The 57671-nt window shown below is 45.0% G+C and carries 53 protein-coding genes and 4 tRNA genes (1 of these 57 running past the window's edge); 28 read left to right on the plus strand and 29 right to left on the minus strand.

Annotation, left to right across the window (positions count from 1 at the left end):
• Positions 1-18 precede the first annotated feature (18 nt).
• Positions 19-1172 (minus strand): IS3 family transposase gene (locus OEU88_RS16490; RefSeq protein WP_262694959.1). Its coding sequence is split into 2 segments (ribosomal slippage): positions 19-932 and positions 932-1172, totalling 1155 coding nucleotides; the frame shifts between segments, so codons are not numbered across the junction.
• Between the two features lie 229 nt (positions 1173-1401).
• Here OEU88_RS16490 and OEU88_RS16495 point away from each other — a divergent pair.
• From OEU88_RS16495 to OEU88_RS16505, 3 genes are all read left to right on the plus strand, one after another.
• Positions 1402-1478 (plus strand) — tRNA-Pro (locus tag OEU88_RS16495).
• A 222-nt stretch (positions 1479-1700) separates the two neighbouring features.
• The gene (locus OEU88_RS16500) at positions 1701-1979 is read left to right on the plus strand and encodes an ETC complex I subunit (RefSeq protein ID WP_262696315.1); all 279 of its coding nucleotides are present in this window, start codon (positions 1701-1703) and stop codon (positions 1977-1979) included.
• A gap of 8 nt (positions 1980-1987) precedes the next feature.
• Positions 1988-2064 (plus strand) — tRNA-Arg (locus OEU88_RS16505).
• 131 nt (positions 2065-2195) lie between these two features.
• On the opposite strand, the gene OEU88_RS16510 is transcribed toward OEU88_RS16505, so the two are convergent.
• The 11 genes from OEU88_RS16510 to OEU88_RS16560 all read right to left on the minus strand — a co-directional run bounded on the left by OEU88_RS16510 (position 2196) and on the right by OEU88_RS16560 (position 12468).
• Positions 2196-3074: a TolB-like translocation protein gene (locus OEU88_RS16510; RefSeq protein ID WP_262696316.1), complete on the minus strand. Its 879-nt coding sequence runs from the start codon at positions 3072-3074 to the stop codon at positions 2196-2198.
• A gap of 83 nt (positions 3075-3157) precedes the next feature.
• Positions 3158-3790 (minus strand): hypothetical protein, encoded by a 633-nt coding sequence (locus OEU88_RS16515; protein WP_262696317.1) that lies wholly within the window; start codon positions 3788-3790, stop codon positions 3158-3160.
• A gap of 38 nt (positions 3791-3828) precedes the next feature.
• Positions 3829-4719 (minus strand): TolB-like translocation protein, encoded by an 891-nt coding sequence (locus OEU88_RS16520; RefSeq protein WP_262696318.1) that lies wholly within the window; start codon positions 4717-4719, stop codon positions 3829-3831.
• Between the two features lie 53 nt (positions 4720-4772).
• A complete protein-coding gene (locus tag OEU88_RS16525; RefSeq protein ID WP_262696319.1) occupies positions 4773-5687 on the minus strand; it encodes a TolB family protein in 915 nt (304 codons plus the stop codon).
• 10 nt (positions 5688-5697) lie between these two features.
• Positions 5698-6894 (minus strand): serine hydrolase domain-containing protein, encoded by a 1197-nt coding sequence (locus OEU88_RS16530; RefSeq protein ID WP_262696320.1) that lies wholly within the window; start codon positions 6892-6894, stop codon positions 5698-5700.
• Between the two features lie 62 nt (positions 6895-6956).
• The gene (locus OEU88_RS16535; protein ID WP_262696321.1) at positions 6957-8234 is read right to left on the minus strand and encodes a M56 family metallopeptidase; all 1278 of its coding nucleotides are present in this window, start codon (positions 8232-8234) and stop codon (positions 6957-6959) included.
• The gene (locus tag OEU88_RS16540; RefSeq protein WP_262696322.1) at positions 8224-8595 is read right to left on the minus strand and encodes a BlaI/MecI/CopY family transcriptional regulator; all 372 of its coding nucleotides are present in this window, start codon (positions 8593-8595) and stop codon (positions 8224-8226) included. The genes OEU88_RS16535 and OEU88_RS16540 overlap by 11 nt, the downstream gene beginning before the upstream one ends.
• A gap of 225 nt (positions 8596-8820) precedes the next feature.
• Positions 8821-9666 (minus strand): alpha/beta hydrolase, encoded by an 846-nt coding sequence (locus OEU88_RS16545; protein WP_262696323.1) that lies wholly within the window; start codon positions 9664-9666, stop codon positions 8821-8823.
• A gap of 65 nt (positions 9667-9731) precedes the next feature.
• The gene (locus OEU88_RS16550) at positions 9732-10607 is read right to left on the minus strand and encodes a TolB-like translocation protein (RefSeq protein ID WP_262696324.1); all 876 of its coding nucleotides are present in this window, start codon (positions 10605-10607) and stop codon (positions 9732-9734) included.
• 28 nt (positions 10608-10635) lie between these two features.
• Positions 10636-11475 carry an alpha/beta hydrolase gene (locus OEU88_RS16555; RefSeq protein WP_262696325.1) on the minus strand — a complete coding sequence of 280 codons (840 nt, stop codon included), beginning with the start codon at positions 11473-11475 and terminating at the stop codon, positions 10636-10638.
• Positions 11476-11760: 285 nt separating this feature from the next.
• The gene (locus OEU88_RS16560) at positions 11761-12468 is read right to left on the minus strand and encodes a c-type cytochrome (RefSeq protein ID WP_317279146.1); all 708 of its coding nucleotides are present in this window, start codon (positions 12466-12468) and stop codon (positions 11761-11763) included.
• Between the two features lie 110 nt (positions 12469-12578).
• On the opposite strand from OEU88_RS16560, the gene OEU88_RS16565 reads away from it, so the two are divergent.
• Positions 12579-14540, plus strand: coding sequence for a M10 family metallopeptidase (locus OEU88_RS16565; RefSeq protein WP_262696326.1), 1962 nt, complete (start codon positions 12579-12581; stop codon positions 14538-14540).
• A 28-nt stretch (positions 14541-14568) separates the two neighbouring features.
• On the opposite strand, the gene OEU88_RS16570 is transcribed toward OEU88_RS16565, so the two are convergent.
• Positions 14569-16419, minus strand: a complete 1851-nt coding sequence (locus OEU88_RS16570) for a M3 family oligoendopeptidase (protein WP_262696327.1) — start codon at positions 16417-16419, stop codon at positions 14569-14571.
• Between the two features lie 368 nt (positions 16420-16787).
• On the opposite strand from OEU88_RS16570, the gene OEU88_RS16575 reads away from it, so the two are divergent.
• Complete coding sequence (locus OEU88_RS16575; RefSeq protein ID WP_262696328.1) at positions 16788-17453, plus strand: cupredoxin domain-containing protein; 666 nt, start codon at positions 16788-16790, stop codon at positions 17451-17453.
• A 2-nt stretch (positions 17454-17455) separates the two neighbouring features.
• Complete coding sequence (locus OEU88_RS16580; RefSeq protein WP_262696330.1) at positions 17456-19792, plus strand: EAL domain-containing protein; 2337 nt, start codon at positions 17456-17458, stop codon at positions 19790-19792.
• Between the two features lie 34 nt (positions 19793-19826).
• On the opposite strand, the gene metC is transcribed toward OEU88_RS16580, so the two are convergent.
• The 3 genes from metC to hspQ all read right to left on the minus strand — a co-directional run bounded on the left by metC (position 19827) and on the right by hspQ (position 22287).
• Entirely contained in the window at positions 19827-21014 is a 1188-nt protein-coding gene (metC, locus tag OEU88_RS16585; RefSeq protein WP_262696331.1) for a cystathionine beta-lyase, read from the minus strand.
• Positions 21015-21028: 14 nt separating this feature from the next.
• Positions 21029-21874: a 3-mercaptopyruvate sulfurtransferase gene (sseA, locus tag OEU88_RS16590; protein WP_262696332.1), complete on the minus strand. Its 846-nt coding sequence runs from the start codon at positions 21872-21874 to the stop codon at positions 21029-21031.
• An 83-nt stretch (positions 21875-21957) separates the two neighbouring features.
• Positions 21958-22287 carry a heat shock protein HspQ gene (gene hspQ, locus OEU88_RS16595; protein ID WP_262696333.1) on the minus strand — a complete coding sequence of 110 codons (330 nt, stop codon included), beginning with the start codon at positions 22285-22287 and terminating at the stop codon, positions 21958-21960.
• A gap of 237 nt (positions 22288-22524) precedes the next feature.
• On the opposite strand from hspQ, the gene queF reads away from it, so the two are divergent.
• Complete coding sequence (queF, locus tag OEU88_RS16600; RefSeq protein WP_262696334.1) at positions 22525-22989, plus strand: preQ(1) synthase; 465 nt, start codon at positions 22525-22527, stop codon at positions 22987-22989.
• Positions 22990-23039: 50 nt separating this feature from the next.
• On the opposite strand, the gene OEU88_RS16605 is transcribed toward queF, so the two are convergent.
• The 5 genes from OEU88_RS16605 to OEU88_RS16625 all read right to left on the minus strand — a co-directional run bounded on the left by OEU88_RS16605 (position 23040) and on the right by OEU88_RS16625 (position 28353).
• Complete coding sequence (locus tag OEU88_RS16605; RefSeq protein WP_262696335.1) at positions 23040-24668, minus strand: phosphoethanolamine transferase; 1629 nt, start codon at positions 24666-24668, stop codon at positions 23040-23042.
• Positions 24665-25480 (minus strand): glycerophosphodiester phosphodiesterase, encoded by an 816-nt coding sequence (locus tag OEU88_RS16610; protein WP_262696336.1) that lies wholly within the window; start codon positions 25478-25480, stop codon positions 24665-24667. The genes OEU88_RS16605 and OEU88_RS16610 overlap by 4 nt, the downstream gene beginning before the upstream one ends.
• Positions 25481-25690: 210 nt before the next feature.
• Positions 25691-26323, minus strand: a complete 633-nt coding sequence (gene queE / locus OEU88_RS16615; protein WP_394805287.1) for a 7-carboxy-7-deazaguanine synthase — start codon at positions 26321-26323, stop codon at positions 25691-25693.
• Positions 26324-26330: 7 nt separating this feature from the next.
• Entirely contained in the window at positions 26331-27020 is a 690-nt protein-coding gene (gene queC / locus OEU88_RS16620; protein ID WP_394805288.1) for a 7-cyano-7-deazaguanine synthase QueC, read from the minus strand.
• Positions 27021-27105: 85 nt separating this feature from the next.
• Positions 27106-28353: a dicarboxylate/amino acid:cation symporter gene (locus tag OEU88_RS16625; protein ID WP_262696340.1), complete on the minus strand. Its 1248-nt coding sequence runs from the start codon at positions 28351-28353 to the stop codon at positions 27106-27108.
• A gap of 368 nt (positions 28354-28721) precedes the next feature.
• Between OEU88_RS16625 and OEU88_RS16630 the strand changes: the two genes are divergently transcribed.
• Positions 28722-29123: a hypothetical protein gene (locus tag OEU88_RS16630; RefSeq protein ID WP_262696341.1), complete on the plus strand. Its 402-nt coding sequence runs from the start codon at positions 28722-28724 to the stop codon at positions 29121-29123.
• 90 nt (positions 29124-29213) lie between these two features.
• On the opposite strand, the gene OEU88_RS16635 is transcribed toward OEU88_RS16630, so the two are convergent.
• Positions 29214-30323, minus strand: a complete 1110-nt coding sequence (locus tag OEU88_RS16635) for an OmpA family protein (RefSeq protein WP_262696342.1) — start codon at positions 30321-30323, stop codon at positions 29214-29216.
• A gap of 303 nt (positions 30324-30626) precedes the next feature.
• Between OEU88_RS16635 and OEU88_RS16640 the strand changes: the two genes are divergently transcribed.
• Positions 30627-32672 carry a S9 family peptidase gene (locus tag OEU88_RS16640; protein WP_262696343.1) on the plus strand — a complete coding sequence of 682 codons (2046 nt, stop codon included), beginning with the start codon at positions 30627-30629 and terminating at the stop codon, positions 32670-32672.
• 55 nt (positions 32673-32727) lie between these two features.
• Here OEU88_RS16640 and OEU88_RS16645 read toward each other — a convergent pair.
• A tRNA-Asn gene (locus tag OEU88_RS16645) sits at positions 32728-32803 on the minus strand.
• 296 nt (positions 32804-33099) lie between these two features.
• Here OEU88_RS16645 and OEU88_RS16650 point away from each other — a divergent pair.
• Both OEU88_RS16650 and OEU88_RS16655 read left to right on the plus strand, forming a co-directional pair.
• Complete coding sequence (locus OEU88_RS16650) at positions 33100-33828, plus strand: helix-turn-helix transcriptional regulator (protein ID WP_262696344.1); 729 nt, start codon at positions 33100-33102, stop codon at positions 33826-33828.
• A gap of 91 nt (positions 33829-33919) precedes the next feature.
• Complete coding sequence (locus OEU88_RS16655; RefSeq protein ID WP_262696345.1) at positions 33920-34795, plus strand: acyl-homoserine-lactone synthase; 876 nt, start codon at positions 33920-33922, stop codon at positions 34793-34795.
• 50 nt (positions 34796-34845) lie between these two features.
• Here the strand turns inward: OEU88_RS16655 and OEU88_RS16660 are convergent.
• A tRNA-Cys gene (locus tag OEU88_RS16660) sits at positions 34846-34919 on the minus strand.
• 182 nt (positions 34920-35101) lie between these two features.
• Here OEU88_RS16660 and OEU88_RS16665 point away from each other — a divergent pair.
• From OEU88_RS16665 to OEU88_RS17630, 4 genes are all read left to right on the plus strand, one after another.
• Positions 35102-35614 (plus strand): SixA phosphatase family protein, encoded by a 513-nt coding sequence (locus tag OEU88_RS16665; protein WP_262696346.1) that lies wholly within the window; start codon positions 35102-35104, stop codon positions 35612-35614.
• 227 nt (positions 35615-35841) lie between these two features.
• Positions 35842-36495 (plus strand): protein-L-isoaspartate O-methyltransferase family protein, encoded by a 654-nt coding sequence (locus OEU88_RS16670; RefSeq protein ID WP_262696347.1) that lies wholly within the window; start codon positions 35842-35844, stop codon positions 36493-36495.
• A 167-nt stretch (positions 36496-36662) separates the two neighbouring features.
• Positions 36663-38048: a TolC family outer membrane protein gene (locus OEU88_RS16675; protein WP_262696348.1), complete on the plus strand. Its 1386-nt coding sequence runs from the start codon at positions 36663-36665 to the stop codon at positions 38046-38048.
• 188 nt (positions 38049-38236) lie between these two features.
• Positions 38237-38839, plus strand: coding sequence for a DUF2497 domain-containing protein (locus tag OEU88_RS17630; protein ID WP_317279145.1), 603 nt, complete (start codon positions 38237-38239; stop codon positions 38837-38839).
• A gap of 27 nt (positions 38840-38866) precedes the next feature.
• On the opposite strand, the gene OEU88_RS16685 is transcribed toward OEU88_RS17630, so the two are convergent.
• Together OEU88_RS16685 and OEU88_RS16690 are read right to left on the minus strand one after the other, a co-directional pair.
• A complete protein-coding gene (locus tag OEU88_RS16685; protein WP_262696349.1) occupies positions 38867-39949 on the minus strand; it encodes a retropepsin-like domain-containing protein in 1083 nt (360 codons plus the stop codon).
• Positions 39950-40334: 385 nt separating this feature from the next.
• Positions 40335-40955 (minus strand): DUF1295 domain-containing protein, encoded by a 621-nt coding sequence (locus tag OEU88_RS16690; RefSeq protein ID WP_262696350.1) that lies wholly within the window; start codon positions 40953-40955, stop codon positions 40335-40337.
• A gap of 276 nt (positions 40956-41231) precedes the next feature.
• Here OEU88_RS16690 and OEU88_RS16695 point away from each other — a divergent pair, with 276 nt between their 5' ends.
• Together OEU88_RS16695 and OEU88_RS16700 are read left to right on the plus strand one after the other, a co-directional pair.
• Entirely contained in the window at positions 41232-43877 is a 2646-nt protein-coding gene (locus OEU88_RS16695) for a valine--tRNA ligase (RefSeq protein WP_262696351.1), read from the plus strand.
• Between the two features lie 105 nt (positions 43878-43982).
• Entirely contained in the window at positions 43983-44504 is a 522-nt protein-coding gene (locus OEU88_RS16700; protein ID WP_262696352.1) for a PAS domain-containing protein, read from the plus strand.
• A gap of 8 nt (positions 44505-44512) precedes the next feature.
• On the opposite strand, the gene OEU88_RS16705 is transcribed toward OEU88_RS16700, so the two are convergent.
• The gene (locus tag OEU88_RS16705; RefSeq protein ID WP_262696353.1) at positions 44513-45337 is read right to left on the minus strand and encodes an MBL fold metallo-hydrolase; all 825 of its coding nucleotides are present in this window, start codon (positions 45335-45337) and stop codon (positions 44513-44515) included.
• Between the two features lie 208 nt (positions 45338-45545).
• Between OEU88_RS16705 and ilvD the strand changes: the two genes are divergently transcribed.
• From ilvD to OEU88_RS16725, 4 genes are all read left to right on the plus strand, one after another.
• Positions 45546-47396, plus strand: coding sequence for a dihydroxy-acid dehydratase (ilvD, locus tag OEU88_RS16710; protein WP_262696354.1), 1851 nt, complete (start codon positions 45546-45548; stop codon positions 47394-47396).
• A gap of 94 nt (positions 47397-47490) precedes the next feature.
• Positions 47491-47910 carry a hypothetical protein gene (locus tag OEU88_RS16715; protein WP_262696355.1) on the plus strand — a complete coding sequence of 140 codons (420 nt, stop codon included), beginning with the start codon at positions 47491-47493 and terminating at the stop codon, positions 47908-47910.
• A gap of 11 nt (positions 47911-47921) precedes the next feature.
• Positions 47922-48326, plus strand: coding sequence for a hypothetical protein (locus OEU88_RS16720; RefSeq protein WP_262696356.1), 405 nt, complete (start codon positions 47922-47924; stop codon positions 48324-48326).
• Between the two features lie 125 nt (positions 48327-48451).
• Positions 48452-49039: a hypothetical protein gene (locus OEU88_RS16725; RefSeq protein ID WP_262696357.1), complete on the plus strand. Its 588-nt coding sequence runs from the start codon at positions 48452-48454 to the stop codon at positions 49037-49039.
• A 134-nt stretch (positions 49040-49173) separates the two neighbouring features.
• Here the strand turns inward: OEU88_RS16725 and xth are convergent, their stop codons facing one another.
• Together xth and erpA are read right to left on the minus strand one after the other, a co-directional pair.
• Positions 49174-49959 (minus strand): exodeoxyribonuclease III, encoded by a 786-nt coding sequence (gene xth / locus OEU88_RS16730; RefSeq protein ID WP_262696358.1) that lies wholly within the window; start codon positions 49957-49959, stop codon positions 49174-49176.
• Positions 49960-50053: 94 nt separating this feature from the next.
• Complete coding sequence (erpA, locus tag OEU88_RS16735; RefSeq protein WP_262696359.1) at positions 50054-50434, minus strand: iron-sulfur cluster insertion protein ErpA; 381 nt, start codon at positions 50432-50434, stop codon at positions 50054-50056.
• A gap of 257 nt (positions 50435-50691) precedes the next feature.
• Here erpA and OEU88_RS16740 point away from each other — a divergent pair, with 257 nt between their 5' ends.
• The 7 genes in view from OEU88_RS16740 to scpB are tightly spaced (at most 31 nt apart) and all read left to right on the plus strand, a layout consistent with a single transcriptional unit that may run on beyond the window.
• Positions 50692-51903, plus strand: a complete 1212-nt coding sequence (locus tag OEU88_RS16740; RefSeq protein ID WP_262696360.1) for a deoxyguanosinetriphosphate triphosphohydrolase — start codon at positions 50692-50694, stop codon at positions 51901-51903.
• 31 nt (positions 51904-51934) lie between these two features.
• Complete coding sequence (gene argS / locus OEU88_RS16745; protein WP_262696361.1) at positions 51935-53689, plus strand: arginine--tRNA ligase; 1755 nt, start codon at positions 51935-51937, stop codon at positions 53687-53689.
• The gene (locus OEU88_RS16750) at positions 53690-54502 is read left to right on the plus strand and encodes an SPOR domain-containing protein (protein WP_262696362.1); all 813 of its coding nucleotides are present in this window, start codon (positions 53690-53692) and stop codon (positions 54500-54502) included. It abuts the gene before it with no gap.
• Positions 54503-54529: 27 nt separating this feature from the next.
• Positions 54530-55549, plus strand: coding sequence for a beta-N-acetylhexosaminidase (nagZ, locus tag OEU88_RS16755; RefSeq protein ID WP_262696363.1), 1020 nt, complete (start codon positions 54530-54532; stop codon positions 55547-55549).
• A 9-nt stretch (positions 55550-55558) separates the two neighbouring features.
• Positions 55559-56212, plus strand: a complete 654-nt coding sequence (locus OEU88_RS16760; protein WP_262696364.1) for a site-2 protease family protein — start codon at positions 55559-55561, stop codon at positions 56210-56212.
• Positions 56209-56988, plus strand: coding sequence for a segregation and condensation protein A (locus OEU88_RS16765; protein ID WP_262696365.1), 780 nt, complete (start codon positions 56209-56211; stop codon positions 56986-56988). Before OEU88_RS16760 ends, OEU88_RS16765 begins: the two co-directional genes overlap by 4 nt.
• A gap of 15 nt (positions 56989-57003) precedes the next feature.
• A protein-coding gene (gene scpB / locus OEU88_RS16770; RefSeq protein ID WP_262696366.1) for an SMC-Scp complex subunit ScpB crosses the window boundary here: on the plus strand, positions 57004-57671 show its 5' portion. 43 nt of this gene lie beyond the right edge of the window; 668 of the gene's 711 nt are visible here — the first part of the coding sequence; the start codon lies at positions 57004-57006; the stop codon falls past the right edge of the window.

A 57671-nucleotide genomic window follows, 5' to 3' on the forward strand; every position in this document is an offset into this window, starting at 1 on the left:
TGAGATGCCCCTAGTTTGTTAGACACCTTGCGATTTCATTTTAGTTTGTTGTTCAAAATCGACGGGAGACAACAACCCGTTGTTACCATGCTTTCTTTTTGGATTGTAAAACATTTCGATGTAATCGAAGACGTCTTGGCGAGCATCCTTGCGGGTTGCGTAGGTTTTGCGCCTGACGCGTTCGCGCTTTAACAGGTGGAAAAAGCTCTCAGCAACAGCATTATCATGGCAGTTGCCGCGCCTGCTCATGCTGGCTTCCAAATTGTGAGCGCCGAGGAACTTCTGCCACTCATGGCCTGTAAACTGGCTGCCCTGATCAGAATGAATGATCACCTTTTGCTTTGGTTTGCGACGCCAGACAGCCATCAGCAAGGCACTCAACACCAAATCCATCTGCATACGGGGTTGCATAGACCAACCCACCACGCGGCGGGAATAAAGATCAATGACAACGGCCAGATATAGCCACCCCTGATGCGTGCGAATATACGTAATGTCCGTGACCCAGGCATGATCTGGCAGGGCCACTTTGAAGTCTTGCTGTAATCTGTTGGCTGCAACAATCGCAGGTTTGCCACCGTAAAAACCAGCTTTGCGCCGGTAGCCTATTTGTGCTTTGACGCCCGCAATGCTTGCCAGTCGTGCCACACGGTTCGGGCAGCAGGTCTCACCGAGCGACCGCAGGTCGTCATGAAGTTTGCGGTATCCATAAACACAACCACTCTCAAGCCAGGCTTGTTTGATGAGCCCGATAAGCCGGTTGTCATCTCTGGCCCGCTTACTGAGAGGCTTCTTGACCCAGCCATAGAAACCACTGTGATGAACCTTCAGGACGCGGCACATCACCCGCACACGAAACACAGTTTGGTGCGCCTGAATGAAGGCGTACTTCACTACGCATCCCTTGCGAAGTACGCCGTTGCCTTTTTTAGGATATCTCTTTCTTCGGTGACTCGAAGCAACTCAGCTTTTAACCGCCTGATCTCAGCGCTGTCAGCAGCTTCCTGCTTGCGTTCCTTGCTTGGCTTTGAAAAAAGCTTCTTCCAATCATAAAGGGACTTTGTACAAACACCAAGCCGTTCAGCCACCTCTTTGACGCTGTACCCTCGGTCTGTGATCTGAGCGACCGCATCGCGCTTGAATTCTTCTGTATAACGAACACCTATCGGCATAATCTATAAACTCCTTGCTTCCATTTTATAATGAACAAGGTGTCTACAAATCTAGGGGCATCTCAGTTCGATAATTGAGAATTATTGGAGTCGATGTCTCAATCATCCGCGTATTTCCAATTAGCAAGGTGTACATTTGGGATAAAAGGCCATGTTTACGGCTTTTTTGGCATTTGATGCATTTTTCTCTTGCGTCAAAAACACACAGAACCTATACGGTTCACCGCGTCGGGGAGTGGCGCAGCCTGGTAGCGCACCTGTTTTGGGTACAGGGGGTCGCAAGTTCGAATCTTGTCTCCCCGACCAGTTATTCGCTCGAAAGAGCATAAAGGGTCAGATCACCAGGGTCTGACCCTTTTTTAACACCTTACTAATGTGTAAAATAAGAAGGTGAATGAGGCATTTTCCCATTTTCTTTCTTTGCATCATGATATAGGGTGCGCTTCCGGTGTGATGTTAAGCTATTTTTAAGGCGTAGCATCGCATTATTGGCTTAAACAATGGACATTTGGTTGGAAGGAAAATTTCGTGAAAGCACGCATTTATCGACCAGCAAAAAACGCAATGCAGTCAGGCTCAGCAAATACGCGCGAGTGGGTGTTGGAGTTTGAGCCTGAAACAGGCAAAACCATCGATAATGTGATGGGGTGGACTGGTTCAAGCGACATGCGGGGACAGGTAAAACTTCATTTTGATACCCTAGATGATGCTAAAGGATATGCTGAGCGCAACAAATTACCATTTGATGTAAAGCCGGAGCACCGAAAAAAGCGCCGTATTCAGGCATATTCCGATAACTTTAAGTAGTTTGGTACGGACCCATAGCTCAACTGGATAGAGCAGCTGCCTTCTAAGCAGCAGGTTCGAGGTTCGAGTCCTCGTGGGTTCGCCATCTATTTTTTAAGACATTGTAACTAAAAATTATTTAGAACATGTGTCCAACTGGTTTCGGAAGCTAGACAACTTATCGGCTGTGATTTCAGCCATTACAGCCTGTTTGCATCACGAGTGTAGCGATTAATCTCACTGCTGGTTTTGTGGCCTCAGGTCTTCGATTATCTGCGCATCGATCCAGTAGATATCAACATTTACATTGCGGCCACTTCCCGAGATCGTACGGTCAAACATTAGGAATTTTCCGTCTGGTGTGACGCTGCCGTAAAAATCATCTTTGTCTGAATTCACACGCGGTCCCATATTGATTGCAGGTCCCCACGAACCATCTGTCTGACGATAACTGATGTAAAGATCAGATTCGCCGTAGCCTCCCTCGCGTTCGCTGTCCCATATCAGGTAACTTTCATCGGGCGCAATGAAGGGGTGTGCTGTGAATTCTCCGCTGTTGATATGCTCAGGCAGTCCCGTAGGCGCTTGTCGCTTGCCGTCCACTATTCTTGATACGCGGACTTCACTGCTTTTATAATCGTCAAACACATAGGTGCCGCGCGTTGATGCGGTCAGGCGCATAATGCCCCAATCGTCATGATCGAACATTGGACCCTTACTTTGTACCTCTGACCAACCTGAAGCAGTGCGATGTCGGTGGCCTTTTGCCAAATGCATTGTCTGACCGTCTGCGGTTATGAACGGCTCGCCGGTACGTGGCATTTCTGTAAACTTATGCCACTTATTATCATCTAGCCGAAATCCGTAAATTGTTGCGCGCCCTTCTTCATTGTCAGTGACAAAATAAAACTCTTCCATGCCCGGCGCGAACACAGCTTCCAGCTCCCAACCATCAGTTGAAATGATGCCGGGCGCGAACACTTCTGCCGTTTTACCGGGTGGAGTTTGCCCCATATAAGGACCTTCAAAAATTGGGAATTTATCTTGGGCGCTGCTACCGCTAGTTAATGTCAGCGCAGAAAGGAATATAATTACCGAAGGAAAGATTGGTTTCATGGCTTGCCTCGCTTGGTTTTCATTAATTACGTGCATCTGCCTCAGGTTTAGGAAAGGCAACAGCACTGAACGTAAAAAGGTTTCTACTCAGGGAATGAAAATTTCGCCCAAGTTGCCTTATCATTATCTACCGCATTTTCAGGATATAAGAACTCTACGTCATCGCTCTCTTCATGATTAATGCCGCCTACACCAATCATCATATTCCAAGTATTACCTGCAAATTTTTTACGCGATATTTGCAGTTGCCTGTGTGTTCCCAGTGCGAATTTAAGGCGTCTCCCGTTTTCGGTATTCTCAGTCCCAAAAAAAGGCACCCAGAATCCGGCATAACCTTTTAGATCCCACGTGGCAGATGGCCCCCATCCTTCATCTGTACGTACTCGCTCTCCCATTTGAGCGGAAAGATGAAATTGATGAAGGTGTCTAGTTTCAGCATGTTCCACGTATAGATTTAAGGCTGTAAAGTCTTCTGCCTTACCTTTGGCGCATAGGTAGAAATAATCTTTATCGTACATAAGATAAATGGAAACCTGCGCTGGCAATTCAATTTTTGTTGCTACATCCCATTCATCGTTACCACAACGGCCATCTAATAGTCCTGCCTTACTGGTTGGGTTAATAGTGACGGTTTCAGAAGCGTTCACTTCAGTAGCTGCAAATGACAGGGAGGTGCTCAATAACAGCAATTTTATCATATTTTGCATGGGATTCATTGGGTTATTTCTAATTAAGAAGGGGTAGGGGTAAACGACTATGACTTAGGTTTCAGGCTTTCAATGAGCTGCGCATCAATCCAGTATAAATCTGATTGAGCGCCTATATCACTGTTTGCTAATGGGATCATTCGATTAAAGAACAGGTATTTTCCGTCAGGCGTGATCTGTGGGCCGCCTTCTTCAGCTTCTGTGTTTACTGTGTCTCCCATATTAATCGCTTCACCCCACGAGCCATCTTCTTTGCGGAAGCTGATATAGAGGTCATTACTGCCAAACCCGCTCTCTCTTTCGCCGTCCCACATGATGTAACTCTCATCTGGTGCAATGAACGGGTGGGCGTTCCACTTGCCTGTATTAATGCTTTCTGGCAATGGCTTGGGGTCTTCGCGTTTACCATACACTAGCTGTGAATATCGAAGAGTGCCAACTCCGCCTGCGCCCATCTCGTCAAGAACCAAAGTGCCTTGAGTTGAAGCGGTCAGGCCCATGATGCGTATGCTTTCAAAGGCAGGGCCGAGGCTTTTCATCTCTGACCAGCCTGAAGCTGTGCGTTCTTTGTATTGAGCGCCGTAATGCAAAGTGTTGCCATCTGGTGAGTGGAATGGTTTACGCGTTCCAGTTGGCACAGATACCTTACGCCACTTATTATCCACTTTTTTAAAGATGACAGACTCTGGTTCCTTTGCGTCGCGCGTATGCCGCCACCTGCTGACATGAAGCTCGTTCATATCTGGTGAGAAGCCAATAGCGTCTCCCCATTCTTCTGTATTAACAAGACCGGGAGCAAAAGGTTTGGCGGTTAAGCCGGGCGGTGTTTGGCCGAGATAAGGACCCTTGAGCAACGGAAAATCATCTTCAGCATGACTGCTGTTACTCAGCGTAATTGCAGAAAGTAATAGGGCTACTGGGACACAAGTATTTTTCATAACTTTTCCTTAATGAACAAACGCAAGCAGAATGGTTATTGAAACCTGAGTCATTATTGTTTGGGTTTGAGTTCTTCGATAAATTTCGCATCAACCCAGTAGATAGTCACATCTTCGTTTCCGCGTTTTGTCCGACGGTCAAAGAAGAGGAATTTTCCGTCAGGCGACACGCTTGGATTTTTCTCAGAGAAGCCAGTATTTATCTTGTCACCCAGATTGATGACAGGGCCCCATGAGCCATCGGCCTTCCGATAGCTGATGTAGAGATCAGATGAACCGTGCCCAGCGTCTCTTACGCTATCAAAGACAATATAGCTTTCATCCGGCGCAATATAGGGATGGGCATTATACCTGCCGATGCCAAACTGCGGCCCCAGTAATTTCGGTTCTTCGTATTTGCCGTTAACCAACCGTGAATAGCGCAGGGGAATGTCTAGTGCCGGGTTGTAGGTATCAAAATAAATCGTCCCGTTAGATGAAATTGCAGACCGCATAATGCTGATACTTGAGAAAGGTTCACCAAGGCTTTTCATCTCTGACCATCCGGTATCGGTGCGTTCTACATAAGCTTGTTTTAACAAGATGGTATTGCCGTCAGGAGAGATAGATGGTTCGCTCACTGCCTTGGCTACAACCGACTGCTGCCATTTATTATTTTTATATTCAATAACAGCCAGTCCGTAAGAAACGTCATCTCCTTTATATTCTCCAACTTTAACTACGCCGGCATATTCTTCGCCTTCTCTAACGAAGTAAAAGCTATTCATGTCCGACCCGAACATGCCCTCAAGATCAATAGAATCTTCTTTATTCACGTTGCCGGGCGCGAAAATCTCAGGCGTTGAGCCAGGCGGCGTTTGTCCCAGATAAGGCCCTGTGAGCTCGGACAAGTCATCCCCTGCATAGCTGGCGCTACTCATCACAGATGCAGATAGGATTAGTACCGTTGATCCGAAAATAGACTTCATGTCTTCGCCCTTATTCAGCAAATGCAGGTACGATGGTGTTTAAAATCTGAGGCATGATTGTTTCGTCGTCTCTGTCATGACCGGTGATCACGATGGTTAGATCAAGGTCTTTAACCACGATGATGCGTTGTCCGCCGCCACCCCAAGCTAGTTTGACATCATAGCTTTTATCACCGGCTGTAATATTCGTTTGATACCAAAAATAACCATAGCGATACGTTTCTGGCTGCCACTCTGCAGCGGCCTTAGTAATGCCACTGGTGGCTTTGGCCAGATACTCTATTGGAATAAGCTGTTCGCCGTTCCATTTGCCTTTGTTGATAACCAAGTGACCTAACTTCAGCATGTCGCGCGATGTCATGCTCGTGCCGGCACCTGCACTTGGCAGCCCGCTCACGCCGTCCCGCCAGCTATAATTTGTAATACCTATTTTATTGAGAAGTTCATTTTTGATGAAATTCTGTGCGGTGCCGGGCACAACGGCCTCAATGACTTGCATCACCAGATCCTGATCCCAGCTGTATAGATAACTCTGGGATTCTGCAGTAATCGGCGCGCTATGCTCAAGCCAAGCCTGAACCAGCCCTTGACCTTTTAACGGGCCGGGGTTTTCATTAAGCTCACTCCTTTTATCATCACTGATGCGAATACCTGAGCGCATGGTTGATGCCTTGTGAAGCGTGATTTTTTCTGCCCCATCAACAAGTCTTGTGGTGTCTAGGTCTTTTAAAAAGCTGATCAGAGGTTTGTTCAAGTCAGTCATTGCCAGATAACCGAGCTGGATAGCACGGCCTAGTGCCAAGCTGGTGTAGGACTTAGTCGCTGAGGCTTGGAAATGAGGCAAGTTGACACGACCGCGCAGATAGTAACTTTCGAACAAGAGCTTGCCTTTATGAGTTATAAGCAAGCTGTCGTAGAGACCATATTTTTTGTCGGCAACCTCCTGAGCCAACTGGGCGATTGCAGCTTTTTCACCGCCGTCTACACCCAGTTCACCAACAACAATACCGTCTTCTCGAGCCGCTGGCGTTGTATCGATAAAGGCTTTTTCAAGATACGGTAAATCCCAGAATGAGATTGCAGCGTCGGCGGCTGTTGCCTCCGGTGCGTTATCATTATTTTCTTGCGCGCTTACTGCGGCAAAGCTGCTGAAACTGCTCAGTATTATCGCGGCAATTAAACTCTTAAATTTCAAATTGATGGTCATGGACATCTCTTTTATGCAGGTGTATTTTTTGAAGCTGGCTTCTAGAAAAGCTCGAATTGGATTTATTGAAGAAACTCGCTTAGTTGAGGGTTTAATTCCTCAAGCGTGTCGCCTGATATCGTAAAGTGGACTTTTACAGCCGCGTTTCTGATTTCTATTTCTTGAGGTTCAGTCACCCATTGGGCCACAGCAGCTTTGGCTTCCTCTTCGAAACATGAATGTGTGGAATAAGAGACCTGTAGGTTCTTTGTTTGCCCATCTCTGCGAACATCATGTGTCACAACGACGATCCCTAAGCTCATGATATGTTGAGAAACGAGCTGACCATTAACCGTAAGTTCTTTCAGTTCAGTCTTTACGTCTTCCTCATTGAAACCGGGACAACTTGCAGGTAATCTCCAAGAAGTTTGTTTAACGTATGCAACTTGGTCATATGCTATATCGATCACCTTGTTGACTGAAGCAGCCGCGCTCATTAAGCCAATTGCGCTTGCGCCGATAGAAGTACAGAGCAATGCAGTCCCCCAACGGCGCTGTCGCACCCTAGGTTTATTTTCGATGATTTCGGCCAGCCTCATTTTGACGCTACGATGACGCGTTGAGCCAAGTTTGGCTGTGGGATACGGTAGTGTTACTTCCTCATCTCCGACTGAGCGTAAGCCATTTAGCAGGAGTGTCGCATAATCTTTGCGTTCTGATGGGGTGAGCGTCTTCGTTGCTGCATGATCTGCGCGTAATTCAATTGCCAGTCGCCATTGCCGGACAAGATAGCTGACCCCTGGGGTTCGCAACATCATATCCTGCAATAGTAGAAGGAATAATGTCAGTTCCGCGTCATTGTAATATAGATGGGCGCGCTCATGTCGTATTAATGCTGATTGGGTCTGGAACCCTTGAGGGATAACAATGACTTTGCGCGGCCAAGAAAGTGTCAAAGGCGGCACTTTAGAAGTCGTTGTGAAGACATCAGGTTCAATCGTCGGTGCAAGGGCCAAGCTTTGTAAACGTGACCATCGCCATAAGGTGCGGCACATAAGCAAAATGCCAATACCTAAATATATTGATAAATAATCCAGCGACTCCGAGCTTCCTGCTGTGCTCTCGCTGATTGGCGCCGTGATCAACTCGGGTATCTCTATATCGGGAAAACCGACGACTGTGCCAATGGGCATCAAATACAGGACGCCCGGCAAGAAGCACAATATGACCAAAGTCAGCCAAACATTTGACGAAGGAAAACGTATCCCGATCCGTTCATCAACATCGCGTTGCAACAGCCACGCTCCAACCGCTACGACAAAACTCCAGAGATGTACAAGGATCAAAGCCTTAATCATCATCGTGACTTTCATTGAGAAGGTGGTCTAATTCCAACCATTCTTCTTCGGACAGCATTTCGCTGTCGTGAAAGGCGGCTGTTGGAAGCGGACCTTTCATTTCTAACACTGTGTCGAAGAACTCGCGCATGACGCCAGACAACGTCCGGGCTTTACTTTGAACAGGCGTATAAACCCGAACTCCGTGCTTTGTATCGAGTTGGAGTAGCGTTTTTTCTACCATTCGGGATAGAGTCGTACGAGTGGTCGAAAACGACCACTCCAATTGTGGACCAACTTTCTCTTGTATCTCGCGCGCAGATAGCGGCGCTTCAGACCAGAGGGCTTTAAGAATAGCCAATTCAGATTTACTTGGTTGTGACATATGTAAACATGTATGTTACATGTGTAACATGAGTCAAGTTTGTATTTAAAATTTGTATGAGTAGCGTCAGTAGACGCCCTTCTCTGAAGTGATGAGGCAAGCGGTAATCAGTAAACCATAAGTCAGTGGTCACTTAAATTCTCCAGATTGTAGGCACCTCTTCGCCACAGAAGCCAATACCGCGCATAATGGCTTCTGCTGATAAGGTTAAAAACTGGCGTCTCTTTAGGTTGCTGGACTAGCGGCAAAATATAGTTGCAGCGCCTTGGCAATGGATATTGCGCCATTGCTCGTATGATTAGCGCTATCGTGGACCTCATGGTGTAATTTCACTTCCTCCGGAAGGTGTCGCCTTAGCAGTGCAGTTAAGCGGTAGTATTCTGGCAGCAGCCCTGCGTCTGACAGCGGCCCTGGCGACCCGTCTCCACCAACACTGAGATAGACAAGGCCAGGGAAATCCTGATCCTGTTTTAGAGTTTGTTCCAACGCATCAAAAGTTTTACTGCTCCATTCCCCAACATCTCCAAACGCTGGGCTGGTTATGAAGTAGGCATCAAACAGACCTGGTGATTGACTGAGGGCATACGTTAAAAATTGTCCTCCCCATGAATGTCCGGCAAAGACATCATCACCATTGGTGTTGAATTGATTGTTTGCAAAGGGAATGAGTTCGTTCTCAATATATGCTAACAGCTTACCACCGTTACCGAACACTTGTTCACCATCAATCTCTGTATGATAATAGTGCGGGAGGAAATCTAAGCCCCGACGAATGTTTTTAAGACCGATCACAATCACCTCGGGCATTAAATCTCCCCAATGGTAATAGCTGGCCATTTCCGCCGTCAATTTATCTTTTGCACCCGCATCCAACATATAGATGACGGGATAGCCTTCCTCATTATTTGGATCATAATTCTTGGGTAAATGGACGACAATTTCCCTTGTTTCCTGCGTCGCTTCAGACTCGATACTGAACTCCTGTTGCGCCGTGGCTAACGGAGCAGATGCCACCCCGAAAACCACACAGAACAGGAACTTTTTTGCAAGTGATATGCTGAGTTTATACATAATATTTTATCTCTTTTGCTAAGTATGTTTGATTGTGAAACACCCGTTCGTTTGCTTTAGAGTATTTATTCTTTGGGCCTGAGGTCTTCGATGATCTGTGCATCTACCCAATATATGTCGACGTTTTCATACTTGTCTGAGCCCACATTTCTATTGAAGAAAAGGTATTTACCGTCTGGCGTCACGCTCGCGCCAGCTTCCCAGGCTTCTGTGTTTACCTTGTCGCCCATGTTGATGGCATTACCCCATGAGCCATTATCCTGTCGAAAACTGATATAGATGTCAGCATGACCAAATCCGCTGTCTCTTCTGCCATCCCAAATAATATAGGATTCATCTGGCGCGATGAAGGGGTGGGCATTCCACGTTCCAGTATTAATCTCTTTGCTAAGTGGCTTGGGCTCTTCACGTTTGCCGTCTATTAACCGTGAATAGCGAAGAACACCATCGCCGTCTGTGCCGGCCTCGTCAAAAACATAAGTTCCTGCAGATGAAGCCGTAAGACGCATGATGCGGATATCTTCGAAAGATGCTCCAAGGCTTTTTATCTCTGACCAGCCAGTGTCCATGCGTTCTTTATATCGCTTACCTAAATGCATGGTTTTGCCATCGGGCGCGATGACAGGTTGACCTACCCTGGGCGATATAATCGATTCGAACCACTGGTTATTTTTATATTGAAATACAACAAACTCTTGTTTTTTAGCTTCTTCATTGTTTCTGATAAAATAGAACTCTTTCATGTCAGGTGTGAAGGTGCCGCCGACCTCCCAACCTTTGGTTGAAACAATACCTGGCGCAAAAGGTTTGGGAGTTAAACCGGGAGGTTCTTGCCCGAGATAGGGGCCGTCGGGAATGGAAGCGGCATCTTGACTATGACTTCCGCCACTCAAAATCAGCATAGAGAACAACAAAGCAATAGGCGTTGAAAAACGTTTCATAATATTATCTTTCGTTAGCTGTGGAAAATCACTCAGCTATTTGCTGTGACAACCATTTTATGCTGCGGATTACGGTCTCAGGAAACGCTGTGCCGTGGTTAGAGCCTTCAATTACTTCAAGCCCAGAAAATGTTAAGCTTGCTTCACTTCTACGCTGCAATATGGAAGCGAAACCTTCAGTCATCTCCATCTTGTCTTTCTCAAGCTCGCCTATGGCCACAAAAACATTGACGTTCAGGTCTTGCTGCTGAGACGCCGGTTTAGTTTCGTGCATATCGATGAATCCAGCAATCTGCGGCGTGGGACTGCCCAGGATGTAGTGTTTGAAAGTGTCGGATTGCTCAAACAAGACATACACACCAAATGTCCCGCTCAGAGAATATCCAAAATAAGCGCGCTCATCAGGGTCTGTACGATAATTGTTTTCTACATAAGGTATGACGTTAGCCCTTATGAAGGGCAGGTGATTACTGGCTTGTCCAAATTGATACTTGGCTTGATGCACAGGATTGCTTGACTTCTCAATGGAATAATCTCGATATCTGCTTACATGAGCTCTTTCATCATCAAGGCCTTTTTGCCAAGAGATGCCGACCACAATCACATTTGGCATCAAATATTCAGTTGCACCAGACAGCATGTCCATGTGCCAGACGGCATCAGCCGCAAAAATTACAGGGTAGTGGGTATTGGTATTTTCCGCGTAGCCTTCAGGTAACCTTATATATAGTTCGTATTGCCTGTCATTTTTAGTATCTTGAATAGGCACAACTTGTGTTCTTGGCATTTCATATGCCTTTTGTTCACTGGCCTTAACACCAATGAAAGGCAGTGAAACCAAGAAAAAAAGAACAGTGATTTTCTTCATTATATTCCCCAATAATTTTGACGTGTGTAGTTGCCGTCAAGATCAACACTATTGCGTGTATGCATATATCGGAAGGTGTACGACGAAAGTGCGTTGAATCGTTCTATCTAAACGATAAAATGTGAGGTTATAACAATTCTTTTTTAAATTGCTTTAAGCAACCTCGTGTGCCTTTCTTCAATGAATTCATGCGAGAAGAGGTTGTTGATTAAGTTCATTGAATGGTGTGCATGGTGTTGATTATGCAAATGAGATAGCTGTATAGAGAGGTATGACAAACTAATGTTATTGGTCATCCTTAAGGCTTTTTAGCCACTTAATGATGGCTGCCCGGTCTTCCGGTTTAGACAGCCGGGCAAACGCCATATGACTGCCTTGCTCAAATTTCTTTGATTCCAGGAAGAATGCACTCAGTGTTTCAATAGACCAACTTCCTGTGCGTCGCATCAGGCGTTCACTGTAATTAAACCCTGCCGCGCTTGCTATATCGCGGCCAACTACGCCCCACAGATTAGGGCCTATTCTATGCGGCGCGCCCTGAGCTGCTGCATGACACGCAAGACACGCAGATGCTATGTCTTGGCCGCGTTCAATATCGACCGTTTCAACAAGTGTGTTCAGGGTCTGATCTGGCGATACGTACGAATTAGGGTTTGTCTTAAGCCAGGCGATTAAGTCCGCACGCAAATGAGGGCTGGTTAGGCCAGGAAAAGGCATCTGGTTGCCAGGGACGGCAAGTTTTGGTCGCGCAATGTAACGATTAAGCTTTTCTGTCGTCCAAATGCCGTTCATCTGTTTTAACGCATTGCTGTATGTAAATCCTTCAGCGCTAGCAATTGCACGGCCATAGATACCATAAAGATTAGGGCCAACCAGATGTTTGCCGCCTTTATCAAGCGTGTGACACATGGCGCATGTCTTGAAAGCAAGCAGTCCTCGTTCAGCTACTGCGCGAGTTTCTGCATTGGCTGAAGTAGTTGTTATTAAAAAAATGCAGTGGAAGCAATGATTGTTCTTAAAGTTGACATACTTATATACTGACTATTCACATATGCGTGATATACAATGCGTTTGTAGCGGGGGCAAGTGGTGAAGGATGTAGTATGACAGATGGCGTGTCTGGCGTTGAATCAAGAGCAAATTCTGAAGATGTAGCTAAAACTGGAAATGATGCATTAGATAGCTTGTTATCAGGCACAAGATGGGTGAGCGACTCTGGTTCAAATATTACCACCATCAGTTTCAGCTTCCCCGATGAGAACAGTAATTTTAGTGAAGACCCTGATCTTGGGTATGGCACTTCTGGTAATGAACCCCACACTGGTTTGGCAGGACTGTCGGAATATGGCCAAGGTCTTTTCCTAAGCGCAATAGCTAATCTCCAGACATTTACGAACTTGGCATTTACACAAGTGCCGGATGAAGGGGACAGCGCAGGCACCATTCGGGTGGCGTTTACAGGCATCACTGATAATGATTCTGTTGCGTTTGCCTATCTGCCAGGCGCATACCAGGCCGCAGGCGATATATGGGTTCTCTCGGAAAATCATACCGAGGATGACACAGACTTTCTACAAACCCTGACGCATGAACTTGGACATGCACTTGGGTTAAAGCACCCTCATGAAGCCGAGGGGGGATTCCCTCAGATTGCGTCTGGTTTAGACGGCATGGATTATACTGTGATGTCGTACAATATTTCCATGCGGTACGCGAACGCGACATTCGCTGACTTGTTCCCTCAAACATACATGTACGGCGATATTCTAACTCTTCAGCATATGTACGGCGTTGATACTGTTACAACGGCAGGGACAGATACATACACATACGATCTCAATGAGCGTTACTATGCAACTGTTTGGGATTATGGAGGAAATGATACTATTGCTATTTCTGGAACAGGTAAGTCTGTTAAACTTGACCTCACGCCTGGTTCCTGGAGCAATGTCGGTACAACGATTAAGTTTTTTGGTGACGGCGAAAGTTGGGATGACAAAGACTCACTGTTTATTGCCCCTGACACTATTATTGAGAATGCAACAGCATCTGACGGTGATGACACGCTGCAAGGTAATGATGCCTCTAACAAGCTAAGAGGCAATGATGGGGCTGACAAGTTATACGGCGCTGCTGGTGCTGATGTGCTGTTCAGCGGTAACGGTGATGATATTGCCATGGGCGGCTCGGGCAATGATTTTTTATGGGCGGGCGCAGGCGACACCGGAGATGATGTGTCAGCAGGCGGCGCTGGCGATGATGTTGTTGCGGGTGGTGCTGGTAATGATTTTCTGATTGGCGGCGGCCTTGATGACGGCAACAACATGGATGTTGCGGCAGCGAATGAAGATTCCACAGATGATGGCAACGACACTATTTTTGGCGGTTCAGGCGATGACACCTTACTTGGCGGCGGCTGGGATGACGGCGCAGGTAATGATGACGGAAACTATGATGACGGTGAAGCTGTTGTATCAGGCACGTCAAATGATGCGATCTGGGCTGGTGCAGGCAATGATCTGATTATTGCCGCTGCTGGTAATGATGCGCTGGGTGGTGGCACGGGCGACGACACAATCAATGGCGGCGACGGGAATGACACAATATACGGCGGTGTTGATGGTGGTGATACTGGTGTTAATGACGTAATTGACGGCGGTAACGGCAATGATGTGATTTTCTCTGCTGCGGGTAATGATTCGGTTGTTGGCGGCGCTGGTAACGATGAAATTTTCTCAGGCGGTGGCACCGACACTGTTGATGGTGGTTCAGGAAACGACACGCTTTGGGGCGGTGGAGGCAACGATGATTTCACTGGTGGTAGCGGTGATGATTTGTTCATTTTTGAAGCCGGACACGGTGATGACACGATCACTGATTTTGACATCGGTGATGATTCGATAAATCTTGCTGAAGTAACGGCAGCCTTTGCTGATACGGCCAGCGTTATTGCCGCAGCATCGCAAGTGAGCGGTGGTATAAGCATTGATCTAGGTGGTGGTGACAGCTTAACCCTTGAAGGTTTAAGCTTGAATGATTTGGATCAGGTAACTTTTATTTTATAATTGGCTATTTTGAAGGCCTAAAGCGATCCTATTTGCCCATGCGGTCCAGAATTACATCTGCAGCGTCCATAAGGCGCGCCATTCGGGTCATTAACGCTTCGTAAGGTGCACTGGTTGTTAAATCAACGCCGGCTTTTGTTAGCAAGGCATGAGGGTAGTCTGATCCACCAGCTTTTAGTAAAGCGATATAATTATCTTTCGTTACTTTGTTTCCTGCGAGCAAGCGATTAGCAAACATTGTTCCACCAACAATACTTGTGGCATTCTGATACACATAAAAATTAGAATAGAAGTGCGGAATATATGCCCATTCGATAGCATAAGAAGGGTCAATAGTCATAATACCCTGGTCGTGACCGTGATACTTTTTGAGAATCTTCAAATATATCTCGCTGAAACGCTTGCCTGACAGTTCTTCTCCTGCCTCTGCTATTTCATGGATACGTAGTTCAAACTCCGCGAACATTGTTTGCCTGAAAAAACTGGCCCTAATCCCTTCAAGAGCCTGATCTATATAATATAAATAGTCCTCATCGCTCAGGTCTTGAAATAGCATAAATTCTTGTAATAGAACCTCGTTGCTGGCGGCTGCGAGCTCTCCAACAAACGGGTTGTAACTGTATGTTTCAAAATCATTATTTTGCCTTGAAAACAGGGCATGAACTGCATGCCCCCATTCATGTGCAAATGTTGATACGCCATCAAAGCGTCGATTGTAATTCAATAAAATATAGGGATGTATATCGTACCCTGCATTTTGCGTGTAGGCGCCGCTTTGTTTTCCAGGTTGAGGGTAAACATGCATCCATTGCTCATCGAAGCCACTGGTAAGGTTTGCAATATAATCTATGCCATAAGGCACTAACGCTTGCAGTGTTATGTCTTTCGCTTCTTCCAAGGTGAAGCGTTGTTCCTGATAGGTAGTGGCTGGATAAATGTCGTAATAATGTGAGTTGGTTATTCCCAGCATTCGTTCGCGCAGTTTCAGATAGCGGTGTAGTGATGGTAAATTGTCATTAGCCGACTGAATGAGGGAACTGTATACCTCCGTTGGCAGACGCGGTCCTGACATAGCCTGAGAAAGAGCATTATCAAAACCACGAATTTTAGCTGAAGAAACATGGCTTTTCACAACCGTGCTTAATATGCGTCCAACATTGGTTTCGTATGATCTCCATGATTGCCAGAAGGCGTCAAAAATGTTCTTTCGGTCGGCTCTGTTATTGATGCCGCGGTACCGCGCATAAGTATCCGGGTTGAGCGTGATACCTTGGCCAGAATCAAGTGTGACCCAAGGCCATAAAATCGACTTACCTACTGTATTTCTGTAAGCTTGCTGGGCTTCGAGAATAGTTTTTTCTTCCTGGGCTAACAGAGCAGCAGTTTCCGGTTTGGCATTCGACGCGTATAGAAAAATATCCTTGAGGCGAAAAGCATGTTTCGAAAGCTCGGGTGTTTGCGCTATCCACCTATCAACAGTTTCTTGTCCGATGACACGTACTTCTGGTGCAACAAAAGTGGTTGCTTGCTCCAATGCCGTAAACAACTCCAATGCACTGTTTAACATGGCTCTGGAGTTGGCATCACGCATATCCTCATTGGCATTAAGGGAGGCGTATATGAAAACACGTGCCGCTTTTTCATTTATTTGGGAAATTGTATTAAGAGCCAGAAGTATGGTGGCCGGATCGTTATTTAGTTTGCCTTCAAAGCTGGTGAGGTTTTCGATGTCTTCCTCAACTTTAGCTTTGGTTTGATGCCAATCACTTTCATTTTCAAATATATCGTTCAGATTCCAGCGAATTTGGCCTTCAATATCTTCGGCATAAAGGTGATTATCAGGCGTTAAAAAACCTACTAGAAGTAGGGCTGTGGCCATTATTAATCTGGAAAGTTGGATTCTATCCAAGGTTTGCACCGAATGCTCCATTGGCCATCATGGTCATTGTTATTAATAACCGACAATAAATCTACAATTAACAGGTGATCGGCTAATTATCATATCATGGTATCCTGAATTTTGGCTTGTATGTGCATAGCTGTATGCCAAAAGTGTTACCTTAATTTTCATTTATCGTTAATATAATCAAGAGTAAGAATGTTTTGTATCACTGGCTAGTGAATTAGTATGAGTTAACATTTTGCAATGGAACTGATAAGACTTTGAATGAACGTGGCTGTAATTGTGCAATTATGAGCTGTGTTTATACTTCTTTTATCAGGTTATGGGGAAACGGAGCATAAAGTATGCGCATGACTTTAAGAAAAATTCTGGGAGTCATGGTGACTCTGGGAACTTTAAGTTCATTTTTGGCTAGTGCTGCCGTTGCAGGAAATTTGATAGTTTCTGTCTCCAATAAAAAAGGTGAAAGTTTAGAAAATGCGGTTGTCATGTTAACGCCGCAGTTTACTCTTTCAACACCTGTCGTTGCTGCAGATAGTCCTGAAATGCGTCAGGAAGGTGCTTTGTTTTCACCGTTTGTTTTACCGGTTAAAGTAGGTACTAAAGTTTCTTTCCCCAATTTTGATGAGTTTCGTCACCACGTCTATTCGTTTTCCAAAACAAAACGTTTTGAGTTGCGCCTATACGGCAAAGACGAAACGAATTTTATCACTTTTGAAAAACCGGGTATTGTAGCGTTAGGCTGTAATATACATGATAATATGTTGTCATATATTTATGTGACCGAGGCACCAATCATGAAGAAAACAGATGCAAATGGTACTGCAACGCTTACTGACCTGGAGCCTGGTCAATATAAAATGGAAATTTGGCATCCTGGCGTTAAACGCAAAGGTATGCCTACGCCCAAAATCATTACGATCGCTGATGGAAACCGTTCAGAGAGTGGTCAACTGGATCTTCGACGTGTTTGGGGTATTCAAACGCAACCAGCTGAAGGCCAGTACTAACTATGGCTATGCGCTTTCAATCAAAACTTACACTCGTTTACCTGGCATTGTTTTTGGTTGTGCAGGGCGTAGTTATTTTATCGATAAACCGGTACGTAACAGAAAATGTTAGAGAACAAATTGCTGGGCAACTTGACGCGTCTTCAAGAACTATTGCGCGACTGATTAGAGATCGAAACGATATTTTGGGTACGCGTGCTCAAGACCTTTCCAAAGACTTTGGCTTTAGGCAAGCTGTTGCAACCTTGGATGACGCCACAATTAAAAGTGCGCTTGCTAACCTCATAGACCGATCTGATCTTGATATTGCATTTGTCGTTGACCTGGATGGTCAATTAATCGGTTCTGTTGGTGATATGGCCGTAACGGATAATGCAACGTTACTGTCAGACGAGCTGATTGAAGCAGCAGAAGAACAAGGTGTGGCTGCACGATTTATCGAGTCAAACGGTGAATTATTTGAAGTCGTGATTGCACCAGTCTTTGCACCTGTGACAATAGGGTGGGTTGGTCTTGGTTTCCAGCTTGACCGGGAAATTGCAATTGAATTTAAAGAATTATCACCCGTGGCTATTGATGTTGCTTTTATTTTTGGTGACAAAGGCCAACCTGAATTGTCTGCAGCAACCACCAATGTTCAAGACCTTGCCGAGTTTTTAGCTGAAAACCCTCAGGTAGGGTTGGAGACTGAATATGAAAGCGTGTTTGTTGACCAAGACTATATGTTTAGGCGCGTACCGCTTGTTAGTGAGTTTTCTCAAGGGCGGCAAATGGATGCACTTGTTTATTACTCTGTTGATGTAGGCCTTCAGGCTTTCCAATCGCTTATAGTTACACTGCTGAGTATCTTGGTTGTTGGCTTGCTGCTTCTTATTTTGGGAAGTGTTGCGGTTTCGAGAGGTGTAACAAGGCCACTGCGATACATAGCAAATGCAGCTGATCGCATCTCGCGCGGTGAATATATTAAAGTGGATGCTCCATCGGAAGATATAGAGTTTGCACGCCTCAGTAATAGCTTTAATCATATGATTGAAGGGATTCGCGATCGCGAAGCTAGCATTAGGTACCATGCCAACCATGATATCGATACAGGGCTACCGAACCGTAACTGGTTTGAAGAGCAAATATCACCATCAATTGATACTAAGAAGCCGTTTTCAATAGCAATTTTGGAATTGCAAGGCATAGCTGACATGCGGACAGTGTTGACGCATGATCACATTAATGAACTGGTGCGCAGTATTGCAGAACGGCTTGAGACAGTGAATGTTCAGTATCTGGCACGCTTATCAACCGAGACATTTGTTTTTGCTCAATTCGGTGAAGATGATGATGATATTAGTGCTGCCATGATAATTAACGGATTTATTGACCCCTTTAGTGCTGGCACAGTAATGGTTGATGTGCGAGCATTCATGGGGTTAACAAAGTTTCCAGCTGACGGCGATAACCTCACAACGTTACTGCGGCGGGCTAACGCTGCACTTGATACCAGCCGGACATCTGCCAAATCGTATGCTTGGTATGATCGTGAACGAGATACAGCTAAACAAGATCATTTGTCGATGATGAGTGATCTTCGCGATGGTATCAAAAACGAGGAAGTTAAATTTGCTTATCAGCCTAAGCTGGACCTCTCAACAGGTAAAATAGCTTCCGCCGAAGCGCTTGTTCGCTGGATTAGTCCAACGCGCGGTTTTGTTGCGCCAGATGATTTCATTCCTTTGGCCGAAAAAACAGGCGATGTGCGTTACCTGACTGATTGGGCTTTAAAAGAAGCTATATCACAGATAGCCAAGTGGCGGGGTGATGGTATAGATATTATGGTCGCGGTCAATCTTTCAACAAATGACTTGATGAACACGAATTTGCCCGGTGCTGTACTTACGTTGTTAACAGAATATTCAGTGCCACCATCATCTCTTAAGTTGGAAGTCACGGAAAGTGCTGTCATGAATGATATGTCACGTGCTCTTGATGTATTAAACATGTTGAGCTCTATGGGCGTAGTATTGTCAATCGATGATTACGGTACGGGATATAGCTCTTTGAGTTATATCAAGGAGTTACCTGTACGTGAAATTAAAATCGATAAATCCTTTATACTGAAACTGGCTGAGGACGACGAAGATAAGATTCTTGTGCGTTCGACCATTGAACTAGCGCACAATCTAGGTATGGAAGTGACAGCTGAAGGTGTGGAAGACGAGCAATCGGTTGATTTATTGCGCGAATATGGATGTGACACTTTGCAAGGGTATCATATTTGTCGTCCGGTGCCTGTCGAAGAATTCGAGGCATTTTTAAAGAGCCATAAAGAAAACTCACAAAACATTTAAGCTCCATGAGTTCACATGTGTAAAAGTGAAAAAGTTAAACTGTTTCCTTGAGAAACGCACTATAGCGCAATAATCCTGCTTCAAGTTCTGCGATAAGGTCATCAGTATCTTCGAGACCGATGTGCAATCGAAGCAGTGGTCCTTCAGCGCTCCATGGTCTAGCTGAGCGGTCCTCTGTGGGGTCACTAGGTAGAATTAAACTTTCATAACCGCCCCAACTAAAGCCCATCTTAAACAAATGCATGTCATCGACCATTCTGGCAGTGTCAGCATAGTCTCCGCCGTTAAGAATGATCGAGAATAAACCACTGGAGCCAGCAAAATCGCGTTGCCAAATTTCATGACCTGGGCATTCCGGAAATGCAGGGTGTAATACCTGCGCAACTTCGGGTCGGTCTTTTAACCATGCTGCAACCTTCAGGGCATTTTCTTCATGTGCTTTAAGTCGCACCCCTAATGTGCGCAGGCCACGAGAGGTCAGGAATGCATCATCGGGTGATATAGTTTGCCCCATTTGATATGCAGTTCGGCTCAGTTTTCTCCATGCGCGCTTATTCGCTGTGGCGCTGCCAACCATTACATCGGAGTGACCACTAATATATTTGGTACACGCCTCGACTGACACATCTGCACCAAAATCAAGTGGCTTAAATAATAGCGGTGTTGCCCATGTATTGTCCGTGATTACATAGGCGCCGCATTTTTTAGCAGCGCTCGCAATTGCAGGGATATCCTGTATCTCAAATGTGTTGGACCCAGGGCTTTCAGTTAGAATAACACTGGTGTTGTCGCGTAGTAGTTTTTGAATGTCAGCACCGATCAATGGGTCGTAATATTCGGTTTCAACATTCATTGTTTTTAGTATGCCGTTAGCGAAGGAGCGTGTTGGCGCATAAGCACTATCAGTCATCAAAATATGATCACCGGCCTTCACAAAAGATAAAATCGCAGTTGTTACAGCTGCAATGCCACTAGGAAACAGCATAGTTCCTTCGCCGCCTTCAAGTTCAGTAAGCGCCTCCTGAAGCGACCACTGCGTCGGTGTACCTTTGCGACCATAAAACAAATGCCGCGCAGTTGGGTCTGCAACGCGCTCACGGTATTCGGCATATGTATCAAATAAACATGTTGAAGCGCGGTAAACAGGCGGATTAACGATACCATGTGTCCATTCCTTACGCCGACCAGCTGTTACGAGTTTGGTATCTTCATTATCGGACATTTGTTTTCCTCGCGTTATAAGCCCTTTGAAACGGGTGCGTTTTTATATGCACCCCATTCACTCCAGGAACCGTCATAGACAGCAACATTTTTATTACCAAGGGTATAAAGCGCATGAGCCAGATTGCAAGCAGTGACACCTGAACCGCAACTGGTTGTGATAGAAGCATTGATATCAACACCTGCGGCTTTGAAAATATCTATCAATTCTTGCCGTGTTTTAAGTGTGCCATTGCCGTTGTAAAGCTGCGTGAACGGTACATTAATCGCACCTGGTATATGTCCAGCAGCTAAACCTGCACGTGGTTCAGGTGTTGTTCCTTCAAAGCGTGCTGCGGCGCGTGCGTCTATGACTTGCGACACGTTACTTTCAAGGTTGCTGAGCATTTCAGTAATTAACCTTAACAAATCTACATTTGGCCGTGCCTTGAAGTCTCCAGTTTTGATAATTGGAGTTGTTGTTTCAATATTTCCGCCAACAGCTTTCCAAGCTTGAAGGCCACCATCTAATACAGAAACATTTTTATGGTCCATGTATCGCAGCATCCACCAAGCGCGAGCAGCGCTCCGAAGCGGGCTATTATCATATATAATTATGTGATCATTATTGTTGATGCCTATTTTCTGCATATGTTGCTCGAAGGCCGCTGTTTGAGGCATTGTATGGGGTAGGGTACTTTCAGGATCACTGATGGCATCGATATCAAAAAAATGAGCATACGGAATATGGCCTTCCATATATTCACGGTGGCCATTTCTGCCACTGTCAGGCATATGCCATGATGCATCGTATATTTTGATGCCTGTATGACTGTTGATTTCTAACAGGCTTTGGGCGGATATAATTCCTGTTCGTTCCATCTTATTCTCCGTGAAAATTAGATAAAACAACTTATGATAAGCCTGCACACATGCAATGACTTATGTTAATTTATTAATTTATTTTAGTTGATGTGGCGGCGTGCAGATAGCGCCCCGGTATCAGGCTTGTCAAAATAGTTATTTAATAGAGGGTGGTTAAATTCGACCCGGCTATCAATGCCCGTTGCTGCTTCCAGATTGTTTTCGGAAACATAACTGGCATGATCTTCACCATCTACCAACACATGATACCATGGGATGGTGCCAATAGGGTCCATTAAGTCGAATTTTTCTAACCAGGATGCTTCCTTGTTAAACTGCGGATCAACATCAAAAACCAACCCTCGATAACCATAAACTTTATGGCGTACTATTTGCCCTGGTGCGAAGAGCGCTGTGATTACTGTTGTCATGGCACGCTCCTATTTCTAGTGGGTTACATGCGTTTTTCGTATTGATAGTTTCATATGTGTTACCAAAATGAGTTTAACAAACCCTGAATCAGAGTGAGTGTTTATGTTAATGCTAATAATTAAGAGAGTTTGGCGGAACTGGCTGATTTAGTTTTTGACAAATGCACCTCTAGTGGCTCATAGCATGGCTAAGTTTTAGAGAGATTGGCTTTAAGCTTAAAGGTAAAGGGTAAAGTGATGACCAATTCGATTTACGAGAATTTAGACCAGCTTGGAAGCAGTGGTAAAGCACCTAAAAACCCTGAAGAAGCTGTTCTTGAATATGTTTCTAACCCCCGTCCGAATAGCCATTATCTGGTGCGGTTTACCTGTCCTGAATTTACGAGCCTTTGCCCTGTAACAAGGCAGCCTGATTTTGCACATTTGATGCTGGACTATGTGCCAGATAAATTACTTGTGGAAAGTAAATCATTAAAACTATTTCTGCAGTCTTTTCGCAATCATGCTGCTTTTCATGAAGATTGTACAGTTGGCATAGCCGAGCGGTTAGTGGATGAAATGAAACCAAAGTGGTTGCGTTTTGCCGGATACTGGTACCCGCGTGGTGGTATTCCAATTGATGTGTTTTTTCAAACTGGCGAAGCCCCCAGGGATGTTTGGGTACCAAATCAGGATGTGCCTACTTATCGCGGCCGAGGGTAATTGGAAGTTCCATAATTTAACGTAAAGCAATTGTTATGTACTTAGGAATATTATGGCGTTATTTTTCTAACTTCCAAATCTGCTCCAATATACGTAATCTCTTGCTGTTCCATCTTATTTTTGCAAAAATTATTCTCCGTTAATTCGTCTGCACTAATCATAGACCACGCAGAAAAAATGCATTCAAAATAGTACAGTGAATGAAACTTCTTTTCAGCTAGAGCATCAATGTTTTTACCCGCTAATATTAATGGTACTCGCAGAGAGCTTATATCGACGTTTTTGCGGATATCGTGAACCAAGGGTCTTGCGGTTTCAATGCTAGTTAGACCATGATCTGAAAAATAGATAAAACTACCGTGCGCTTGTTTTGTTTTCCTTATGATTTCCGATAGTAGTTGATCAATATAGCGTATGCTGTTGTCATAAGAATTTAATATTGTTTCTAAATCAGATGCATTACCAGTATTTTTAAAGTATCCGCTTCCTCTTGGGTAGCGCATTTCGAAAGGTGAATGGGTGGCATATAAGTGAAGTATAATCAGCTTTTTTCCTGTATCTTCAATGGCGCGATTGAAGTGGGGTATTAGTTCACTATCTAAGGGTACATTTGCTTCGCCGGAATTGATGAAAATGCTTTTATTTACTTGATCAGTTATGTTGACTAATGCGCGGCCCCAATCATCAGATTCTTGTTGATTGGATATCCAATAAGGCTTGTAGCCAGCTTGTTTAGCTAACTTAATTATTGTTTGACTTTGAATGCTGTTATGAGGGGTGTGAGTTAATAGCTTTGGTAGGGAATTCCAAGTGTTGGTACCTGCACTATATACATTTTTATATGCCTTTATGTGACCAGTTTCAGACAACCTATTCAGATTTGGCGTTGTGTCCCGTTCATATCCATAGATTGACATATTATCGGCTCGCGTCGATTCTCCAATAACAATAACAAGAAGCTCAGGAGCATTCTTTTTCACTACTACATTCGTCCAACTATTATCTGAAATTGTATTAGAAAATGCGATATAATCTATTGATTGTACTAAGCCGGATAGACTTTTAAGCAGTGCAAAACGATTGCCTATTTCGTGCATTATAAACTGAGTTTTAGCGGATACCTGCGACGAGCCAGAAGCTAATCTGGTTTGAATATAATTCTGATACTCAAGTGTTTTATAGTGATAAGGGAGATTTATACTTGCGGGAGCAACTACATAAAGCAGGCTGATCATTATTGCTGTTATTGTTATTTTACTGGAGAACTTGGGCCTTGGTAGTAAGACTAACAATGTCATCAAGAGAAAGCTTGAAGCGATGATAAATATATTGTCGGTAAGAAATGCTGAAGTTTCTGAAGATTGAGTCTGTAATAGACTCATCCAAACACTTATCGTCATTTCACTAGCATAAGCATATTTGACGACAGCATCTGTGAAAATGATAACGACGAGTATTAAAAGAATGAAACGAGATTTTGATGCCAGGTATGTGAGTGTAGCAACAGCTATAGTTTGTAGCGTGAAATGAGCTATATACTTTAACGTGCTTTCATGAATTACGTCCATTTGCGCAATGTATGAGATAACACTTGCATAGGCTAACCATAGTGTAAGCGTTGCGAGGTTTTTACTATCGATTGGTCTAATAAAATTAACTGGCAAAAATTCATCTCTCATGGATAAGTTTGCTCAAAGAAGTTTTCATCTGTAAGGATGATTTTTACCCTATTATTTTCCCCTAATTTATCCAGTGTATCAATATCGTTGACTGTAAATAGATAAAAATCAACATTGGGAAACAAATCAGCATATCTCTCTTCAAAATTATTATAATCCATCGATAGTGCTGTGAATTTATAGGCGCTGATATGTTTCCGCGTTTGTAAAACATCTGACCAAAACCGAAGTCTTCCTGATGAAGAGTTCAAGTTGATCCAGTAACTGACATTTAGCCCTTTACTTGCCAAAACAGATAAGTTTTGCGGATTTTGTGATTCAACCACCACATGTTTTGTCAATTCATAGCTTGATATTTTTTCATGTAACTTCTCAGTTGCAGCAACTAATTCATTTTCAGAAAGAAAGCGTAGGTTCTTAAAGTCTAACCAATAGTTTGTTTTTTTACCAAGCTGATTGAAAACTGTATCTAATTTTAAGGATTTATCAATCTCTGAAATGTGTGGCTTATCATGAGATACAGTGAAAACATTTAAATTAAAGTCGTAGAATATATCAACCTCAATACCCTTGGCTCCGAGGTTTATAGCGGCTTCAAAAGCGGCAATTGTGTTTTCTGGGTGTTTTTTAGAAAAACCCCTATGTGCCCATACTTTGTTTTTAGCTGTATAGAAGTGACGGTCATTGTTAGGAGCCCCAATATTTGTAAGGAACGGCCAACTTAATATAATGTATGAAAATGTAATTCCTGTTATAAGAAGAAGTAAATAAACTGCATTTAATAGCCGTTTCTTAGTTTTTGGTTTTTTCATTCTCATTCATTTCAATGATATTTACCAAGCTGGTTTTTTGGGTATTACGCAAATAATCATTAAGCGTTGCTCATAATTTTTCAACCTAATGTATATATAATTATACAAGCCACATAATTATATTAGTTGATTATGGTATCATGCGTCAGCTGTTTCAGGTTTATAGAGCTAGCCAGAAGTCTCTACCGAAATAAAGGAGCACCAACTATACTAAGGGATATCAATTGCTTTGTGGGTCTGCACGCTGAGGCGCCATTTAGGGTGGGCTTTGCAGTATGCAACGGCATCTTTAGTGTTGGCTGCCTGAGCAGGGCTGTCCATTGGTTGCAGGTAAAAGTTATCGAATGACAGGTTTACAAATTGCTCTGGATCGCCTCCAACTTGGGGATAAACCAACTTCAATTCCTGACCAGCTTTAACAATGAGCTTTGAGCCAATTTTGGGGCTGATACAAAGCCAATCTATACCTTCAGGTGGTTCAACTGTACCATTGCTCTCAACCGCGATCTCAAAGCCTGTCGCGTGTAACGCCTCAATCAAAGGCTCATCAAGTTGCAATAGTGGTTCTCCGCCTGTGCAAACCACAAACGGCGTTCCGCCTTCACCCGTCCATGCTGCTTTTATGGCTGCTGCAAGATCGGCTGGTGTTTTGAACTTGCCGCCGCCTTCACCATCGATGCCAACAAAATCGGTGTCACAGAATTTGCATATTGCCTTTTCACGGTCTTTCTCAAGCCCTGACCAAAGATTACAACCAGCAAAACGGCAAAATACCGCAGGACGACCAGCATGCTTACCTTCGCCTTGAAGCGTGTAGAATATTTCTTTGACAGAATAGACCATGACGCCTTTATGCCTGATAGCGCGTAGGGTCAGCAAGTCCTGCTTCATAAAAGCCTTTTTTGCGTAAGGCACAGCTATCGCAGTGACCACAGGCATTGCCCTGTGCATCAGGGTCATAGCAACTGATGGTCATTGCGTAATCAACGCCAAGCTTTGTTCCTGTTTTGATAATCTCGGCCTTGGTCATGTCAATCAACGGTGTACGAATGCGAATGCGGGCATCATCAGTAACACCGGCTTTGGTTGCCAGGTTTGCAGTTTCCTCGAATGAAGCGATGTATTCAGGGCGGCAATCCGGGTAGCCACTGTAATCCAGCGCATTAACACCGATGAAAATGTCTTTTGCGCCGACAACTTCGGCGTAGGCGAGAGCAAATGATAAGAAGATAGTGTTGCGTGCGGGTACATAAGTTACAGGGATATCAGTGCTCATATCTTCATCGGACCGGTCTTTAGGTACATCAATATCAGCGGTTAGTGCGCTGCCACCAAACAAGCGTAAGTCCAGCTCTGCGGTTTTGTGTTCCGATACGCCTAAATGTCGCACAACCTTGTCTGCAGCAGTTAATTCAACGTCATGGCGTTGACCGTACTGAAACGAGATAGCATGCACATCATAACCTTCGCTGCGTGCAATCGCGACAACTGTTGCGCTGTCTAACCCACCAGATAATAGAACTATTGCTTTTTTTCTCATCGTCATCATCAAACTCTATAAAATAAAACCGCCCGGCGTATAACACCGAGCGGCTATTTTGATAAGAAAAAAGCACCACACTCGATTAGTCGACGGGTGGAGCGCGGAAAATGTCCTCGTCAAATTCATCTTCCCACTTGGCAACAGCTGTTGCGACGGATAAGTCACCAGTCACATTCACCACGGTTCTTACCATGTCCAATGGGCGATCAAACGGGAATACAAAGCCTACAATGATAGCGGTTTGCGCAGCATCAATACCCAAGACGCTTAGAACTGCAGCAAGTAGGAACAATGAGGCTGAAGGTACCGCCGCTGTGCCGATAGATACCAGTGTTGTAGCCAAAGCGATCAGCAGATATTCGGTTAAACCTAGCGGAATGTTAAAGACTTGAGCGGAAAATACAGCGAGAATACCTACATAAATAGCCGTTCCGTCCATATTAATGGTCGAGCCAAGTGGCAATACGGATGAAGCAACAGGTGTTTTTACACCCAAGTTATCTTCTGCTGCGGCAATTGTTACCGGTAAAGTACCTGAACTGGTTGAGGTCGAAAATGCAACAAGCTGTGGTCCGCGCACGCCCTGAAAGAACCGCATTGGCGGTAATTTCAGAAGGAATTTAATAATGAAGGTGTGCGTAATGACAATGTGTACGAGGCAGGCTGCCAAGAAGGCAGCAGCCAGTGGGAACACAGTAAACAACTGATCTATACCGCCTGTTCCGACAACACCGGCAATAAGCGAGAACACACCAAACGGTGCAACTTCCATAACCAAGTGCGTAACCTTAAGCATGACCTCTGAGCCAGCATCAAAAACCTTGGCAAGAGGGTCTGCTTTCTTGCCTGTAAGCAAAATTCCAGCTCCCAGCATGAGAGCAAAGAAGATGATGGCCAGCATGTTACCTTCAGCGAGTGCTGTAACTGGGTTAGTGGGGATGATAGCAAGTAAACGGTCTTGCAACGAAGAGCTTGAGCGTCCAATTTCCTCGTTTGGTACAACACCGGCTAAATCAACACCAACGCCTGGTTCCACGATCACAGCCAGCGCTAAACCAATACTGATAGCAAACGCTGTCGTTGCCATATAAAGCCCAAGTGTTTTAATGCCCAATGATCCAAGTCTTTTTGGGTCTCCCATTGCAACAACACCGGTAACGAGTGTCACAAATACAAGAGGAACAACGATCATGCGAATAAGGCGAATGAACATTTGCCCGATCCATCCGATACTCATTGCACTTTCGCCAGCAAGCGTGCCGAAAATGATACCAAGCACTAACATGCCCAATATGCGTTTCCATAATGGCGTATCAAACCAGAATTTCATAATTGCTCCCCTCAGTTCACCGACCGACAATAGTACCAATTATAATTTGGCATATAATTGCGATGGTAATTAATCTTCGAAGAGAGGCTAAGCGGTGCTCTTGACAATTGCCAATGTTTTCTTGTTCGCAGTAATGACTTTGTTTTCACAAGTAGGTTTGCTTGTTTCACAATTCATCGTGGCGAAAATGCAATAAAAATAAAATCTTAGACAAGTTTTCGCCAGTTTTTAACGTTAACACTTGATTAGGTATAGCTGTTTCATGCTGTTTGTTCATGAACAGAAAGTGATGGTGAATGAAAATCAGGCAATTCATTTCAGCGGTAGTTGTTTTATCATCTACTTCTTTACAGGCAGCGGAAACATGTATGCGACCACATGAGGTGAAGGCAGACCAAATCCGATTTGTTGATACGCAACTTCGGATTGCTGCGCTTCAATGTGTTAATGCTGGGTTGCGTGATATGACGGTGCTTTACAATGATTTTGCACGTTCAAAGCGTCCATATTTCATTGAGGCAACCAAGCCACTCAAGGACTTTTTGAAACGTACAAAACGCGGTAATATTGATAAGTATGTGGTTTCTTTGGCTAACCGGTTATCACTGGATAGCGCACAACAAACCCAATTTTGTGAACGGTCAAGATTTGCTATGCAAATGTCGGCCAAGATGCCTAATCCTGCAGGGCTTATTACTTTGATGCCAATTGTTTATCAACAACCCGAGCGAACCTGCTCGGCTGTCTCAAGCGCAGATTTGTATAATTAGCCTGTTTAAAAAATTGTTTGCCACGCATGTAAATAAAAAACCGCACAGGCATCTGCCTATGCGGTTCAATGTTTGTTTATTAAGCTTATTTTAGCGTTTCAAAACAATCTCTACGCGTCTGTTTTGCCATTCGCGTACGCCGTCACCTGTCGCAACCAACGGAGAGCCTTCGCCTTCGCCGCTAACAGAAATTCTTGACGCTGGTACACCTTCATCTATCAAGCGCGCTTTAACGATGTCTGCACGGCGCTGTGCTAGCTTGTCGTTGTAGGCATCAGCACCAGAGCGATCTGCGTGACCGGTTGCGTTGATCGAGACAATACCAAATTTTTTGTATGCCTCTGCTGCCCGTTTAATAATTGATGCTGCATCATCTGTAATGACAGTGCTGTCAAAATCGAAGAACACCATAAATGGTCCAGGAATCGGAACTGGCTTTGGTTCAGGTGCTGGAGCCGGTGCTGGTTGTGGTGCTGGTTTAACAACTGGCGCCGGTGCCGGGGCAGGGCGAGGTGCCGGCTGCGGGGCTGGGCGTGATGTTTCACCAAATTTGAAGCTAAAGCGTGCAAAAATTTCATTATTCACAAACTTATATCGAGCACCGCGTGCTTCCGTTCCAAATTTACCGCTTAAGCTGCGGAAATGACGAAAACCCAAGCCAAATTCAGTATGTTCACCAAATGATTTTGCAAATTGGACCATCGCTTGACCAGCCGGCTCCCAATCGCGACTGTCAGCAACAAGTGTGCCTGCAGCAGTGCGGAACTCTTCAATCTTCATGCGAGTTACACCGATACCGAGACCGGCAAGGGCTTTCCAGTCAGTACCGCCAGCAAATTGATAATGACCGTTAATCATAAAGCTATTTGACTGTTGTTCACCTTCAGCATCGAAAGCTCCAGGAGCTAACGGCAGAGTTGCAGCGTCGCGGACATTAAGATCGCTGTAGCTGTTGCGACGATAGGCATATTCAAGTTCATAGCGCCACTTGCCAATGTTACGGCCGAAAAATGCGCCAGCAACAGGACCAAGTGATTTATCATCTTCGACATTAAGCGTGTTGTTCGCTCTACCACGCAGTGTTTGATTGGGTGACTGTGTTAAGCCCAATTGTAGACCGCCGTAATAATAGTCATCACTATCAGCATTAACGGGTAGGGCGATGCCAGCAAGGCATGCAGTTGCAAGTGCTAAGCGCATGGGGAAACCTCTTTGCGTTAAGTTATTTTAACCTCTAAACGTGCTTAATTCGTTGGATACAGGCCAATTTTGGCAGAAACAAGGGTAAAGTAGAGTTAGTAATGTTGTGGTGATAACGCTATCCAAAATCTGTGATATTTTTGCATATCATTTGGCTTTATCTGCCTGTAGGCACCTATTCTATCATGAAATGCAAGCGCGATTTTTGCTGGATTTTAGCTATTTCCAGTAAAGACTCTTCCGATTTTGCCGTTGCTCGGCTACTCTCTGCTTACTTGGGAAATTAAACGAGGGGGATATCTTATGTCACAAAGAATATTGGCGGTATTTACTGTTTGCGTGCTTGTGCTTGCAAACGTAGTAAATGCAGAACCGCTTAAATTAGAAACATATCTTGATCTGGAGCAAGTGGGTGACCCACAGATTTCTCCAGATGGAGAGCAAATAATTTTCACGCGATCACATATTGATAAGATGAATGATCGTAACTCCGCATCTGTCTGGATTATGAATGCTGATGGCAGTAAAGCGCGGCAATTGATGAGCAGAGGCGGTAACGTGCGCTGGTCTCCTGATGGGACTCGAATTGCATTTATTTCGGCTGACGATGCTGGAAAACCGCAGTTGTTTATTCGATGGATGGATGCTGAAGGAGCTGTCAGTCAAATTACACACGGTACAGAGAGACCGCGCGGCGTCTTCTGGTCGCCTGATGGGCAAAGCATCGCATTTATGTCTCGTGTGCCACGCCATAGCGATTTTACAGTAAAATTACCCGGGAAACCTGCTGGCGCAAAATGGAAAGAAGACCCACTTGTAGTTGAAGAGTTCCTTTGGCATCAGGATCGCATTGGCCCTATGAATAATGGTTGGGACCATGTTTTTGTTGTGACCGCAGATGGCGGCACGCCGCGCCAGTTAACATCTGGTAATTGGCATGCAAATACACGCCGTTTGGGTGCAATACGTTCTGGAGCCAACCTTTCCTGGACGCCTGACGGCAATAAGATTATTTTTGACGGCTTGGCAGAAGAAGATGATGGGCGCCGTTATACGGAAAGCTACATTTACAGCGTCGATGTTCAGTCAAAAGAAATAAAACAGCTAACTGATAACTCAATTGGTGCACAAGATCCTGTGGTTTCGCCTGATGGCGAGATGGTGGCATTTACTGCTTTCCACGAATCAGTCATGAGTTACAGACATTCAAATATGTATGTTGTTGGTATTGACGGATCAAATCAGCGCCGTGTTGTTGGTGATCTGGCATCAGCTCCGGCATCGCTGCGTTGGGCCTCTAATTCACGCGGTGTTTATTTTGCGCTGGATAAAGAGGGTGACCGTAACATTCATTATACGGATATGAATGGTAATATGAGAGACGTGACTGAAGGTGATCAAAACATCTTTCTCTCCAATGTCTCTGACCGTGGCGTAGCCGTCGCATTACAGTCTGACGCAGACCACACACCAGATGTAGTTAGGTTTAACCTATCTAATGGCAGAAATTTCGAGAAGCTCACTAATGTCAACGCCGATATATTTGATGGCGTGGATATGTCAGAGACGATTGAATTCTGGTACGATTCAACAGAAGGTACAAGAGCACAAGGTTGGGCGGTTTTGCCACCAAACTTTGATAGCTCGAAAAAATACCCAATGATTCTCTCTATTCATGGTGGTCCGCATGCGATGTACCGTGAAACGTATAACTTCATGTTCCATCATTTTGCAGCGCAGGGTTATGTGGTTCTGTTTACTAACCCGCGTGGTTCTACAGGATACGGTGAAGACTTTGCTGCGGCGATTGAAAACATATATCCAGGCCCACGTGACTTTGCAGACTTGATGGGCGGTGTCGATCATATGATCGAGCAAGGTTATGTTGATGAAGACCGCTTGTTTGTAACAGGTTGTTCTGGCGGCGGTATTTTGACGGCCTGGACAATTACACAAACGGATCGTTTTAAAGCTGCGGCTTCTCGCTGTGTGGTTTCAGACTGGATTGGCATGGTTGGTACAACTGATGTTTCTGGTTGGATGATTAATTTCTTCGAGAAACCATTCTGGGAAGACCCTACGCAATGGTATGAGCATTCAGCGATTATGCATTCTGAAAATGTTAAAACACCAACATTGTTCATGACAGGTGATTTGGATCGTCGGACGCCGGATCAGCAAGCAAAACAAATGTATGCTGTGCTTAAATACCTTGGTGTGCCAACGAAATTCATTTCTGTTAAAGGCGAATACCACGGTACAGGTTCGATTCCTTCAAACTACCTGCGTCGTCAGCTCTATTTAAAGAAATGGTTCGATATGTATGACCCTGCACATGCTGCAGAATAGGTTTAACTGAAAACAAACAAAAAAGCCCGGAGCGATGCTCCGGGCTTTCTTTTATTGGCTCCGCCTGCTGGGCTCGAACCAGCGACCCAATGATTAACAGTCATTTGCTCTACCAACTGAGCTAAGGCGGATCAAGGCTCCGGGGTGTTCCCCGTGAGGTGGGGCTCTTTATACTCAAAAAAATGTCCGTGCCAAGCAGAATTTTACATTTTTATGCCAAGCGACAATAAAAACGTGGATACCGTTCAAAAATAACGAATGAAGCTGGTTTGATTTTGCGAGAAAAACTTAGGCCTTGAGGTGAAAATTCACAAGAATATCCAGTTTTATAGATCGTAACCTTAAAGTAGATTTATTTAACAATATTGGCTCCGCGTCATTTCTTTGCTAATGTACATCTTCAAGATGTATTCAAGAGCACTAAAAGATGACAGTTAACAGCCCCCTTAGTGATTTCATCAAATTTCAGCATAAGCTGGAGACAGCCACTACTGTAAATGAAATTACAATGCTTTTTGCTGATTATGCAAAGCCTATGGGCGTTAACTATTTTGTGTGTGCAGCGATACAAGGCGCATATTGTACGCCCGAAATGTCGCGCATGCTCGGCTACAATGATAGTGAATGGTCCCGCCATTATATGGCTAATAAATACTACCTTGATGATTTGGTTATTAAGTACGGTGCGATTGCCCGTAAAGTGTTTACCTACGAGGAAATGATTAATTCTCACGATATGACTGAGCGGCAAAAACTCATCATGCGTGAAGCGCACGATTTTGGTCTTGCTGAAGGGCTGGTTGTGCCTTTGAGGTCATCTGACGATCATTTGGCTTTGTTCTCTATTGCTGGGCGCGGTTTTAGTAATGACCCGAAATGCCGCGGCCAATTACATATGGGCGCAATTTACGCACATGAAAGAGCCTTGCAGGTGCTTGATGGGGCTTATGAAATTGGTGGTGTTAATATTACTAAAACGCAGCATGACGTATTGAGCTATGCGGCACTCGGTAAAACCGACGGCGAAATCGCGACGATTTTGAATATTACAGAAGGCTCTGTTTCGAAACATATTGCTGCCGTTAAACAAAAGTCTGGTGCGCACACGCGATTGCAGCTTGGTGCCATTTTACGCAGCGGTAGGTTGATTCACTAAACCAATAAGTGTACACCACCCAAGTTCCTGCCATAACATTGTATCATAATTTGGTGTAAATTTCCTTTGTCATAACCAAGGGAGAATACGGATGATACTGATTATTACCCCGGAAAACCGGCAAAAATACGCAGGCTATCTAGAAGATATGCACCGCATGCGTCACGATGTATTCGTTGATCGTGCTGGATGGAGCGAACTAGAAAGTCCGTTTAAGCTAGAAATTGATGAATATGATACGCCTTGGACAACATATTACATTAAGTTGTCAGAGAAGGGTAACGTCATGGCAGGGATTCGCACAATCCCTACAGTTTACAAAAGCATGCTCGCTAATTTTTACTACCCTAAGTTTCCGGACCTTTTTGACCCTGAGGCCTTGCCTGCTGATCCACTTGTTTGGGAGATGTCTCGTTATTTTGTGGTCGACCCTGAATACAAGACACAATCAGGGCATGCCGCGAAGATGGAACTTTATGTTGGCATGTTTGAACATGCACTCGAGCAGGGAGCTAAAGCACTTTGTGGTGTTACCGAAAGTTACATAATCGCGCGGGCACTGCGTTTGGGTTGGAGCGTTAACCCGCTAAGCATGCCTTTTGAATATAGCGCTCCCGATTTTGAAGGAAGCATGACAGCCATTAAGATGGATGTTAACGCAGACATGGTTGCTTCAACCAGAGATGCCTGGAAGCTTTCGCATCAAGTTCGTCCAGAGGCTATCAACGAAATTGCACCTAAGCCTGCGCATTTCAGAGCATCTGACTATGTTCTGTTAAAGGAATTTGCTGAGAAACGGCCAGACAGCATGAACGATTTTCACAAGATGATAAAGATGCTTTCCAGCCCTGATTCTTCGCAGCGAAACCTTGCTGAAGGTTATCTTGATCGTTGGATTGAAGAGGCATTGTCAGAAGGTTTGATGTTTGATGGAAATGTTTCACCATCAAGTACATCAGTGAATTAGCGCAACCTGACAAAGCGACCTTGTTTATGATGACATAATGATGAAGGAGTTGGAGGCGCGAACGAGAATCGAACTCGTGTACACGGATTTGCAATCCGCTGCGTCACCACTCCGCCATCGCGCCTCAATGTGGTAACTCGCTCGGTGTCGAGGATATAACAAAGGTGTTAAGCACCAGCAAACTCTTTTTCACAAATTCTCACTTGTGTCTTCGTTTTGCTCGTTCTGAGTATATTTTTCACCGCTTATAAGCTGGTATCTCTTTCCGTGAATTGTTAAACTCAGGCATTATCGGTGGAGGATACAATGAAAAATATTATAAAATACACACTTCTAGCACTTACTGCTCTTGTCGCTTTACCTGCTTTTGCAGCAGAAGCACCGGCTATTTATTTGGTGCGCCATGCTGAAAAATTAGCTGATACAGATCCAGGTTTAACCGAAAAGGGTATTGCACGCGCAGAAGCACTGGCGCATTTAATGAAATCTGCTGACCTGAAGGTGGTTTATTCAACACCTTACAAGCGTACAATGATGACAGCAAAGCCATCAGCAGAACAAGCGCACCTCGAAGTTCAGTCCTATGATCCCCGCGCACTGAGAGATTTCGCAGAGAAATTAAAAGCTGATTTTAATGCTAATAGCCAGTCTGTGCTTGTTGTTGGGCACAGCAACACAACACCTGTGCTCGCCAGTATGTTGACAGGAACCGAACACCGTATGCTTAACGAGGATGAATATAGCTACTTGTTTGTGGTGCGACCGGAAGGAAACGCGCTGCGTTTTGACATTCGGTATTTTGAACCTGCTGACCATTAATGGCGAAAATAATTGATAGGTATCATGAAAATGCGGATTGCCGCATGGCTGGATCATGTTGTCGCAAGACTAGTATGATCAGTGGAAGCGCGTGATATTGCCAGAATACTGAATGAATTTTAGCACAGAATCGCGTTGTTTCTGTTTGTAACTGCCTATATAAAGCCTAGAAAATATGTGATTCCACTTTATGTCACATGCTTATGTAACTGTTTTGAGGTGATACCGTGAGTGAATCTGCTGTAGCCCTGTCTCACATGATTGATTGCCAGTTGCGCCCGAATGAGGTGAACGACGAGCGTATTATAGCTGCCATACAAGCTGTGCCGCGTGAGGTTTTTGTGCCAAAGGTCAAGCGTTCTGTTGCGTACGTTGATGAAGATATATGCGTTGGCGGCGACCGTTTTCTTATGGAGCCTCGGGTGTTTGCTCGCTTGTTAGTGGCGGCAGATGTGCAAGACACAGACATTGTGCTCGATATTGGCTGTGCAACGGGCTATTCATCGGCTGTTATCGCAGGCCTTGCTGACGCTGTTGTCGCTGTCGAGGAACAAGAAGACCTTGCCGCGCTTGCTGAGAAAAAGCTGGCAGAACTGGATGTAATGAACGTTGCCGTTGTGACGTGTGCCATGTGCGATGGTGTTGCCAAGCAAGGCCCTTTCGATGTGATCTTTATTGAAGGAGCAGTCGAAGAAATTCCCGCAGCATTGCTCAAGCAGCTAAAAGATGGTGGCCGTTTGGTTTGCATAAAACTTGAACGCGGCGTTGGTCGCGCCCATATCATTACAAACACTGATGGTGTTCTAGAGCATAATAATCTGTTTGATGCAGATGTTGCCGCACTTCCGGGGTTTGAAAAAACACAGTCCTTTGTATTTTAGGACTGCATAACGAGAGTGACGGCAATAATTCCGTCATGTTTTGGTGCTTAGGTGCCATAACTTAAAGGAAAAAGTGTTATAAGCGCTTTTCCAGCCAGATGTTTGCAGTGAATGTTGATGCTGGTACTAATAAAAAAAATAAACAGCGAGGAACTGAGGAGTTGAATATGAAATTGGGGATCAAGTCTTTACTGGCAGTAACGACAATTCTTGCCGGATCAAGCATGGCTTCAGGCGAAAGCCTAAAAGAAGCTTTGGCAGCAGCATACGCGAGCAATCCACAACTGATGGCACAACGTGCTGCTTTAAGAGCTACTGACGAGGGCGTTTCGCAAGCAAATGCGGGATTTTTACCGTCTGTGAACGGTACAGGGCAATTTACACGCGGAGCAAGTAATTTCCAAAGAATTGGTGTTGATCCTGATCCAAACCCACAAGATGTTAATAGTGATAACTACTCTGTAAATATTGATCAGAATATTTTTCGTGGGTTTCAAGACGCGAACGCTAGAAAGCAAGCAAAACGTCAGGTAAGAGCAGGGCGAGCACAGCTTGTTTCTGTTGAACAACAGGTTCTTTTGAATGCAGTTACTGCATATATGAATGTACTACGTGACGAATCTGTTGTGGAATTAAATACAAACAATATTCAAGTATTGGAGCGCCAGCTTCAAGCTAGTCGTGATCGTTTTCGCGTTGGGGAAGTAACGCGTACTGATGTGGCGCAATCAGAGGCGCGCCTTGCTGGTGCAAAATCAACACTTTTGTCGGCGGAAGCAACGCTTGAAGCAAGTCGTGCACTATATCAGCGGGTTATTGGTCGCCCACCAGCGACGCTTGAAACACCTTCAGTTAAGCCTACTTTGCCGATAAACCTTGATGAAGCAATCGAGATTGCCGTCGCTGAAAGTCCTAATGTTAAAACAGCGCGTTTTAATGAAGAGGCTGCACGTTATGCCGTTAAATCAGCCAAGGGTAATTTATTACCTTCTGTTGACCTTCGGGCTACATACAACCGCAACGAAGGTTTGGCTGTGAACCCTGCAGCTCCAGGTACGGTTGATGCAATTTCAAATCGTCGTAGCGTAACACTTCAAGTAACTGTGCCATTCTATAATGGTGGTCAGCGCCATTCAGGTATCCGTCAGGCGAAGCAAGTGCGTAGTCAGCGTATGATGGAAATTTATCAGGCTGAACGTGTTGCACAGGAAACGGCACTTGTTGCATGGAATAATTATCGTGCCGCGCAAGGGCAAATTTTAGCTAATGAATCGCAAGTGCGCGCCAATGAAATAGCGTTGGAAGGCGTGCGACAGGAAGCTTATGTAGGGTCACGGACAACACTTGATGTATTGAACGCTGAACAGGAATTACTTAATTCACGAGTGCTTCTCGTGCGGGCACAGCGCGACGAATCTGTTGCCGCGTATAATCTTGTCTCTGCGACAGGGCGCTTGACTGCGCAAGATCTAGGCTTGGGCGTAGATGTTTATGACGAAGAAGCATACTACCGTAAGGTTGAAGACAAGATTATCGGGGCTGACATTGAGTAATACTTATTCGTCAGTAACGTACTAAAATAAAGGGAGCCAAACGGCTCCCTTTTCTGTTAGGGCTTTATAAACACTTGTTGCTTAGTGTTCATTCAGTATAACACCTTTAGTTCTTTTAAGAATTATTGACAGGGTAGTCGCAAGACGGTACCTGTTTTATACAGATTGTTTTAATAATTGGCTGGTCTATGAGCGCAGACGCATCTGAAGATGAACCAACTATGGAAGAAATTCTGGCGTCTATACGCCGAATAATTTCTGACGAGTCGGAAGAAGAGGGTGAAGCCCCTCAAGATGATGAGGAATTGCCTGAGGAAGCATTAGCTGAACCGGAGCCTGAGCCGATTCCGGAACCAGAACCTATTCCAGAGCCTGCGCCTGAACCTGAATCAATTCCTGAACCTGAGCCAGAGCCAATGCCTGAACCGGCACCCGAGCCTGAGCCCGAACCTATTCCGGAGCCTGCGCCTGAACCTGAACCAATTCCTGAACCTGTTGCCGCAGCACCAGAGCCTGAACCTGAGGAAGATGTTCTAGAGCTGACGGACTTTGCTTCTGACGGCGACATTGAGGCCATCGTGTCACGCCCGGTAGAAACCGTTGCGGCAGAAAGCTTTTCACATCTGTCACATTTGATGGTTCAAGGGTATGGGGGCGCTGAAAACACGCTAGAATCGCTTGTTAGAGCGATGTTAAAGCCGATGCTACAGGGCTGGCTTGATGAACATTTGCCTGAAATTGTTAAAGACGCTGTTGAACGCGAGGTTGCGCGGATAGCCCGCCGTCACTAATGACATAGAACTAGTTTCACTAAGGCGTTATTGCGATTTTTTTTCTTGTTTTGCTGCCTGCCGATCAGTGAACGGCGAATAATTCTTCGAATTTTCCGTGTACAAAGTTAATACTGGCGTTATCGGCACTTTTGGACCAAAGAATTTTATCAAAAAATCTTCGTTGTTTGGTGTGTATACGGCACCGTCAATAACCTGGAATGGGTCACCTTCTTCATCTTTCAACGGTGATAACAGCAAGCGATTGTCTGCAAAGTTAACGACATGGCGATACTGTGACAGGATGCTTGCACCGATAAGGCCATCGCGCCCTTGTGCTTGTTCAGGCACCGAGCTGGCGATAAAAATAGGCATATTTTCAAAGCGTAAGCTACCAAACTTAACAGTTGCAGCTGTCAAAACACCCATGCCTTTGGGAACTAACTCTTTGCGTTCCCTCAAGCTTGTTACCTGCATGAAATGCCGGTTGCTCCAAATGACCATTCCACCAGGGTAACCACTATCAAGCATCATATTTTTTCGACTAACCGATTTTTCCCAAGGTAAGCGCGAACGGAAGGTGATGTAAGGTGTACGGTCTTCTAGGCGAATATAGTGTTCAATTTCATAATCCTGCCGCAAATCTGTACCATTGGGGTAAAGACGCATTATTTGGGCTTGAGGATCGATTTCAACTACGTACCGAGTGAAGATTTCTTGTCCAATGATACCGTTGAAGTCTGCTTCGAGGGCTGTCATCAAGTCATCGCCGTCACTAATGAGCAGACCGTTTTGACTTTCAAATACCTGATCACCGGCACGTAAAACATAATTGCTTACTCGAGTGCCAACGACAGATTTACCTACGGCGGGAAATTTTATCTGGGCTTCTTCACCGTCCATGTAGGCGTCTTGAGGAATATCCGAAGTATCAAAAAATACAGAAGTGGTTGCGCCTGTGTCTAGAAGAAAAGGGCGAGGCAACCCATTAGGCCCATCAAATAAAATATGGGTTCTGTTGTCGATGACTTTAATCGGGAATTCAGCCAGCGGTTCAGTTTGCGCATAAGAAATTGTTGCAGGCACTGCAGCAAAGCAAAGAAACAATATAAATGACGTAATGTTTTTCATGATGGCTTCTTATGCTTCCTAACTCTTTACTACAACTAATGGTCAGTCAAATTTAAGTTATTAGCCTGATGTTGACTGTCATTTTGAAGCCTCATCCGCATTACAATTACACACCATGCGACTTTTCGGCTTCATTCTGGATGATATTTGTAGTTGCCTTGATAATGAAGGCTTGTGCGATGAAGTATAGGATTCCTGCGGTTAACAGATGCTTGATTTGTGAAATTGCGACGAGTTGCACACTGAATTCAACTCAACGCACGGAAAAGTTCATGATGAAGTCAAGACAGACGGCTGCACCTAATTGATACTGATTGTGCAATTTAATGCCCATTTAAATGGAAGTGATAGGATGCGAGTTTGAGGTTTTAACGACAACGTAAGATTATAAAATAAACGGAATAATGAGCTTACTGCGTTTTTTGTAAGCTGCGAAACCCTCATAACGGCTTAGCGACTTATCTTTTTTGATCATGTTGGGAATCCACTCAGCGGCAATCATAACGGTGAGCCACAGCACAGGCAGCCAATGCCAAGCCAAACAGGTAAAGCCAAGGTATATCAATAATTCGCCAAAATAATTTGGGTTGCGCGTTCGGCCCCAGACGCCTTCCTGTATCAAATGATCTGGTTTTAATTTAAGCGAAATGTGTTTTTGCATGTCGGCTGTGAAATGAAAGAAAACACCAATAGTAAAAACGAAGATAGCGGCACCCAGGAACCATGCGGGCACTTCAAAATCTGTTGTTAAAATGAGGTAAGGGGCTATCCAGTAGCCTGTCAGTGCAATCCAGATGACAATCCCATACCAGAGACTGGTTGGTTGATCCCATTGCCTGTCACCGAAGAGGGTACTTTTCAGCATCCATAGCATACCGTATGCACCATGAAGGCCAAAATATACCCACGCTGTTGTGTTGTCGAGGTTGCCAGTCCAGAACATCATACCTAAAACGGCAAACGCTGTTGCGACCTTATGGCTGTCGATAAAATGTTTCTTTTTCAAAATATGACCCCTTACTCATTCCTATAACAGAATTTGGAGCGAAAAGAAATATGGGTTGTATTTCCTATGTTTAGGTTGAGTTGCAAATGCTGGCACACACGTCAGTGTGACCATCATTTCATTGTTAAAATGCGTAGTTTTCATGTGCGGCTTGTGTAAGAGTGATAATTTCAGGGTAAAACTAAAATCAAAGCTTTTGTTTTGCTGTAATTTTGTGCATTTTGCTGCGCTGTTTCACCGGCAATCCGGTCATAATAAGTACATCAGGTTAAATACATGCTCGATAAGACATATTCACCCAACGACATAGAAACGAAATGGTACCAGCATTGGGAAAGCACAGGTGCATTTGCTTGTGGCCAACGCCCTGACGCTGAACCTTATGTCATTGTAATGCCGCCACCTAATGTGACGGGCAATTTGCATATGGGGCATGCGCTTGACAACAGCTTGCAAGATGTTCTGACGCGGTTTGAACGATTGCGCGGTAAAGATGTTTTATGGCAGCCGGGCACAGATCATGCTGGCATTGCAACACAAATGGTAGTTGAACGCCAAATGGCGGCAGAAGGCAGTAATGTTTCGCGTCGTGAAATGGGGCGTGATGCCTTTATCGACCGTGTGTGGCAATGGAAAGAAGAGTCTGGCAATGCCATCACGCAGCAACTGCGCCGATTGGGTGCTAGCTGTGACTGGTCGCGTGAAGCTTTCACAATGGATGAGCCGCGTTCAGAAGCCGTTTTGAAGAAGTTCGTTCAGCTATATAAAGACGGGCTACTATACAAAGATAAGCGCCTGGTTAATTGGGACCCGAAACTTAAAACAGCAATTTCGGACCTTGAGGTTGAGCAGAGAGAAGTTGATGGCCACTTTTGGCACTTCCGTTATCCAATTGACGGGATGGAAGGGCGATATATGGTTGTCGCTACAACACGGCCAGAAACAATGCTTGGTGATACGGCAGTGGCTGTACACCCGTCTGACGAGCGTTACAAAGATGTTATTGGCAAGCATGTGCGTTTGCCGCTTGTTGACCGCCTTATACCGATTGTTGCTGATGAACATGCTGACCCGGAGCAGGGCTCAGGCGCGGTTAAGATTACGCCTGCACATGATTTTAATGATTTTGAAGTAGGTAAACGCAACGACCTACCGATGATTAATATCTTTGATCAGGATGCGGCTATTAATGCAAATGCACCTGAAAAGTACCGTGGTATGGACCGCTACGAAGCGCGTAAGGCAATCGTTGCTGATATCGATGACCTAGGCCTCCTTGAGAAAGTAGAGCCGCGCAGGCATATGGTGCCTTACGGTGATCGCGGCGGTGTAGTTATCGAACCATGGCTCACAGAGCAATGGTATGTAGATGCAGAAACGCTTGCTAAACCTGCAATCGAAGCTGTTGAGACAGGTAAAACTAATTTCATTCCGAAGAATTGGGAAAAAACCTATTTTGAATGGATGAGAAATATTCAGCCATGGTGCGTGTCGCGGCAACTATGGTGGGGTCATCGTATTCCAGCATGGTATGCACCAGACGGTACTGTATTTGTTGAGGAAACAGAGGAATTAGCGCAGGCTGCTGCTACAGAAAAGTTTGGGGAAAACGTTTCTCTTACGCGTGATGAAGATGTTCTGGATACATGGTTTTCCAGTGCGATGTGGCCGTATAGCACGATGGGTTGGCCGGAAGAAACGCCTGAACTTGCTAAATATTATCCAAACGCCACGTTGATCACAGGCTTTGATATTATCTTTTTCTGGGTTGCTCGCATGATGATGTCTGGCATTCATTTCATGGGCGAAGTGCCATTCAAGAACGTTTATGTGCACGCGCTTGTGCGAGACGCTAATGGTCAAAAGATGTCAAAGTCCAAAGGCAATGTGATTGACCCGCTTGAGCATGTCGAGAAATACGGTGCGGATGCACTGCGGTTCACACTGGTAGCGATGGAAGCGCAAGGGCGAGACATCAAGCTTGATGAAAAACGGATCGAAGGGTACCGAAATTTTGGCACCAAATTATGGAATGCCGCCCGTTTCTGCGAAATGAACGGTATTAACGGTTCTGACGGTGTTCAGCCGCAGCCAAACCTTGCCGTAAATAAATGGATCATGAGCGAAGTCACAAAAACGGCACAAGGCCTTTCAGGGGCACTGGATGCCTTTCGTTTTAACGACTCTGCAGATACAATTTACCATTTCACATGGGGTACTTTTTGTGACTGGTATGTTGAGTTGATCAAGCCTGTTTTCTGGGGCGACGATGAAGATGCTAAAACTGAGACACGTGCCGTTGCTGGGTGGGTGTTGGACCAAATATTGGTGCTATTGCATCCGTTTATGCCATTCATTACAGAGGAGCTTTGGCATGCTACGCGGGAAAGCCGTGCGACGGACCTGATATTGGCTGAATGGCCGACGATTGATGCGGTTGATGAGACTGCAGCAGGCGAGGTCAACTGGGCCATTAAATTTATTACTGAAATTCGATCAATACGGGCCGAAATGAATGTACCGGCAGGTGCCAAAGCAACTGCTTTGGTTGTCGGCGCAAACGATGTAACAAAACAGCGCTTGGCCGATTGGCAAGATATGATCTGCAGGTTGGCACGCCTTGAAAAGGCAGAATGCGTGAATGCAGCAGAAAGTAAAGGCGCCGCTCAGCTTGTTGTTGATGAAGTCACCGTTTATTTACCATTGGCAGATTTGATGGATTTGGACGCAGAAAAAGCCAGACTTGAGAAAAATATCGAAAAGCTCAGTAAAGAAGCCGACGCTTTGAAGGGGCGTCTGTCCAATGAGAAATTTGTTGCAAAAGCACCTGAGCATGTTGTCGCTGAGGCAAAAGAGCAACTAAATGACCACGAAGAACAGATTGATAAACTAAAAGAGGCCCTTAAACGGCTTGCTTTATAGATTTCAAGTAATTGATTTTAAATAGTAAACATCCTTCGTGTTCAAGTTAACATTGCGTCTTATGCTTGTTAATAGGAGTATATTTCCTCTGATGAGGGGGAATGTTTGTTCCATTGGCATAGTGATTTACAGTCTATTTGTGATGCGCCGTTAGCGTATCTTGATGCAGATGCCATTGATCTTGCGCACCCGGCAGGCGCTTTTGTTCAATATTGGAATAGCCTGAACGCCGGTCAAATCCCTGATCGGGGGCAGTTTTCACCGCAAGCTATTCCAAAGCTACTGCGTTGGCTTATGATGTTTCGTCGGGAAATGAACGGCGACAACGATGAATATCTTTTGTACCTTCAGGGGAATTCCGCTGCAGAAATGACACGGGGGTCTCTTCAAGGGCAGTACTTACATGAGTTCACAGCAACAGGTTGCTTTGATACCCGGCGCGACGTTATGCGCCATGTGTTGGAGACTAGCCAACCAGCCTTTGCGCGCATCATTGTTGGGAACGATCAATCAGAGTTTACCACAAATGTGACAGTCGGTGCCTTCCCAATGACAGACGGTACTAACCAACCTCAGGTCATAATGTTGCCTGCGCCAGACTCGCTTGAATTGCGAATGTATCTATAGGTAATGCCCTATAATTTAGTGCATTCGCCTTCGTTGGCGACAATAACAGCATTGTCAAAAGCTGCTGCTGCTGCTTGCTTTAGTTTTCCAAAACCACCAAATTGTTCCATCCACGCTGCTGGTTTTGCGGAAAAATGTGTAGGAACGATACGTGTATATGACCAGCTTTCATCAATGGTTGCTCGTTGTTCATTATCATTCATGCCAAACCAGAAAGGGATAAGTAAGGCATCAACTGCTAGTGCGTTCACGCCGCTTCCGGATAATTGATCGCGTGTTGTGTTGATATCACCAGTATGAAACACACTTTTGCCATCAACAGAGATGCGGTAGCCGTTATTTTGCGGCATGTTAGGGCCGTGATCAATATCGTAAACCTCAACGGTAACGCCATCAAAATTGTAGCTCGACTGTGTATTGTCGGGAGCAAATGTTATGCGTGATTGTTCTTCCTGGGTTAAACCATTGGCTTCAAGAGAGGATAGAGTATCTGCAGGTAGCACATAGTTAACTGTTGGATTGGTACGAAGGTGAGCAACCGTTGCTTTGGGGTCAAAGTGATCACCGTGAAGATGTGTTGCAACCACAACGGACAAATTGTCATAAAGGTTTGTGCGCTTCATCATTTGTTCTTGTGTTTCTTGAGATGGCAGAGCAAACCGGCCTTCATATTGATCTTCGATCATAAGCCCATCAATTAACACAGACGTTTTTTCACCTTTAACGAGGAATCCAGCATTTGCTACATGGCATATTTCGGTAGTTTGCCCAGGCGCAGACACTGCAAAAAGTAATGCACATGACGAAATGATAGGGATGGTTTTCGAGCTCATAGTTATTTCCTCGCTTAAGCTGTCAGTTCTCATGTTTCTAGCATGCAATTGTTTAAAAATAAGTCGTAAATAAGTTTAGTAATAATATTTCAAAAATAACGCGTAAAACTACCTAAAAATTATCGACTTTGGGAATTCATATAGCTAAAGTCTCGCTAAACTGACTACGGTCAGGCAAGTGGTTTGTAAGATTTGAACGGAGCGTAAAATGGGTCACTATCGATCGCGCACATCAACACACGGTCGTAACATGGCAGGTGCTCGTGCCCTTTGGCGGGCAACGGGCATGCAAGATGATGATTTTGAAAAACCTATCATTGCAGTAGCAAACAGTTTTACCCAGTTTGTGCCCGGGCATGTTCATTTAAAAGACATGGGTCAGCTTGTTGCCCGCGAAATCGAGGCCGCAGGTGGTGTTGCAAAAGAGTTTAATACCATTGCCGTAGATGACGGTATCGCAATGGGACATGATGGTATGCTCTATAGCTTGCCTAGCCGTGAAATTATTGCAGATAGCGTAGAATATATGGCTAATGCACACTGTGCGGATGCATTGGTTTGTATCTCGAATTGCGACAAAATCACGCCTGGTATGTTAATGGCTGCGATGCGTCTCAATATTCCAGCGGTTTTTGTGTCCGGAGGCCCAATGGAGGCTGGCGAAGATGACTATGATGGCACTGAACGCAAACTGGATCTTGTAGATGCCATGGTCGATGCTGCCAATCCGGATATCTCTGACGAAGACGTTGCGCGCATAGAGAAAGCGGCGTGTCCTACTTGCGGGTCCTGTAGCGGGATGTTTACGGCCAATAGCATGAACTGCTTGATGGAAGCGCTTGGTTTGGCTTTACCAGGCAATGGTACTGTTCTGGCAACGCATGCTGATAGGCGGTCTTTGTTCTTAACGGCTGCACGGTTGATAGTGGATATTACAAAACAACATTATAAGAATGATGATAACTCAGTCTTGCCGCGCTCTGTTGCAGATTTTAAAGCATTTGAAAATGCGATGACACTTGATATCGCAATGGGGGGGTCCACGAACACGGTTCTGCATTTGTTAGCTGCCGCACGTGAAGGGCAGGTCGACTTTTCAATTTCGGATATTGATCGTCTGTCGCGCAGGGTACCAAATTTGTGCAAAGTTGCGCCCGCAACACCTGACTATCATATTCAAGATGTACACCGTGCAGGTGGGATATTTGGCATATTGGGCGAGCTAAACAGGGCCGGACTGTTGAACGGCGAATGTAGCACAATACACACGCCTTCAATGAGTGAGGCTACTCAAAGGTATGACGTTAAAATAAGTAATGACAAAGAGTTACAGCATTTTTTTAAAGCAGCACCTGGTGGTGTGAGAACGCAAACCGCTTTTAGTCAAAGTCGTCGCTTTAAGGATTTGGACCTGAACCGTGAAAGTGGATGCATTCGTAGTAAATCAAATGCATATAGCCAAGATGGTGGCTTAGCGGTGTTGTTTGGTAACATTGCCGAAGAAGGGTGCATCGTCAAAACTGCAGGCGTAGACGAAAGTATATTGAAATTTTCAGGACGCGCCCGTGTGTTTGAAAGTCAAGATGCTGCCGTGGCTGCTATTCTTGGTAAAGACATCGCGGCAGGTGATGTTGTACTCATAAGGTATGAAGGCCCTAAAGGCGGACCGGGGATGCAGGAAATGCTATATCCTACCAGCTACCTAAAATCTATGGGGTTAGGCGCTGAGTGCGCACTGTTCACTGACGGGCGTTTTTCTGGCGGAACAAGCGGACTTTCAATTGGACACGCAAGCCCGGAAGCAGCTGAAGGCGGCGCTATTGGTCTGGTAGAAGAAGGGGATATGATTGATATCAATATTCCTGAGCGCAGTATCAACGTGCGAGTTAGCGGCGAAATTTTGGCCGCCCGGCGTTTAGCTATGGATACTTTAGGTACAGGTGGCTGGAAACCGGCTGCGCCTCGTGCGCGCAAAATCACAGCAGCGCTTAAGGCATATGCCGCGCTCACGACCTCAGCCAGTAAAGGGGCGGTGCGCGATGTGTCGCAAGTGGAATAACGCCTCATTGTAAAGTTGATCGTCATAAACGCTGTTAATACTTGCATTATATACAAGCATGAGTAGCGTTATGCTTCAATTTAAGGGGGCATATATGCAAAAAAAATTTCCGACAATGGCTGTATTTAAAGAAGCAGCTAATTTACCATTGCAGAATATTGGCAGTGTTTTTACATCATTGCTTGTCTTCATTGTGGCGAGTATTGCTGCGATAATCATTGCTTTTATACTTGTATTGCTCTCTGGCTTTGATGTAGCGAACGCTGAAGTTTTGCTTCAAAGCGTTCAAAATGGCCAACTTGACGGCATTGGCGGTATCGCATTCGCATCTTTAGTTGCATTGATCATTTTTCTTGGCGCGACGTCACATGTTTTTAATTATTGGGTCAATCTTTCTGCATTTGGACCTAGCGGCGCTAGTTGGTCATTTGCGGATGGGCGTTTCAAAGCCATGGCGATTAATTCACTCAAATTACTATTAATCGGCATTCTAATCACGCTCGTTGGTATTTAGTAACATTGGTATTGAGCGCTTTGGGGCTAACTCCCGGTTTTGTTGAGCAAGCAACTAATCCAGACGCCGTAGCTCAATATAGAAACGGCCTTGCAGGTAGTATAATCATAACGGTTTCATATTGTTTTATCTATTCGATGTTTTCTGCAAACCTTACATACACTGCATTACAGTCTTCAACAGAAGGGATGGAAAACCCGTATGTCACCGACTTTGGTGTCGTTTTGATAATGCTTTACGCGGTGTTTGTTATTCCATCGGCAATTGCCGCATTTAGCGACATCGCAGTTCTATTCTGGGTCGTTCAATTTGTAGTAGGGTTTTATATTACCTTCGCTATTCCAGCCGCGCATGGTGTTCGGTATCGTTTTTGTACTGCACAAGTTGACGAGGCTTCTGTGGATACTAATGAGTAACGGATTTATGTAGGCGGCGGTTTGATAAACTGTTGTTTAAAGTTTTAGGAAAAGCCGAACGTTTTGTTCGGTTTTTTTTTACGCGCGAAAGGTAAAAGGGTGGCATTCAAATATAGGTGCTGACCATGAAATTTACCGCGATAATGATATTGATTGTTACTTTGGTGAGTGAACCTGCTCAAACTCAAGATATTTCCATGTCACATATTATTGGGGAAACGCCATACGAAAGTCCCAGCTGTACCAGTACTGACCACCATGAGATGGATTTTATGCATGGTATCTGGGACATGAAGGTTCTGGTTGATGAACGATGGGTTGAGGGTGGTTTCTCTGTGCACCGTTCTGCACTCGGGGGGTGTGCTTCACTTGAATTCGTTTCGTATGAAAACTGGGGAGAGATATTTGCTCCCCTGACAGGTCGAAATGGTTTAGCTGAAATTACTGTAAGTACCTATGATACCAAGGAGAAAAACTGGCGGCAAGTATGGGTGGACGACACAGGCACTGTTGTTACCAGTTTTCGGGGCAAAAGATTTGCAGACAGTATGCGTTTTGTAGGGCATGCCCCTCATGATAACGGTTCTGAGCTGCAACGCATGATATGGAAAATCACCGGTGATGGTTTACGCGAAATGACACTTGATCAATCAACAGATGGCGGTCAGGAATGGACACGTATGGCAACGGTTCAGATGGTGTTGCGCCAATGACGTTGGATACCTGATTGAATTTCATGGCGCTGCTCACACTGATGCAACAAGCAACACAAGCCTTGATGAGTATAGCACACCAAGCTTTGATGGCTTAATCTGCTGTAAATTGCATAGATGAAGTTTATCGCTTGCTAAATGTCTAATGTAATCCATACCGGCGTATGATCACTGGATTTTTCCTTACCACGCGGAATACGGTCCACATCGCAATCTAGCAAGATATCCGCTGCTTGCGGTGAAAGTAAAAGGTGGTCGATGCGGATACCGTGGTCTTTGGGCCATGCCCCGCGCTGAAAATCCCAATAACTGTATGCTGCACCTTCAGGTTTTATTTGGCGAAGAGCGTCTGTGTAACCCAGGTTGATTATTGCCCTTAACCAGCCGCGGCTTTCGGGTTGAGTAAGTGCGTCGTCCACCCAGGCAGGTGGATTGTGACAGTCTATATCTTCTGGAATGACGTTGTAGTCGCCAGCAAGCACGGTTGGCAGTTCACTATTTCGCAGCCGTGCTGCATGGGCAGTCAAGCGTTCCATCCATGCCAACTTGTAGTCAAATTTAGGCCCTGGGCGCGGATTGCCATTCGGTAGATAAATTGACGCAATACGCACGCCCTTGATTGTGGCCTCGATATAACGCGCTTGTTCATCAGTATCTTCATTGCTTCCATCGACAGATGGCAGGCGACGCATAACATCAGTAATAGGGTGGCGCGATAACAGAGCAACGCCGTTGAATGATTTTTGGCCATGTGTTTCCAGATGCCAGCCACGTTCTTCAAACTCCAGGCGAGGGAAGTTTTCATCAACGCTTTTTATTTCCTGCAAGCAGGCAACATCAGGCTCAAATTCATCAAGCCATTCTAACAATCGCGGTAAACGTGCCTTGATTCCATTGATATTGAAGGTCGCAATTTTCACAATACTGCCTTTGGATTGCCGATGATGAACGAGATTTTAGGCAACAATAGATTTGATTGCCATATTGTCCAGCGGAATGTGGTTTGCAAATCAGCTATATGGCGAAGGATGAACCACACCCGCAAGATGAACTTGCATTGGGGTTTACAACTTGAAAGGACGCACCAACAAGATCTTCAACATAATCAACTTCCGAGCCTGTCAGATACAACAGCGACATCGAATCAACCAACATCGTTACGCCGTTTTTTGTGACGACGATATCATCTGGTTTTTGAGCGTCTTCAAAGCCAAAGCCATATTGAAAACCGCTGCAACCACCACCGGAAACAGAAAGGCGTAATTTTAGTTCAGGATTACCTTGTTGCTCAATTAAGTTTGCCACACGTGCAGCTGCTCGTGCGCTTAATCCAACCGGAGCAGGGCGCTCGGAAGGCTTGGCATCAGTTACAGCAGTTTTTGTAGCATCATTCATTTGTTTCACTCGGTAAGCTGTCAAATATGACCTTATATTTAGGTGTTCACCAGTCAAAGGTCAAACCCCTGTGCGCAGTTAATTCATCTAAGGCATCAATATTCTAAATAATTGTCAGTTAAGACCGAAAAAAATTGCCCTGCAACGAGCTCGCATATAGTGTGCGTTCATACAGATTTTTGCGGCTTACATTGCGCGGAATATTTACGCGAATTTGGTGTAGTTTGCCGGGGCATTTTAACGATCAGGAGATCAATATGACAAACACTCTGCCACACTATGAGGAAATACTTGCGCCGTATGCCTGTAAACCCTCGTTGAGCAGTGGCCGATTGTTTTCTGAGCCGGAACAGCCATCACGCAGTTGCTATCAGCGTGATCGTGACAGAGTGATCCATTCATCTAGCTTTAGACGCTTAAAGCACAAGACGCAGGTTTTTGTGTATCATGAAGGCGATCATTTCCGCACAAGGCTAACGCATTCACTTGAAGTGTCACAAATTGCACGCTCTATCTGTCGTTCAATGCACCTCAATGAAGATTTAGGCGAGACACTGGCACTAGCGCACGACCTCGGGCATCCGCCATTTGGTCACATAGGTGAAAGTGTATTGAATGAATGCATGGCTAATTACGAAGGATTTGATCACAATGCGCAATCGCTGCGTATTTTAACGCGCCTGGAAAGCCGCTATGCATCATTTAAAGGCCTAAATCTTACATGGGAAACTCTTGAAGGTTTGGCCAAGCATAATGGGCCGCTTGTTGATACAGCAATTGACCATGAAAACCCGCCGGCTCATTTGTCATTTGGTTTTCGTGATTACTCGCCCGAACAGGATTTGAAATTACATACATACGCTAGCGCTGAGGCACAAATAGCAGCATTGGCAGATGATATTGCTTACTCGAGCCATGATCTTGATGATGGTTTAAGGGCAGGGCTGTTTGAGTTGGACGAATTGAAGAAAATCCCTGTTGTAGCACAGCTGATTGATGAGGTTTTGCTGACATATCCCGGTGCAAGCAAGGATGTACTGATTCATGAGTTGGTGCGCCGCATGATCAATCGTCTTGTTGCGGACTTGATGGTTGAAAGTGGGCGCCGACTGAAGGAACTTGCGCCTGAGCACCCTGATGATATTCGCAATGCTGGTGCACCAATTATTGCTTTTGGGCGGAATATGTCGACTGCGGTTAGCGAGCTAAAAGAGTTTTTACATGGGCGTATGTACCGACACTATTTGGTTAACCGAATGGGTAGCAAAGCGCGCCGGGTTGTTACTGATCTGTTTGAGTTATATATTTCTGAGCCTGGTTGTCTGCCTACAGACTGGAGCGAAAAGGCGCCAGAACCAAACACTGCTGAAACAGCGCGTGTTGTAGCTGATTTTATTGCTGGCATGACTGACCGTTTTGCGTTTAGAGAACATGCTAAATTATTTGATCTGTCGAAGGTTTCGCTGTAAGGCGCAGCTAACTGACCAGAAAGACTATAAAATGAATATATTTACCCTTTTCAGGGATGTGGTTGTTGAAGCGCTCAACAATCTATCCAAGACAGGCGCACTGCCATCTGATCTTGAGTATAAAAATTTAACTGTAGAACCACCTCGCGACGCAAGTCACGGTGATTTAGCAACAAATGCAGCGATGGTTCTGGCCAAGCAAGCACGCCAAAACCCACGTGCGGTTGCAGAGATGCTGGCGCCGCAATTGGAAAAACATGCAGATATTGAATCTGTAGATGTAGCGGGGCCAGGTTTTATTAACATGCGCGTTGCGGCTAGTTTCTGGCAACAGCAAGTAAGCACAATCCTGTCCTCGGGAACGGATTACGGCGCAAGCGATATGGGCGGTAACGAAAAGATTAACGTTGAGTATGTTTCCGTTAATCCAACTGGCCCGCTACATGTAGGTCATGTAAGGGGAGCTGTTTTTGGTGATGCACTCTCTAACTTGCTGATCAAGGCTGGTTTTGATGTGACAAGGGAATATGTGATTAACGATGCAGGCGGCCAGATTGACGTTTTGGCGCGGTCTGCTTATTTGCGTTATTGTGAGGCGCATGGCCGTGATGTTGGCGAAATTCCTGAAGGCCTTTATCCTGGGGACTATCTGGTTCCAGTTGGTGTCACACTCAAGGAAAAGTACGGCGATCAATGGCTAGATGCTGATGAAAGTGTCTGGTTAGAACAAATCCGCCTTGATGCTACGGCAGCCATGATGGAATTGATACGTGCTGATCTGAAAACACTCGGTGTGGTTCAAGATGTTTATTTTTCCGAATTATCGCTGCATAAGGATGGTCGCATTCAAGACGCGATCGCGGATTTACGTAGTAAAGGCCATATCTATGAGGGTGTTTTAGAGCCACCGAAAGGGCAAAAGACCGATGATTGGGAGCCGCGTGAGCAAACACTGTTTCGTGCTACAGCATTTGGTGATGATGTAGACAGAGCGCTACAGAAATCAAACGGTGACTATACTTATTTTGCGGCTGATATTGCTTACCATTACGATAAATACAAACGTGGATTCCATTCAATGATTGATGTCTGGGGTGCCGATCATGGTGGTTACGTTAAACGAATGCAGTCCGCTGTTAAGGCACTTGCTGATGATGGTAATTTAGATGTCAAAATCTGCCAATTGGTTAGGCTCTTTCGTGACGGTGAACCGTTTAAAATGTCTAAACGAGCTGGAAATTTCATTACGCTTCGCGATGTCGTTGAAGAAGTTGGCCGTGATGTAACGCGGTTTATAATGCTGACGCGTAAGAATGATGCGCCGCTGGATTTTGATTTTAAGAAAGTGACAGAACAGTCCAAAGATAACCCTGTGTTTTATGTGCAGTATGCGCATGCTCGCATTTGTTCTGTTCTTAAAAACCGAACGCCAGAAGCTTTTCCTGATATGAAGACAGACGATAGCACTCTTGCAAGTGTTGCTTTGGATGGTTTGACGGATGAAAGTGAAATTTCACTTATAAAACAGTGCTGCGCTTTTCCGCGTATCATTGAAGCTGCAGCTGAGGCGCATGAGCCACACCGAATAGCTTTTTATCTTTACGATCTAGCATCAGAGTTTCATAGCCTTTGGAATAAAGGTAATGATAATAAAGGGTTACGCTTTATTGTTGATGATAATGCGGCGATAACACAAGCGCGGTTAGCAATGATCCGTAGCGTAGGTTTGGTAATTTCCAGCGGACTTGCTATTCTGGGTGTCAAACCGGTAGAGGAAATGCGTTAGATGTCTGATAATCATGACAACAATAATGATGTGCCACCATGGCTACAGCCTGTTCCAGAAGCAGAAAATGAAGCTGGGTTCTTCTCTGGCAAGAGAGGTACTATATTTGCCGCTGGTGCTGCTGTTGGCTTGGTTATTGTGTTTGTTGTTGCGATTGTACTTTTATATGATGACGCACCGCGGCAAGCGCCGCGCGTTGTTACGGCTGACACGTCCCCAATAAAACAAAAGCCTACCGACCCGGGCGGTATGGAAGTTGAGCACCGCGATAAACGGGTATTTGATGTAGCAAACGGCAATGCTGCCTCAAGCCGTGTGGAACTTGGTGAGCAGCCGGAACAACCCGTTGATGAAATTCCTAATCTTCCAGAAGAACCTGTAAATACTATTGTGGCTCAAACCGCTGATAGAATTGGAGATTTGGCAGAAGCTGCAACTAATCAGACTACAGAAGTTGTCGCGGACGTGCCAAATGATGCGACTGTGAATGCCCCGACAGAACCTAAGCCAGAACCTGCTGAAGAGCAGCCTACACCAGAAGTGTTGCAGCCAACAGCAATTGCAGCTGATAAGTATCGCGTGCAACTAGGTGCTTATGGCTCAGAACAATCTGCAGCAACAGCATGGCGTACTGTGAGAGGTAAATTTTTAAATCAGCTCCGTGATTTGCAACCTCAATATGAAGCCGTTCAAACTGGTGACAGGACATTATATCGTCTGCGCGTTGGTCCACTTGAAACACGCACAGATGCTGATCAGGTTTGTATTGCACTTAGAGCGCAGCAACAGGCCTGTATTGTTGTTAATCCATAATTCGGCATTTCAACTGAGAGTGCTAGTATGAAACCAGTTATATTTGGTTGCTCAGGTCCTGTTCTAACCGATACAGAACGCGTGTTTTTTGAGGAACAGCAACCTGTTGGGTTCATTCTTTTTGCACGAAATATTCAAACACCACAGCAAGTGAAAACCTTAACAGCCGATTTGCGCTTATGCGTTAATCGATCGGATGTACTTATTCTGATTGATCAGGAAGGTGGCCGTGTACAGCGCATGACATCGCCTCATTGGCGTAAATATCCACCGATGATGACATTTGGTTTAGCTGCAGCGCACGACGAAGCACTGGCGAGGCAAGCGTTAAATTTGAATTGCCGTCTGATAGCTGATGACCTGCGCAGGGTGGGGATCAATACCAATTGCTTACCACTACTTGATGTGCCGATAACTGACGCGGACCCTATTATTGGCGATCGCGCTTTTGGTCAATCGCCGCAAATTATAGCTGAATATGGGCAGCTGGTTATAGATACCTTTATGCAATCAGGTGTTTTACCGGTAATGAAGCATATTCCAGGACATGGCCGGGCAACAGTCGATAGTCATTTGGCTTTGCCAAGAGTGTCTGAGCCGCTAGATGTTCTTGAAAAAACTGATTTTGCACCGTTTAAGGCTGTTAGAAATTGCCCACTTGGTATGACTGCTCATGTTGTTTATCAATCGATTGATGATGTAAATACCGCAACACTGTCGGAAGATGTAATAAAGAATGTTATTCGAGAATACATTGGATTTGATGGTTTGTTAATGACAGATGACCTTTCCATGAAAGCCCTTGAAGGCAGCCTTGACGATTTGGCTTCACGGTCACTTGCTGCTGGTTGCGATATTGTGTTGCATTGTAATGGTGATATGGCAGAAATGACGGCTATATCTCATGCTTTAGATGGTATCTACGCTGAATACAGCAATACAATTGCAGAGCATGTTGCTACGGTTGAGACTGTTAGTCATGATGACCGTCATGTGCTTGAAACTGAATATGATGCAGTAATGACACAACTAACTGCGCTGCAATAGGGACTTACATTGGAATATTTCGCAGATAAATTTTACCTGATCAGCATAATGGCATTACCATTTTTGTTAGCGGTAACACTGCATGAAGCTGGCCATGCGTTTGCAGCAAATGCGTTTGGTGATCCAACACCCAAGAATGACGGTCGATTATCACTTGATCCATTGGTTCATATGGATTTGGTTGGTACTGTTATTATTCCACTATTTGCCGTTCTTACCGGTTTCCCGTTTCTAATTGGTTACGCAAAACCCGTAATAATTCAACCTGGTAACTTCAAAGGCAACAGGAAGAAAGCCATGGTTTTGGTTGCCTTGGCTGGACCTGCTGGAAATGTGATTGTTGCTGTGTTCTGTGCGTTGGTATTGAAGTATGCGATCAGCGCTGGCGGTTCAGGTGAAGATTGGCTAATCAACGCTATGTATTATGGTGTGTTTATGAATTGCCTGTTCATGGTGTTTAATTTGCTTCCCATCCCTCCGTTAGATGGTGGTGCCGTAGTTGAGCAATTCCTTCCTTATGAAGCCGCCCAGAAGTATCGTTCTATTGCACCATACGGATTCTTTATTCTTATCGGGATTATAATGCTGGCAAGTAGTATCATTACAGTGCCTACACAATTTATGACGGGCCTCGTTGTTTGGGCCGTTGGTGTGCCTATATGATGGAATTCGAAGAAGACACGGATACACCGGCTGCATATGCAGCAAGTAACCAGTTAACCCTTGAAATAGATGGGTTTGAGGGACCGCTTGATGTCTTGTTGACATTGGCGCGCACACAGAAAGTAGACCTGACACAAATTTCTATTCTTGAGCTTGTTGAGCAATACCTGAAATTCGTTGCTGAAGCCAAGCGCCTCAAACTAGAATTAGCAGCAGATTATCTAGTGATGGCAGCGTGGCTTGCTTACTTGAAGTCGCGGTTACTGCTTCCCAAGGAAGAAGACGAGGAACCATCCGCTGAAGAACTGGCGTTTCGACTTCAGTTGCGCCTGCAGCGATTAGAGGCAATGCGTGAAGCAGGTGCCAGAATTATGGCACGTGACCGTATGGGGCGGGATGTGTTTCGGCGCGGTATGCCTCAAGGACTGAAGTTATTGAAACACGGTCATTATGATGTGACACTATATGAGTTATTGAAAGCGTATGCAGATAATCGTCAACGCTTCTCCATTACTGAAATTAGAATTGAACGTCGGCCTATTTTTTCACTTGAAGATGCTATTGAACGACTGTCAGGCTTGATAGGTGATGCTTTCAACTGGGCACAGTTGTCAGAGTTTTTGCCAGAAGACCTTAAAGATAAACGCTTGCGTAAATCGGCGCTAGCGAGCATGTTTGCTGCCAGTTTGGAATTAGCACGCCAAGGCGGTGCGGACTTAAGGCAGATGGAGACGTTTGGTCCCATATATTTGCGACAAAAACAGAACGAAGAATAAACAGGTTTTCTGACTATGAGCGAAAATGATAACATCGACGAACGTTCTGATGACTTGTCAAATGATGTTGAACATATGCTGAAGCATCGGCGGATGGTCGAAGCAATTCTGTTTGCTACAGAAAAACCTATTTCAATTACAGAAATTGAAGAGCGTGTTCCTGAAGGTATAGATGTTGCGCTACATATTGATGCTTTGCAGGAAGATTATAGCGCTCGCGGCGTAAACCTTGTCATGCTGGCCGGTAAATATATGTTTCGGACAGCAGAGGATTTATCATTTTTATTGCGCCGCGAAATAGATGAGCCACGTAAGCTTTCTAGAGCAGCTGTGGAAACGATGGCAATTATTGCATATCACCAGCCTGTGACGCGGACCGAGATTGAAGAAGTGCGCGGCGTTACTATATCTAAAGGCACGCTGGATGTATTGATGGAAGCGGGGTGGGTGAAAATGGCAGGACGCCGGAGAACGCCCGGGCGACCTGTGACATATGGTACGACAGATGAGTTTTTAGTGCATTTTGGCATTGAAACTATTAAAGATTTGCCTGGTGTTCAGGAATTGAAAGCAGCAGGACTGCTGGACAGTGTTGATGTTGCGCTAGATAAGATGGGCGGAATGCCGGAAGTGGACGGTGATAACGATGATGGGCAGATTGATCTTGAAGAGGCAATCGCTGC

Origin of the sequence: Kordiimonas aquimaris, assembly GCF_025574485.1 — a bacterium.
GTDB lineage: Bacteria > Pseudomonadota > Alphaproteobacteria > Sphingomonadales > Kordiimonadaceae > Kordiimonas > Kordiimonas aquimaris.

What these genes read in the sequence shown, in the direction of transcription:
- OEU88_RS16535 (WP_262696321.1), bottom strand. Translation starts at nt 8,234, where the DNA reads ATGATGATTAAGGCTTTGATCCTTGTACATCTCTGGAGTTTTGTCGTA.
- queC (WP_394805288.1), bottom strand. Translation starts at nt 27,020, where the DNA reads ATGAGAAAAAAAGCAATAGTTCTATTATCTGGTGGGTTAGACAGCGCA.
- hspQ (WP_262696333.1), bottom strand. Translation starts at nt 22,287, where the DNA reads ATGACAACAGTAATCACAGCGCTCTTCGCACCAGGGCAAATAGTACGC.
- OEU88_RS16705 (WP_262696353.1), bottom strand. Translation starts at nt 45,337, where the DNA reads ATGAGCTCGAAAACCATCCCTATCATTTCGTCATGTGCATTACTTTTT.
- OEU88_RS16665 (WP_262696346.1), top strand. Translation starts at nt 35,102, where the DNA reads ATGAAAAATATTATAAAATACACACTTCTAGCACTTACTGCTCTTGTC.
- OEU88_RS16520 (WP_262696318.1), bottom strand. Translation starts at nt 4,719, where the DNA reads ATGAAAAATACTTGTGTCCCAGTAGCCCTATTACTTTCTGCAATTACG.
- OEU88_RS16635 (WP_262696342.1), bottom strand. Translation starts at nt 30,323, where the DNA reads ATGCGCTTAGCACTTGCAACTGCATGCCTTGCTGGCATCGCCCTACCC.
- OEU88_RS16740 (WP_262696360.1), top strand. Translation starts at nt 50,692, where the DNA reads ATGACAAACACTCTGCCACACTATGAGGAAATACTTGCGCCGTATGCC.
- OEU88_RS16640 (WP_262696343.1), top strand. Translation starts at nt 30,627, where the DNA reads ATGTCACAAAGAATATTGGCGGTATTTACTGTTTGCGTGCTTGTGCTT.
- OEU88_RS16630 (WP_262696341.1), top strand. Translation starts at nt 28,722, where the DNA reads ATGCGACCACATGAGGTGAAGGCAGACCAAATCCGATTTGTTGATACG.
- OEU88_RS16515 (WP_262696317.1), bottom strand. Translation starts at nt 3,790, where the DNA reads ATGAATCCCATGCAAAATATGATAAAATTGCTGTTATTGAGCACCTCC.
- queF (WP_262696334.1), top strand. Translation starts at nt 22,525, where the DNA reads ATGACCAATTCGATTTACGAGAATTTAGACCAGCTTGGAAGCAGTGGT.
- OEU88_RS16675 (WP_262696348.1), top strand. Translation starts at nt 36,663, where the DNA reads ATGAAATTGGGGATCAAGTCTTTACTGGCAGTAACGACAATTCTTGCC.
- OEU88_RS16765 (WP_262696365.1), top strand. Translation starts at nt 56,209, where the DNA reads ATGATGGAATTCGAAGAAGACACGGATACACCGGCTGCATATGCAGCA.
- argS (WP_262696361.1), top strand. Translation starts at nt 51,935, where the DNA reads ATGAATATATTTACCCTTTTCAGGGATGTGGTTGTTGAAGCGCTCAAC.
- OEU88_RS16530 (WP_262696320.1), bottom strand. Translation starts at nt 6,894, where the DNA reads ATGACCATCAATTTGAAATTTAAGAGTTTAATTGCCGCGATAATACTG.
- OEU88_RS16545 (WP_262696323.1), bottom strand. Translation starts at nt 9,666, where the DNA reads ATGTATAAACTCAGCATATCACTTGCAAAAAAGTTCCTGTTCTGTGTG.
- erpA (WP_262696359.1), bottom strand. Translation starts at nt 50,434, where the DNA reads ATGAATGATGCTACAAAAACTGCTGTAACTGATGCCAAGCCTTCCGAG.
- OEU88_RS16525 (WP_262696319.1), bottom strand. Translation starts at nt 5,687, where the DNA reads ATGAAGTCTATTTTCGGATCAACGGTACTAATCCTATCTGCATCTGTG.
- OEU88_RS16565 (WP_262696326.1), top strand. Translation starts at nt 12,579, where the DNA reads ATGACAGATGGCGTGTCTGGCGTTGAATCAAGAGCAAATTCTGAAGAT.
- OEU88_RS16715 (WP_262696355.1), top strand. Translation starts at nt 47,491, where the DNA reads ATGCAAAAAAAATTTCCGACAATGGCTGTATTTAAAGAAGCAGCTAAT.
- OEU88_RS16655 (WP_262696345.1), top strand. Translation starts at nt 33,920, where the DNA reads ATGATACTGATTATTACCCCGGAAAACCGGCAAAAATACGCAGGCTAT.
- metC (WP_262696331.1), bottom strand. Translation starts at nt 21,014, where the DNA reads ATGTCCGATAATGAAGATACCAAACTCGTAACAGCTGGTCGGCGTAAG.
- OEU88_RS16650 (WP_262696344.1), top strand. Translation starts at nt 33,100, where the DNA reads ATGACAGTTAACAGCCCCCTTAGTGATTTCATCAAATTTCAGCATAAG.
- OEU88_RS16580 (WP_262696330.1), top strand. Translation starts at nt 17,456, where the DNA reads ATGGCTATGCGCTTTCAATCAAAACTTACACTCGTTTACCTGGCATTG.
- nagZ (WP_262696363.1), top strand. Translation starts at nt 54,530, where the DNA reads ATGAAACCAGTTATATTTGGTTGCTCAGGTCCTGTTCTAACCGATACA.
- OEU88_RS16510 (WP_262696316.1), bottom strand. Translation starts at nt 3,074, where the DNA reads ATGAAACCAATCTTTCCTTCGGTAATTATATTCCTTTCTGCGCTGACA.
- OEU88_RS16550 (WP_262696324.1), bottom strand. Translation starts at nt 10,607, where the DNA reads ATGAAACGTTTTTCAACGCCTATTGCTTTGTTGTTCTCTATGCTGATT.
- OEU88_RS16685 (WP_262696349.1), bottom strand. Translation starts at nt 39,949, where the DNA reads ATGAAAAACATTACGTCATTTATATTGTTTCTTTGCTTTGCTGCAGTG.
- OEU88_RS16750 (WP_262696362.1), top strand. Translation starts at nt 53,690, where the DNA reads ATGTCTGATAATCATGACAACAATAATGATGTGCCACCATGGCTACAG.
- OEU88_RS16725 (WP_262696357.1), top strand. Translation starts at nt 48,452, where the DNA reads ATGAAATTTACCGCGATAATGATATTGATTGTTACTTTGGTGAGTGAA.
- OEU88_RS16605 (WP_262696335.1), bottom strand. Translation starts at nt 24,668, where the DNA reads ATGAGAGATGAATTTTTGCCAGTTAATTTTATTAGACCAATCGATAGT.
- OEU88_RS16575 (WP_262696328.1), top strand. Translation starts at nt 16,788, where the DNA reads ATGCGCATGACTTTAAGAAAAATTCTGGGAGTCATGGTGACTCTGGGA.
- ilvD (WP_262696354.1), top strand. Translation starts at nt 45,546, where the DNA reads ATGGGTCACTATCGATCGCGCACATCAACACACGGTCGTAACATGGCA.
- OEU88_RS17630 (WP_317279145.1), top strand. Translation starts at nt 38,237, where the DNA reads ATGAGCGCAGACGCATCTGAAGATGAACCAACTATGGAAGAAATTCTG.
- OEU88_RS16625 (WP_262696340.1), bottom strand. Translation starts at nt 28,353, where the DNA reads ATGAAATTCTGGTTTGATACGCCATTATGGAAACGCATATTGGGCATG.
- sseA (WP_262696332.1), bottom strand. Translation starts at nt 21,874, where the DNA reads ATGGAACGAACAGGAATTATATCCGCCCAAAGCCTGTTAGAAATCAAC.
- queE (WP_394805287.1), bottom strand. Translation starts at nt 26,323, where the DNA reads ATGGTCTATTCTGTCAAAGAAATATTCTACACGCTTCAAGGCGAAGGT.
- OEU88_RS16695 (WP_262696351.1), top strand. Translation starts at nt 41,232, where the DNA reads ATGCTCGATAAGACATATTCACCCAACGACATAGAAACGAAATGGTAC.
- OEU88_RS16570 (WP_262696327.1), bottom strand. Translation starts at nt 16,419, where the DNA reads ATGGCCACAGCCCTACTTCTAGTAGGTTTTTTAACGCCTGATAATCAC.
- OEU88_RS16555 (WP_262696325.1), bottom strand. Translation starts at nt 11,475, where the DNA reads ATGAAGAAAATCACTGTTCTTTTTTTCTTGGTTTCACTGCCTTTCATT.
- OEU88_RS16610 (WP_262696336.1), bottom strand. Translation starts at nt 25,480, where the DNA reads ATGAAAAAACCAAAAACTAAGAAACGGCTATTAAATGCAGTTTATTTA.
- OEU88_RS16540 (WP_262696322.1), bottom strand. Translation starts at nt 8,595, where the DNA reads ATGTCACAACCAAGTAAATCTGAATTGGCTATTCTTAAAGCCCTCTGG.